Source organism: Sphingobium sp. ZW T5_29 (genome assembly GCF_044987515.1).
Taxonomy (GTDB): Bacteria; Pseudomonadota; Alphaproteobacteria; order Sphingomonadales; family Sphingomonadaceae; genus Sphingobium.
In genome coordinates, this window is record NZ_JBJDRM010000007.1 from 109,880 (window position 1) to 163,133 (window position 53,254).

General features: G+C 61.8%; 60 protein-coding genes and 3 pseudogenes (1 of these 63 only partly in view). 35 read left to right on the top strand and 28 right to left on the bottom strand.

The features are described 5' to 3' along the window. From ACI3KQ_RS07865 to grxD, 8 genes are all read left to right on the top strand, one after another. Positions 1–312, top strand: partial view of an isocitrate lyase gene (locus tag ACI3KQ_RS07865; protein ID WP_404956387.1) — the end only. It extends 1,281 nt beyond the left edge of the window; the window shows 312 of its 1,593 coding nt (coding positions 1,282–1,593); the start codon falls outside the window, past its left edge; the stop codon is at positions 310–312. Between the two features lie 23 nt (positions 313–335). Then, the gene (locus ACI3KQ_RS07870; RefSeq protein ID WP_404956388.1) at positions 336–488 is read left to right on the top strand and encodes a hypothetical protein; all 153 of its coding nucleotides are present in this window, start codon (positions 336–338) and stop codon (positions 486–488) included. 153 nt (positions 489–641) lie between these two features. After that, positions 642–1,328, top strand: coding sequence for a glutathione S-transferase family protein (locus tag ACI3KQ_RS07875; protein WP_404956390.1), 687 nt, complete (start codon positions 642–644; stop codon positions 1,326–1,328). 82 nt (positions 1,329–1,410) lie between these two features. Beyond that, positions 1,411–2,865: a 3-isopropylmalate dehydratase large subunit gene (leuC, locus tag ACI3KQ_RS07880; protein WP_404956392.1), complete on the top strand. Its 1,455-nt coding sequence runs from the start codon at positions 1,411–1,413 to the stop codon at positions 2,863–2,865. A 109-nt stretch (positions 2,866–2,974) separates the two neighbouring features. Next, positions 2,975–3,568 carry a 3-isopropylmalate dehydratase small subunit gene (leuD, locus tag ACI3KQ_RS07885; RefSeq protein ID WP_404956394.1) on the top strand — a complete coding sequence of 198 codons (594 nt, stop codon included), beginning with the start codon at positions 2,975–2,977 and terminating at the stop codon, positions 3,566–3,568. 57 nt (positions 3,569–3,625) lie between these two features. Beyond that, positions 3,626–3,949 carry a DUF1476 domain-containing protein gene (locus ACI3KQ_RS07890; RefSeq protein ID WP_404956396.1) on the top strand — a complete coding sequence of 108 codons (324 nt, stop codon included), beginning with the start codon at positions 3,626–3,628 and terminating at the stop codon, positions 3,947–3,949. 18 nt (positions 3,950–3,967) lie between these two features. Next, the gene (locus ACI3KQ_RS07895; RefSeq protein WP_404956398.1) at positions 3,968–4,201 is read left to right on the top strand and encodes a BolA family protein; all 234 of its coding nucleotides are present in this window, start codon (positions 3,968–3,970) and stop codon (positions 4,199–4,201) included. Positions 4,202–4,259: 58 nt separating this feature from the next. Further along, positions 4,260–4,592, top strand: a complete 333-nt coding sequence (gene grxD, locus ACI3KQ_RS07900) for a Grx4 family monothiol glutaredoxin (protein ID WP_404956400.1) — start codon at positions 4,260–4,262, stop codon at positions 4,590–4,592. Positions 4,593–4,635: 43 nt separating this feature from the next. On the opposite strand, the gene hemW is transcribed toward grxD, so the two are convergent. The 3 genes from hemW to rph form a co-directional block, all read right to left on the bottom strand. Continuing rightward, positions 4,636–5,823 carry a radical SAM family heme chaperone HemW gene (gene hemW / locus ACI3KQ_RS07905; RefSeq protein WP_404956402.1) on the bottom strand — a complete coding sequence of 396 codons (1,188 nt, stop codon included), beginning with the start codon at positions 5,821–5,823 and terminating at the stop codon, positions 4,636–4,638. 56 nt (positions 5,824–5,879) lie between these two features. Further along, positions 5,880–6,509: an RdgB/HAM1 family non-canonical purine NTP pyrophosphatase gene (rdgB, locus tag ACI3KQ_RS07910; RefSeq protein WP_404956404.1), complete on the bottom strand. Its 630-nt coding sequence runs from the start codon at positions 6,507–6,509 to the stop codon at positions 5,880–5,882. A gap of 96 nt (positions 6,510–6,605) precedes the next feature. Beyond that, positions 6,606–7,322, bottom strand: coding sequence for a ribonuclease PH (gene rph, locus ACI3KQ_RS07915; RefSeq protein ID WP_404956406.1), 717 nt, complete (start codon positions 7,320–7,322; stop codon positions 6,606–6,608). A gap of 97 nt (positions 7,323–7,419) precedes the next feature. Here rph and ACI3KQ_RS07920 point away from each other — a divergent pair, with 97 nt between their 5' ends. From ACI3KQ_RS07920 to ACI3KQ_RS07935, 4 genes are all read left to right on the top strand, one after another. After that, positions 7,420–7,929: a DUF6438 domain-containing protein gene (locus ACI3KQ_RS07920; RefSeq protein ID WP_404956408.1), complete on the top strand. Its 510-nt coding sequence runs from the start codon at positions 7,420–7,422 to the stop codon at positions 7,927–7,929. 45 nt (positions 7,930–7,974) lie between these two features. Further along, positions 7,975–9,018: a heat-inducible transcriptional repressor HrcA gene (hrcA, locus tag ACI3KQ_RS07925; RefSeq protein WP_404956410.1), complete on the top strand. Its 1,044-nt coding sequence runs from the start codon at positions 7,975–7,977 to the stop codon at positions 9,016–9,018. Further along, on the top strand, positions 9,015–9,569 hold the full coding sequence (gene grpE / locus ACI3KQ_RS07930) for a nucleotide exchange factor GrpE (protein WP_404956412.1): 555 nt from the start codon (positions 9,015–9,017) through the stop codon (positions 9,567–9,569). The genes hrcA and grpE overlap by 4 nt, the downstream gene beginning before the upstream one ends. Positions 9,570–9,757: 188 nt before the next feature. Further along, positions 9,758–10,036: a DUF2218 domain-containing protein gene (locus ACI3KQ_RS07935; RefSeq protein ID WP_404956413.1), complete on the top strand. Its 279-nt coding sequence runs from the start codon at positions 9,758–9,760 to the stop codon at positions 10,034–10,036. Between the two features lie 36 nt (positions 10,037–10,072). Here ACI3KQ_RS07935 and ruvC read toward each other — a convergent pair whose 3' ends face one another. Continuing rightward, a complete protein-coding gene (gene ruvC / locus ACI3KQ_RS07940) occupies positions 10,073–10,564 on the bottom strand; it encodes a crossover junction endodeoxyribonuclease RuvC (protein WP_404956414.1) in 492 nt (163 codons plus the stop codon). A gap of 18 nt (positions 10,565–10,582) precedes the next feature. After that, a complete protein-coding gene (locus ACI3KQ_RS07945; RefSeq protein ID WP_404956416.1) occupies positions 10,583–11,326 on the bottom strand; it encodes a YebC/PmpR family DNA-binding transcriptional regulator in 744 nt (247 codons plus the stop codon). A 119-nt stretch (positions 11,327–11,445) separates the two neighbouring features. Between ACI3KQ_RS07945 and ACI3KQ_RS07950 the strand changes: the two genes are divergently transcribed. Beyond that, positions 11,446–12,075, top strand: a complete 630-nt coding sequence (locus tag ACI3KQ_RS07950; protein ID WP_404956418.1) for a hypothetical protein — start codon at positions 11,446–11,448, stop codon at positions 12,073–12,075. Positions 12,076–12,079: 4 nt separating this feature from the next. Here the strand turns inward: ACI3KQ_RS07950 and ACI3KQ_RS07955 are convergent, their stop codons facing one another. After that, entirely contained in the window at positions 12,080–12,322 is a 243-nt protein-coding gene (locus ACI3KQ_RS07955; RefSeq protein WP_167303872.1) for a DUF2312 domain-containing protein, read from the bottom strand. Between the two features lie 44 nt (positions 12,323–12,366). Continuing rightward, positions 12,367–12,666 (bottom strand): DUF1244 domain-containing protein, encoded by a 300-nt coding sequence (locus tag ACI3KQ_RS07960; protein WP_404956420.1) that lies wholly within the window; start codon positions 12,664–12,666, stop codon positions 12,367–12,369. A 103-nt stretch (positions 12,667–12,769) separates the two neighbouring features. Between ACI3KQ_RS07960 and pyk the strand changes: the two genes are divergently transcribed. Beyond that, positions 12,770–14,221 (top strand): pyruvate kinase, encoded by a 1,452-nt coding sequence (pyk, locus tag ACI3KQ_RS07965; protein WP_404956422.1) that lies wholly within the window; start codon positions 12,770–12,772, stop codon positions 14,219–14,221. Positions 14,222–14,223: 2 nt separating this feature from the next. Here the strand turns inward: pyk and ACI3KQ_RS07970 are convergent. Beyond that, positions 14,224–14,836 (bottom strand): annotated as a pseudogene (locus ACI3KQ_RS07970) (HAD family hydrolase). Between the two features lie 3 nt (positions 14,837–14,839). Then, on the bottom strand, positions 14,840–14,965 hold the full coding sequence (gene ykgO, locus ACI3KQ_RS07975; protein ID WP_004210176.1) for a type B 50S ribosomal protein L36: 126 nt from the start codon (positions 14,963–14,965) through the stop codon (positions 14,840–14,842). A 199-nt stretch (positions 14,966–15,164) separates the two neighbouring features. On the opposite strand from ykgO, the gene ACI3KQ_RS07980 reads away from it, so the two are divergent. Beyond that, entirely contained in the window at positions 15,165–15,761 is a 597-nt protein-coding gene (locus tag ACI3KQ_RS07980) for a hypothetical protein (RefSeq protein WP_404956426.1), read from the top strand. Next, positions 15,758–16,888: a M14-type cytosolic carboxypeptidase gene (locus ACI3KQ_RS07985; RefSeq protein ID WP_404956427.1), complete on the top strand. Its 1,131-nt coding sequence runs from the start codon at positions 15,758–15,760 to the stop codon at positions 16,886–16,888. The genes ACI3KQ_RS07980 and ACI3KQ_RS07985 overlap by 4 nt, the downstream gene beginning before the upstream one ends. Positions 16,889–16,910: 22 nt before the next feature. Here the strand turns inward: ACI3KQ_RS07985 and ACI3KQ_RS07990 are convergent, their stop codons facing one another. Genes ACI3KQ_RS07990 through ACI3KQ_RS08000 form a run of 3 tightly spaced genes read right to left on the bottom strand, consistent with a single transcriptional unit; the run spans position 16,911 to position 19,968 of the window. Beyond that, positions 16,911–17,630 carry a dienelactone hydrolase family protein gene (locus ACI3KQ_RS07990; RefSeq protein WP_404956429.1) on the bottom strand — a complete coding sequence of 240 codons (720 nt, stop codon included), beginning with the start codon at positions 17,628–17,630 and terminating at the stop codon, positions 16,911–16,913. A gap of 10 nt (positions 17,631–17,640) precedes the next feature. Beyond that, positions 17,641–18,636, bottom strand: a complete 996-nt coding sequence (locus ACI3KQ_RS07995) for a 50S ribosomal protein L11 methyltransferase (protein ID WP_404956432.1) — start codon at positions 18,634–18,636, stop codon at positions 17,641–17,643. 39 nt (positions 18,637–18,675) lie between these two features. Further along, the gene (locus ACI3KQ_RS08000; RefSeq protein ID WP_404956543.1) at positions 18,676–19,968 is read right to left on the bottom strand and encodes a methyl-accepting chemotaxis protein; all 1,293 of its coding nucleotides are present in this window, start codon (positions 19,966–19,968) and stop codon (positions 18,676–18,678) included. Positions 19,969–20,174: 206 nt separating this feature from the next. On the opposite strand from ACI3KQ_RS08000, the gene sdhC reads away from it, so the two are divergent. The 6 genes from sdhC to aat all read left to right on the top strand — a co-directional run bounded on the left by sdhC (position 20,175) and on the right by aat (position 25,320). Next, entirely contained in the window at positions 20,175–20,570 is a 396-nt protein-coding gene (gene sdhC / locus ACI3KQ_RS08005) for a succinate dehydrogenase, cytochrome b556 subunit (protein ID WP_404956433.1), read from the top strand. Further along, positions 20,570–20,959, top strand: a complete 390-nt coding sequence (sdhD, locus tag ACI3KQ_RS08010) for a succinate dehydrogenase, hydrophobic membrane anchor protein (protein WP_404956434.1) — start codon at positions 20,570–20,572, stop codon at positions 20,957–20,959. The genes sdhC and sdhD overlap by 1 nt, the downstream gene beginning before the upstream one ends. Beyond that, positions 20,959–22,773 (top strand): succinate dehydrogenase flavoprotein subunit, encoded by a 1,815-nt coding sequence (gene sdhA / locus ACI3KQ_RS08015; RefSeq protein WP_404956436.1) that lies wholly within the window; start codon positions 20,959–20,961, stop codon positions 22,771–22,773. The genes sdhD and sdhA overlap by 1 nt, the downstream gene beginning before the upstream one ends. Positions 22,774–23,359: 586 nt before the next feature. Beyond that, complete coding sequence (locus ACI3KQ_RS08020) at positions 23,360–23,758, top strand: NUDIX domain-containing protein (RefSeq protein ID WP_404956437.1); 399 nt, start codon at positions 23,360–23,362, stop codon at positions 23,756–23,758. Positions 23,759–24,144: 386 nt separating this feature from the next. Then, entirely contained in the window at positions 24,145–24,492 is a 348-nt protein-coding gene (locus tag ACI3KQ_RS08025) for a cupin domain-containing protein (RefSeq protein ID WP_404956438.1), read from the top strand. A gap of 69 nt (positions 24,493–24,561) precedes the next feature. After that, on the top strand, positions 24,562–25,320 hold the full coding sequence (gene aat, locus ACI3KQ_RS08030) for a leucyl/phenylalanyl-tRNA--protein transferase (RefSeq protein ID WP_404956440.1): 759 nt from the start codon (positions 24,562–24,564) through the stop codon (positions 25,318–25,320). Positions 25,321–25,355: 35 nt separating this feature from the next. Here aat and ACI3KQ_RS08035 read toward each other — a convergent pair. From ACI3KQ_RS08035 to ACI3KQ_RS08050, 4 genes and pseudogenes are all read right to left on the bottom strand, one after another. Beyond that, positions 25,356–25,793 (bottom strand): annotated as a pseudogene (locus ACI3KQ_RS08035) (DUF2155 domain-containing protein); the annotation flags it as partial. Then, positions 25,772–26,170, bottom strand: a complete 399-nt coding sequence (locus ACI3KQ_RS08040) for an NADH:ubiquinone oxidoreductase subunit NDUFA12 (RefSeq protein WP_404956442.1) — start codon at positions 26,168–26,170, stop codon at positions 25,772–25,774. The gene ACI3KQ_RS08040 and the pseudogene ACI3KQ_RS08035, both read right to left, overlap by 22 nt. 51 nt (positions 26,171–26,221) lie before the next feature. Continuing rightward, on the bottom strand, positions 26,222–26,749 hold the full coding sequence (locus ACI3KQ_RS08045) for a DUF192 domain-containing protein (RefSeq protein ID WP_404956545.1): 528 nt from the start codon (positions 26,747–26,749) through the stop codon (positions 26,222–26,224). Positions 26,750–26,781: 32 nt separating this feature from the next. Beyond that, complete coding sequence (locus ACI3KQ_RS08050) at positions 26,782–27,309, bottom strand: regulatory protein RecX (RefSeq protein ID WP_404956547.1); 528 nt, start codon at positions 27,307–27,309, stop codon at positions 26,782–26,784. Between the two features lie 144 nt (positions 27,310–27,453). Here ACI3KQ_RS08050 and ACI3KQ_RS08055 point away from each other — a divergent pair, with 144 nt between their 5' ends. The 3 genes and pseudogenes from ACI3KQ_RS08055 to ACI3KQ_RS08065 all read left to right on the top strand — a co-directional run. Further along, positions 27,454–29,217 carry a fatty acyl-AMP ligase gene (locus tag ACI3KQ_RS08055; RefSeq protein WP_404956443.1) on the top strand — a complete coding sequence of 588 codons (1,764 nt, stop codon included), beginning with the start codon at positions 27,454–27,456 and terminating at the stop codon, positions 29,215–29,217. A 260-nt stretch (positions 29,218–29,477) separates the two neighbouring features. Next, positions 29,478–30,005: a GNAT family N-acetyltransferase gene (locus tag ACI3KQ_RS08060; protein WP_404956445.1), complete on the top strand. Its 528-nt coding sequence runs from the start codon at positions 29,478–29,480 to the stop codon at positions 30,003–30,005. Between the two features lie 83 nt (positions 30,006–30,088). Further along, a pseudogene (locus ACI3KQ_RS08065) lies at positions 30,089–30,190 on the top strand (GIY-YIG nuclease family protein); the annotation flags it as partial. A 194-nt stretch (positions 30,191–30,384) separates the two neighbouring features. Here the strand turns inward: ACI3KQ_RS08065 and ACI3KQ_RS08070 are convergent. From ACI3KQ_RS08070 to cysS, 4 genes are all read right to left on the bottom strand, one after another. Further along, positions 30,385–31,134, bottom strand: coding sequence for a ParA family protein (locus tag ACI3KQ_RS08070; RefSeq protein WP_404956447.1), 750 nt, complete (start codon positions 31,132–31,134; stop codon positions 30,385–30,387). Positions 31,135–31,407: 273 nt separating this feature from the next. Further along, positions 31,408–32,778, bottom strand: a complete 1,371-nt coding sequence (locus ACI3KQ_RS08075) for a class II 3-deoxy-7-phosphoheptulonate synthase (RefSeq protein WP_404956449.1) — start codon at positions 32,776–32,778, stop codon at positions 31,408–31,410. A gap of 125 nt (positions 32,779–32,903) precedes the next feature. Continuing rightward, complete coding sequence (locus tag ACI3KQ_RS08080) at positions 32,904–33,362, bottom strand: Rap1a/Tai family immunity protein (RefSeq protein ID WP_404956451.1); 459 nt, start codon at positions 33,360–33,362, stop codon at positions 32,904–32,906. 5 nt (positions 33,363–33,367) lie between these two features. Then, positions 33,368–34,885, bottom strand: a complete 1,518-nt coding sequence (gene cysS, locus ACI3KQ_RS08085) for a cysteine--tRNA ligase (protein ID WP_404956453.1) — start codon at positions 34,883–34,885, stop codon at positions 33,368–33,370. A 304-nt stretch (positions 34,886–35,189) separates the two neighbouring features. Between cysS and ACI3KQ_RS08090 the strand changes: the two genes are divergently transcribed. The 3 genes from ACI3KQ_RS08090 (at position 35,190) to ACI3KQ_RS08100 (ending at position 37,784) form a co-directional block, all read left to right on the top strand. Then, positions 35,190–35,900, top strand: a complete 711-nt coding sequence (locus tag ACI3KQ_RS08090) for a Bax inhibitor-1/YccA family protein (RefSeq protein ID WP_404956455.1) — start codon at positions 35,190–35,192, stop codon at positions 35,898–35,900. Positions 35,901–35,902: 2 nt separating this feature from the next. Further along, positions 35,903–36,196 carry a zf-TFIIB domain-containing protein gene (locus tag ACI3KQ_RS08095; protein WP_404956549.1) on the top strand — a complete coding sequence of 98 codons (294 nt, stop codon included), beginning with the start codon at positions 35,903–35,905 and terminating at the stop codon, positions 36,194–36,196. Between the two features lie 130 nt (positions 36,197–36,326). Next, positions 36,327–37,784: a mannose-1-phosphate guanylyltransferase/mannose-6-phosphate isomerase gene (locus tag ACI3KQ_RS08100; protein ID WP_404956457.1), complete on the top strand. Its 1,458-nt coding sequence runs from the start codon at positions 36,327–36,329 to the stop codon at positions 37,782–37,784. A gap of 125 nt (positions 37,785–37,909) precedes the next feature. Here the strand turns inward: ACI3KQ_RS08100 and polA are convergent, their stop codons facing one another. From polA to aroQ, 7 genes are all read right to left on the bottom strand, one after another. Further along, positions 37,910–40,696: a DNA polymerase I gene (polA, locus tag ACI3KQ_RS08105; RefSeq protein WP_404956459.1), complete on the bottom strand. Its 2,787-nt coding sequence runs from the start codon at positions 40,694–40,696 to the stop codon at positions 37,910–37,912. A 112-nt stretch (positions 40,697–40,808) separates the two neighbouring features. After that, positions 40,809–41,402, bottom strand: coding sequence for a hypothetical protein (locus tag ACI3KQ_RS08110; protein ID WP_404956461.1), 594 nt, complete (start codon positions 41,400–41,402; stop codon positions 40,809–40,811). Positions 41,403–41,853: 451 nt separating this feature from the next. Then, positions 41,854–42,198: an arsenate reductase (glutaredoxin) gene (gene arsC, locus ACI3KQ_RS08115; RefSeq protein ID WP_404956463.1), complete on the bottom strand. Its 345-nt coding sequence runs from the start codon at positions 42,196–42,198 to the stop codon at positions 41,854–41,856. Positions 42,199–42,208: 10 nt separating this feature from the next. After that, complete coding sequence (locus ACI3KQ_RS08120) at positions 42,209–42,403, bottom strand: DUF898 domain-containing protein (protein WP_167303846.1); 195 nt, start codon at positions 42,401–42,403, stop codon at positions 42,209–42,211. Positions 42,404–42,471: 68 nt separating this feature from the next. Then, on the bottom strand, positions 42,472–43,818 hold the full coding sequence (gene accC, locus ACI3KQ_RS08125) for an acetyl-CoA carboxylase biotin carboxylase subunit (RefSeq protein ID WP_404956465.1): 1,347 nt from the start codon (positions 43,816–43,818) through the stop codon (positions 42,472–42,474). Positions 43,819–43,831: 13 nt separating this feature from the next. Next, entirely contained in the window at positions 43,832–44,308 is a 477-nt protein-coding gene (accB, locus tag ACI3KQ_RS08130; protein WP_404956467.1) for an acetyl-CoA carboxylase biotin carboxyl carrier protein, read from the bottom strand. 84 nt (positions 44,309–44,392) lie between these two features. Next, positions 44,393–44,833 carry a type II 3-dehydroquinate dehydratase gene (gene aroQ / locus ACI3KQ_RS08135; protein WP_404956469.1) on the bottom strand — a complete coding sequence of 147 codons (441 nt, stop codon included), beginning with the start codon at positions 44,831–44,833 and terminating at the stop codon, positions 44,393–44,395. A 121-nt stretch (positions 44,834–44,954) separates the two neighbouring features. Between aroQ and thiS the strand changes: the two genes are divergently transcribed. The 7 genes from thiS to ACI3KQ_RS08170 all read left to right on the top strand — a co-directional run bounded on the left by thiS (position 44,955) and on the right by ACI3KQ_RS08170 (position 52,297). Next, positions 44,955–45,956: a sulfur carrier protein ThiS gene (thiS, locus tag ACI3KQ_RS08140; RefSeq protein ID WP_404956471.1), complete on the top strand. Its 1,002-nt coding sequence runs from the start codon at positions 44,955–44,957 to the stop codon at positions 45,954–45,956. 180 nt (positions 45,957–46,136) lie between these two features. Continuing rightward, positions 46,137–46,847 (top strand): CoA transferase subunit A, encoded by a 711-nt coding sequence (locus ACI3KQ_RS08145; protein WP_404956473.1) that lies wholly within the window; start codon positions 46,137–46,139, stop codon positions 46,845–46,847. Beyond that, on the top strand, positions 46,847–47,497 hold the full coding sequence (locus ACI3KQ_RS08150) for a CoA transferase subunit B (RefSeq protein ID WP_404956551.1): 651 nt from the start codon (positions 46,847–46,849) through the stop codon (positions 47,495–47,497). The genes ACI3KQ_RS08145 and ACI3KQ_RS08150 overlap by 1 nt, the downstream gene beginning before the upstream one ends. Positions 47,498–47,508: 11 nt before the next feature. Beyond that, positions 47,509–47,949: an HIT family protein gene (locus tag ACI3KQ_RS08155; RefSeq protein ID WP_404956475.1), complete on the top strand. Its 441-nt coding sequence runs from the start codon at positions 47,509–47,511 to the stop codon at positions 47,947–47,949. Positions 47,950–47,996: 47 nt separating this feature from the next. Next, positions 47,997–49,295 (top strand): glycosyltransferase family 4 protein, encoded by a 1,299-nt coding sequence (locus ACI3KQ_RS08160; RefSeq protein WP_404956477.1) that lies wholly within the window; start codon positions 47,997–47,999, stop codon positions 49,293–49,295. Between the two features lie 115 nt (positions 49,296–49,410). Further along, entirely contained in the window at positions 49,411–51,033 is a 1,623-nt protein-coding gene (locus tag ACI3KQ_RS08165; RefSeq protein WP_404956479.1) for a beta-3-deoxy-D-manno-oct-2-ulosonic acid transferase, read from the top strand. Then, positions 51,026–52,297: a capsule biosynthesis protein gene (locus ACI3KQ_RS08170; RefSeq protein WP_404956481.1), complete on the top strand. Its 1,272-nt coding sequence runs from the start codon at positions 51,026–51,028 to the stop codon at positions 52,295–52,297. Before ACI3KQ_RS08165 ends, ACI3KQ_RS08170 begins: the two co-directional genes overlap by 8 nt. Here ACI3KQ_RS08170 and ACI3KQ_RS08175 read toward each other — a convergent pair. Next, positions 52,287–53,105 (bottom strand): phosphotransferase family protein, encoded by an 819-nt coding sequence (locus ACI3KQ_RS08175; RefSeq protein WP_404956483.1) that lies wholly within the window; start codon positions 53,103–53,105, stop codon positions 52,287–52,289. The two genes, ACI3KQ_RS08170 and ACI3KQ_RS08175, sit on opposite strands and share 11 nt — an antisense overlap. Between the last annotated feature and the right edge of the window lie 149 nt (positions 53,106–53,254).

The following is a 53,254-nucleotide window of genomic DNA, read 5'->3' on the forward strand; positions in this document are numbered from 1 at the left end:
GAAAAGATCCGCACGTTCCAGAAGGACGCGGCGGCACGCGCTGGCATCTTCCATCACCTGATCACCCTGCCGACCTATCACACGGCGGCGCTGAGCACCGACAATCTGGCTCGTGAATATTTCGGTGAAGCAGGCATGCTGGGCTATGTCGAAGGCGTGCAACGCAAGGAAATCCGGGAGGGCATCGCCTGCGTGAAGCACCAGAATATGGCTGGCAGCGACATGGGCGATGATCACAAGGAATATTTCGCCGGCGATGCCGCGCTAAAGGCGGGCGGATCACATAATACGATGAACCAGTTTGCGGCCTGAAGAATGAAGGAAGGAGGACGAAAATGACTGAACCTGCAAGGTCCCGCGCGGTCTTCTCGACCGAGGATTTCTCTTTGCTGAAGACGGCTGTGGCCGATTATATGCAGAAGGTGAAGGACACACCGGAGTCGGTGAAGTTCGCCAATCTTTATCACCGGCTCGGTCGTCTGCGCTGATTGCCTATATCGATGACAGAAAGCCCGTCGCGGAGGATTTGCGGCGGGCTTTTGTCAATTCCAGTCATTGGCGCATCCAAGGTCGCTTTGCGCTTTCACCCGGACCGCCGGACGCTTATCCTGAGGGCGCAAGATCCCACGGGAGAGCCGCCGATGGCCTATACGCTGATCACCGCAAACCGGAACTATTCCAGCTGGTCGCTCCGTCCTTGGGTCTTGATGAAGGCGCTCGGCATTCCCTTCAAGGACCGGATCGAACCCTTTGTCGCTGCTGAAAATCACGCCATCTTTCGCGATTTTTCGCCTACGGGGCAGGTCCCCGTGTTGATCGAGGGCGATCGCACGCTGTGGGATTCGCTGGGCATCACCCTTTATCTGGCGGATCGCCATGCGGGCGTGTGGCCGCAGGACGGAGCCGCGCGCGGCTGGGCACAGTGCGCCGTCGCCGAAATGCATTCGGGATTTGCCGCCCTGCGTAATGATTGCCCGATGAACGTTGGCGTGCGGGTCGACCAGCAAATGCCTTCGACCGCGCTCAACCGCAATATCGCCCGCCTGCGGGAATTGTGGGAGGAGGGGCTCTCCAGCTTTGGCGGCCCATATCTGGCCGGATCGACTTTTACCGCAGTCGATGCCTTTTATGCCCCCGTCGTCTTCCGGGTGCGCACCTATGGGCTGGATGTGGGGCCGATGGCGCAGCGCTGGATCGACCATATGCTGGCCCTTCCCGCGATGCGCGAATGGGAAGCGGCGGCGCTTTCTGAAACCTGGCGAGAAGAGAACCATGAGGCGGAGGTTGGCGCAGCCGGGCGCATCACCCAGGATGATCGCGCGGCCTAGCGCCGACTATCGGGGCGAACAGCAAATATTGCCGCCCTTCCCTCTTTCGCCCGGCCCGCTCTGGGGCTAGGGGGAAGATGTTATGGTCAAGCCCCGCACGCTGTACGAGAAGATCTGGGACGCGCACGTCGTTGAACGTCGCCCGGATGGAACCTGCCTCATCTATATTGATCGGCATCTTATCCACGAGGTGACGAGTCCGCAGGCGTTTGAAGGCCTGCGCGTTGCCGGGCGCAAGGTGCGCCGTCCCGACCTGACGCTGGCGGTGCCGGATCACAACCTGCCGACCACACCCCGCCGTGACGCGCAGGGGCAGCGTATCCCGATTGCCGATCCCGAAAGCGCGCAGCAGCTCGCTGCGCTGGAACGCAATGCGCCGGAATTTGGCGTGCGGTTGATTGGCGACGCCGATCTGGAACAGGGCATCGTCCATGTGGTCGGCCCGGAACAGGGCTTTACCCTGCCGGGGACGACGCTGGTCTGCGGGGACAGCCACACCAGCTCACATGGCGCTCTGGGCGCACTGGCGTTCGGCATCGGCACGTCCGAAGTCGAACATGTGCTGGCTACGCAGACGCTGCTGCTGAAGCAATCGAAGACGATGGAAGTCGTGGTCGAAGGCGAACTGGGCTTCGGCGTCACGGCCAAGGATGTTGCGCTGGCGATCTGTGGCCGCATCGGCACGGCCGGCGGCACCGGCTATGTCATGGAATATCGCGGCTCCGTTTTCCGTGACATGTCGATTGAAGGTCGTCTGACCGTCGCCAACATGTCGATCGAGGCGGGCGCGCGCTCCGGGCTGTTCGCGCCGGATGAAAAGACCGTTGCTTACCTGAAGGGCCGCCCGCTCGCGCCCAAGGGCGCGGCATGGGACGCCGCCGTGGCCTATTGGAAGACGCTGCACAGCGATGAAGGCGCTACCTTTGACAAGAGCATTGTCATCAATGCCGCCGATATCGTGCCCAACGTTACCTGGGGCACCAGCCCGGAAGACGTCGTGCCGGTGACGGGTGTCGTCCCCGATCCCGAAAGCTTCGCGGACGCTTCCAAGCGTGCTGCCGCGCAAAAATCGCTCGACTATATGGGTCTGACCGCTGGTCAGCGGATGGAGGATGTGTCGGTCGAACATATCTTCATCGGCAGCTGCACCAACAGCCGGATAGAGGATCTGCGCGCCGCCGCCGCCTTGCTGAAGGGCAAGCATGTCGCCAGCGGCATCAAGCAGGCGCTGGTCGTGCCCGGATCTGGCCTGGTGAAGCAACAGGCGGAAGCCGAAGGGCTGGACCGCATCTTCCTGGCGGCAGGGTTCGAATGGCGGGAACCGGGCTGTTCGGCCTGCCTGGGCATGAACCCTGACAAAGTGCCAGCGGGTGAACGCTGCGCTTCCACCAGCAACCGCAACTTCATGGGCCGGCAGGGTCCAGGATCGCGGACCCATCTGGTATCCCCCGCCATGGCCGCCGCCGCCGCCATCACCGGTCATCTGACCGATGTGCGGGAACTGCTCAATGAAAAGAGGGGAAAGGTGGTCGCATGAAGAAGGTATTCTGGTTGCTGGCGCTTGGCGCGCTGGCAAGCGCCGCCATGGCAGCAAGCCTGGGGCGGGCGGAAGATAGTTCGGGTTCTGAAACCCGGCAGGCGCACTGATGGACAAGCTGACTGTCGTTGAAGGGCGGGCCTATCCGTTCGGGATGAAGAATGTCGACACCGACATCGTCATCCCCGCCCATTGGCTGAAGACCATTTCCCGTTCCGGTCTTGGCAAGGGCGCGTTCGAAGTGCTGCGCAAGGAACCGGGCAATGTGTTTGACAACCCGGAATATGCGGGCAGCCCGATCCTGATTGCAGGCGATAATTTTGGCTGCGGGTCCAGCCGCGAACATGCCGCCTGGGCGCTGGCCGACCTGGGCGTCAAGGTCGTGATCGCGCCCAGCTTTTCCGATATTTTTTCGGGTAATGCTTTCAAGAATGGCATCCTGACCGTTGTCCTGCCGCAGGAAGCGATCGACCGGCTGATGGACGTGGCCCGGACGGACCCGGTCCATGTCGACCTGGAGCAACAGACCGTGACCACGCAGTTCCAGGACCGCTTTGCGTTCGAGATTGATCCTTTCCGCAAACATTGCCTGCTCGGCGGTCTCGATGAGATCGGCCTGACGCTGGGGCAGGCGGACGCGATCGGCCAGTTCGAGGCAAAAGATGCGGGGGCTCGCCCCTGGTTGGTCCCTGCCGTTGCGTAACCGTCCCGATCTTCCTATTTCAAACGAACTTCTTCCTTAATTCTGCAAGGCGCTGGCATGACGACTTTCAATGACCGTGAAAAAGCCTTCGAAAATATGTATGCGCATGATCAGGAGATGCAGTTTCGCATCCAGGCGCGGCGCAACCGGCTGCTGGGCGAATGGGCCGCTGCCCGGATGGGGCTGACGCCCGAAGAAACCGACGCCTATGCGAAGGCTGTAGTGCAGGCCGACTTTGAAGAAGCAGGCGATGAGGATGTGATCCGCAAGCTGTTGGGCGACATGACACAGGCGGGAGTGGATATTGCGGAAGCCGATGTGCGCACCGCTCTGGAAGAACAGCAGGTCACCGCCCGCCGCCAGTTCATCGAAGCGCAATAAGCACAGGACTGATTTTCCATGCCGATGGCTGCCGACGAAATCGCTGACATGATCCGGGCTGCCATTCCCGATGCGCAGGTCGAAATCACCGACCTTGCCGGTGATGGCGATCACTATGCAGCGCGGGTCGTGTCGGAAAGTTTCCGGGGCATGAGCCGCGTCGCCCAGCAACGGGCCGTCTATTCGGCGCTTGGCGGGCGGATGGGCGGCGTGCTCCATGCCTTGCAACTGACCACGGCCGTTCCCAATTAACGGCCTGTAATTTTATCAGCGACCGGGCCGACCGGCGCGTGACAAGAATGGATCGACCATGACCGACGCCGTGCACCAGCGGATTGCCGATATCGTGAACAGCAATGATGTGGTGCTGTTCATGAAGGGCACGCCCCTGTTCCCGCAATGTGGCTTTTCCAGCCGTGCCATCGCCATACTGGATCATCTGGGCGTTGGTTATGAAACGGTCGATGTGCTTCAGGACCAGCTCATCCGACAGGGGATCAAGGGCTTTTCCGACTGGCCGACGATACCGCAGCTTTATGTAAAGGGTGAATTTGTCGGCGGGAGCGACATCATGATGGAGATGTATGAAGCAGGTGAGCTTCAGCAGCTGATGTCAGAACAGGGGGTTGCCCCTGCCAACTGATCGGCGGGGGATTACAACCGGCTGCGTTCCCTTCGCTGCGGCGTCAGATTGCTACGATTTCGGGCAAGATGGCATCCAGCAACAGCATACCCGCCGGTTTCACCCGCAGCAGCGGCCCATTGCTGTCCAGCAGGTCCAGCGCACATAAGCGGGTCACCGCGCCGTCGTCGACCAGGTCGCCGATCTTTAGTCCTGACAGCCGCGCAATCCGGCTGAGGTCAATGCCTTCGCCCAGACGCAGCCCCATCAACAGTGCCTCGCGCGCTCTGTCTGCTGGCTCCAGCACATCTTCGCGCTGTAGGCCATGGCCATTGCGGTTCACGGCGCCGATCCAGTTTTCCGGTTTTTTGTGGCGCAGCGTGGCGATCCCTGATCGCCGTCCATGCGCGCCCGGACCGATCCCGGCATAGTCGCCATAGCGCCAATAGGTCAGGTTGTGACGGCTTTCCTGCCCCGGCCGGGCGTGATTGCTGATCTCATAGGCGGGCAAACCAGCCGCTTCTGTCATGGCCTGCGTCACTTCGTACAGCGTCGCCCCGTGGTCGGGGTCCGCCGGGGTCAGCTGGCCCTGCGCCACCAAAGTCGCGAACCTTGTGCCCGGTTCGATGGTCAGCTGGTAGAGGGAAAGGTGGCCAGTGCCAAAGGACAGGCCGCGCGCCAGTTCCTTTTCCCAATCACTTTCGCTCTGGCCCGGCCGAGCGTAGATGAGGTCGAAATTGAGGCGGTCGAACACCGACTGCGCCACATCGAGCGCCGCCAGTCCTTCGCGCACATCATGTGCCCGGCCAAGGAATTGAAGTGCTTCGTCATCCAGCGACTGAAGGCCCAGTGACACACGGTTCACGCCTGCCGCCGCGATGTCGGCGAATCGCGCCGCTTCCACCGAGCTTGGGTTTGCTTCCAGCGTGATTTCGATGTCCGCCACCGGCTTCCAATAGCGGGTGGCGGCATCGATCAACGCGGCTACGATTTCAGGCGGCATCAGCGATGGCGTGCCTCCGCCGAAAAAGATTGAGCCTAGTGTCCGCCCATCATTCAGTGCCGCTTCGTGGGCCAGATCGATCAGCAGTGCGTCGCGCCAGGCCCGCATATCGATTTCCGCCCGCACATGGCTGTTGAAATCGCAATAGGGGCACTTCGACACGCAGAATGGCCAATGGATGTACAGGGCCATCGGTTCGGGGGCCATCACTATGGGAGCTGGCGCGGGATTTTGTAAGCGCAGGGACATGGGCGGACGCGTTCCTATACGGCTTTGACCCGCGCGGCCAGCGCCTGCCCATCAATTCAGAAAACCGCCGCCACCATCTGAGCGAAGGCGTCGGCGCGGTGGCTCATCGCGTGCTTCTGTTCCGGTTCCATTTCGCCAAAGCTGACCGTGTGGCCATTTGGTTGGAAAATGGCGTCATAGCCGAACCCCTTGGTTCCACGCGGGGGCCAGCTGATCGTCCCGTCGACGCGCCCTTCAAACACTTCGACATGGCCATCGGGCCAGGCAAGGGCCAGCGCGCAGACGAAGTGCGCGTCATGGCCGACATCGGGTCCTTTGGCCTCGATCGCGTCCCATACCAGCTGCATGGCGAGGCCGAAATCCTTGTCCTCGCCGGCCCAGCGCGCGGAAAAAATGCCTGGATCACCGTTAAGCGCCTCTACGCACAGGCCGCTGTCGTCGGCCAGCGCTGGCAGGCCGGACAGGTCCGCTGCCTGCATCGCCTTTAGTTCGGCGTTCGCGATGAAGGTTGTTCCGGTCTCATCAGGTTCGGGCAGGTCCAGCTCTGCTGCCGACACCGTTTCGATGCCAAAGCGTGCCAGCAATTCGCCGATTTCCCGCACCTTGCCGGGATTGTGGCTCGCTATTACCAGCTTGCCGGGACCCAGTTTGCGGATTGCCTGTTCCTGTCCGAACTCGTCGCTCATGCTTTACCCCACTCCGTTCGTTTCGAGCGTAGACGAGAAACGCACAAGTTGCGCTATCATCTTCCTACGATCGAAACGAACGGGAGCCTTTTCCTTTTATCGACCCGCGGCCTTGTCCTGCGCCGCGAAAATTTGTGCGCAGCCGATGCGGGCGAGGCGCAGCAGACGCAGCAGCTCTTCCTCATCATAGGCCGCGCCTTCGGCGGTCGCCTGCACTTCCGCGAATTTGCCGTCGCCCGTCAGGATCAGGTTGGCGTCGGTCTCCGCATTGCTGTCCTCGGCATAGTCGAGGTCGAGGACGGGGGTGCCGTTGTAGATGCCACAGCTGATCGCAGCGACCTTCTGCAAGATTGGGTCTTCTTTCAAAGCGCCCGATGCGATCAGCTTGTCGATGGCGATACGCAAAGCCACCCAGCTGCCGGAAATCGCCGCCGTGCGCGTGCCGCCATCGGCCTGGATCACGTCGCAATCGACCACGATCTGCCGCTCACCCAGTTTCTGAAGGTCGACCACGGTGCGCAGCGACCGGCCGATCAGGCGCTGGATTTCCTGCGTCCGGCCCGACTGCTTGCCCTTGGCCGCTTCACGGCTGCCGCGGGTATGAGTGGCGCGGGGCAGCATGCCATATTCCGCCGTGACCCATCCCGAACCCTTGCCGCGAAGGAAAGGCGGTACTTTTTCCTCGACCGAAGCGGTGCACAGCACGCGCGTATCGCCGAAGCTGATCAGGCAGCTGCCCTCGGCATGGATGGTGAAGCCGGGCTCCATGGTGATGTCGCGCATCTGGTCGGGCGCGCGGCCGGAAGGACGCATAAATTTTCTACTCCGAAACGTTCAATCGGGGGGGGCTTAGCGCCGGGCGTGCCCTCATGCCAGTGGCGATCCGCCAGAAAGATGATAGGAAGCGGTCATGCAATTGCGATGGATGATGATTTCAGGTTGCGCAGCGCTCCTTTCCGGCTGTGCTACGGACAAGGCGGAGCTGGAAAAGCCGGTAGCCGTGGGCGACACGATTCGTTTTTCCGCAGGTCCCTGTTTTGGCGTTTGCCCAGCCTATACGTTGAGCGTAACCCCCGATGGGTCGGGCCTGTTGGAGCCGGAGCGGTTTACCGCGGTGCCCGGTCCTACGCGCTTCACCGTCACGCCCGCGCAATATCGCCGGTTTCGTGCGGCGCTCAATCAGTTTCGCCCGCCCGCAGGTACGGCCAAACGTATCGGCCACGGCGAAAATTGCGTCCGCTTTGCCACCGACATGGCAGGTTACCGATTTGAGTGGGTGAGGGGGGATACGCCGCCCACGCGGCTGGAGTTCCAGTCCGGTTGCATGGACGCAACATATGGAAAGCTGCGCGCCACGATTTCGGCCATTCCCCGGATGCTGCAGATCGAGCCCATGGTAAAGCCTTCCGCCAGGCGTTAGCGCATTGGCTTGAGTGCTGACCCTTGCTTGCCTAGATAGGGACCTATGCCGGTCACGCCGATCACCGAATTGAACGAACGGGCGCGCGACGTCTTTCGGCTGGTGGTCGAAAGCTATCTGGGCACGGGCCTGCCGGTGGGATCGCGCACGATCAGCAAATTGGCGTCGCTCAGCCTGTCGCCGGCATCCATCCGCAACGTGATGCAGGATTTGGAAGAGCTTGGCCTGCTCGCCGCGCCGCATACCTCTGCGGGGCGGATGCCGACCGAAACAGGGCTGCGCCTCTTCGTCGATGGCATGATGCAGGCGGCGGAACCTTCGATGGAGGAACGGCGCGCGATCGAAGCCGGTATCGGCGAAGGCGGCCCGATCGAAGAGGCGCTGTCGGCTGCCACCGCCGCGCTGTCGGGCCTGTCCGCGTGCGCGGGCATCGTCATGGTGCCCAAGCGGGAGCCGCTCCTGCGCCAGTTTGGTTTCGTACCCCTTAACGGTCTTCAGGCGCTGGCCGTGCTGGTGGGGCAAGACGGGTCCATCGAAAATCGCGTGCTCGACCTGCCTGCGGGGGTGACGCCGATGATGTTGAATGAAGCGGCGAACTTCATGTCGGCGCGCTTTGGCGGCATGACCTTGCGCGACGCGGGCGACGCGTTGCAGCGGGAGATGGACAATGAACGCAGCGCGCTCCAGGGCGCGGCGCGGGAACTGGTTGAGCGGGGAATCGCGGTCTGGTCGCATGACGCCGACGATCGTCCTGTGCTGATCGTGCGGGGGCAGGCAAATCTGCTGGATGACGGCACCGCCGCCGACCTGGAACGGGTGCGCCAGTTGCTGGAGCAGTTAGAGGGCAAGCAGGAAATTTCACGGCTGTTGGAAAGCGCTCTGGCGGGCAGTGCGACGAAAATCTTCATCGGTTCGGAAAACAAGCTCTTTTCCCTGTCCGGTTCTTCGGTCATAGCCGCCCCCTACAGAGGGGCCGATGGCCGCGTCGTCGGCGTAGTCGGGGTAATCGGCCCCACGCGCTTGAACTATGCGCGGGTGATCCCCATGGTGGACTTCACCGCGCAGACCTTGTCGAGATTGATGAGATGATTGAAGAAACACAGAATATCGAAAATAGCGAAATCGTGGACGAACTTCCCGAAGATGCGGCGCCCCCGGGCGATGCCGCGGCTGAACGGATCGCGGCGCTGGAAGCCGAACTGGCGGCGGCGAAGCAGGAAGTTCTCTACGCTCATGCCGAAACGCAGAATGTCCGGCGGCGGCTTGAAAAGGAGCTGGCCGACACGCGCGCCTACGCCGCGACCGCTTTTGCGCGGGACATGCTGTCGGTTGCCGACAATCTGGGCCGCGCGCTGCAGGCAATTCCGGCCGATTTGCGGGAAGATGACAAGTTCAAGGGGCTGGTCGCTGGCTTGGAAGCTACCGGGCGGGAGTTGGACAGCATCTTTGCGCGGAACGGCATTGAAAAGCTGGTTTCGGTCGGCCAGCCGCTCGACCCCAATTTGCATCAAGCTATGATGGAAACCCCGTCGGATGATGTAGAGCCGGGCACGGTTCTGCTGGAAATGCAGGCGGGTTACATGATCAAGGACCGACTGCTGCGCCCCGCGCTGGTCAGCGTCGCTAAAAAGCCAGATTGAAGCGGCGAACCTGTCAAAAATATAAGGCCCGCTGGACATGGTTCTGGCGGGCTTTTTCATGCCTGTTGGATGGACCAGCGCGCCACCGATCTGCGCCGGGCTTGAAAGGGAAGGCGCGGCTCCCCAGACCATGATGGATGTCGCCGCTGATCGAGGATGCGGCCAGCTAGATCGAAAGGCTCCCCCGCATGACCCTGACCGCCCATGTCCCGACCAAGTATGGCAGCCGCTATCTCCAGCAGCTATGCAAACATTGGAGCCATAAGTTCGAAACCGACTTCGACGCTCAACAGGGCGTGATCGGCTTTCCGATGGGCCCGATCCGTATGGCGGCGGCGGATGAAGCCCTGTCCGTGACTATCGAACCGCAGGACGGTGTCGACATCGAAAATTTCAAGCAAGTCGTGGCCGACCATCTAAACCGCTTCGCCTTTCGCGAAGCGCCGCTGGCGTTTGATTGGCGATGAAGAGCGAAGCCTGAGGCGCGAGGTGCAAGAATCGCATTATTTTTGCGGGATGCGTCGGGCGCTGGCGAGGTGATGGGCATGGGTGATGGCGACGGCGAGGGCGTCCGATGCGTCGGGGCCGACGATCTTCGCGCCGGGAAGCAATCGGGCAACCATCGCGTGGACCTGATCCTTTGAGGCATTACCAACGCCGACCACGGATTTTTTGACCAGCCGGGCCGCATATTCGCCCACGTCCATGCCGGAACGGGACGCGGCGAGCAGGATGACACCGCGGGCCTGACCGAGTTTTAGCGTCGATTGCGGGTTCACATTGACGAACACCTCTTCGACCGCTGCGCCGCTGGGCTGATGTTCCAGGATCAGGTCGGCCAGCGCCAGGTCCAGCGCCAGCAGGCGGGACGCCAGCGCCATCGTCGCGTCGGTCTTGATCTGCCCATTCGCGATGTGGGTCAGGCGATTGCCGTCCGCCGCGATCAGTCCCCAGCCAGTGGTGCCAAGACCAGGGTCAAGGCCCAGGATGATCACGAACGGAGGGCGGGCATTTTAACCCAGCTTTTCCATGACCTCGTCGGACACGTCATAATTGCCCCACACGGTCTGGACGTCGTCGTCATCTTCCAACGTGTCGACCAGCTTCATCAGGGTCGCTGCGTTGCTTTCATCGACGTCGACGCTGGTCTGCGGCTTCCACGCGAGCTTTGCACCGTCGGCCGGACCCAGCTTGGCCTCCAGCGCCTTGGCGACTTCGTGCAGCGCGTCCATCGCGGTCCAGATTTCATGCTCGTCTTCGTTCGAAGACACATCTTCCGCGCCCGCTTCCAGGGCCGCTTCGAAGATCGCGTCCGCATCGCCCACGCTTGCCGGGTAGGTGATCAGGCCCATGCGATCAAAACCATGGCTGACCGCGCCGGACGCGCCCAGATTGCCGCCATTTTTGGAAAAGGCGGTGCGCACATTGGTGGCGGTGCGGTTGCGGTTGTCGGTCAGCGCCTCGACAATGATGGCGACGCCGCCGGGGCCATAGCCCTCATAGCGCACCTCTTCGTAATTCTCGCCCTCGCCCTTCGACGCCTTGTCGATTGCGCGCTGGATATTGTCCTTGGGCATGGACTGCGCCTTGGCCGCGTTGACCGCAAGCCGCAGGCGGGGGTTCATGTCCGGGTCGGGCAGACCCATCTTCGCCGCCACGGTGATTTCGCGACTGAGCTTGGAGAACATCGACGAACGCTTTTTGTCCTGAGCGCCCTTGCGATGCATGATGTTCTTGAATTTGCTATGGCCGGCCACGGCCTGCTCCTAAACTTATCTGTGATGCCAAGCGCGCTCTCTAGCGGTCGTCCCGGCCAAGCGCAACTAGACGCGGGTCGTGGTGCGGAGTAGGAGCCTGCCCCGGGAAAGGGGGCCACATGGATCGAGGAAAGATCGTATTTATTCAGTCGCTAACAGATGATGTGCAATGGGCGCTCGATCATCTTCAGGCATCCGACGGGCCGGTCGAACGTCGAAACCTGCTTCGAACCACGGTTTCTGCCGCTGAGGGTATGTCGTGGGTTTATCGGATGCATGTTTTGTCCATCGCAATGGAATTTGATGTCGCGACGCCACTGATGGAAATGGCTTTCGCTGAGGCCTCTTTTTCTGTTAGCGAAAGAGGGGAAATCATCGAACAACCACGCCATGTTTCACTTCCGGCGATGATCAGGTTGACAACAAAAGTTGCCAAGTCCTGTTGTAAGGAAATTGACGTGGATTTCGGCTGTGCTGAGTGGGAAAATCTGAAAAGGGCCATCGCCGCCCGCAATCGGATTACGCATCCGAAAAGCAACGGCGATCTGATATTGTCTGATGTGGAAATTGGAGCGGCGAAATCCGGGTTCTTTTGGTTCTTCGACATGTCCATTGGAGTCATGGAACAGACGGTTAGAGCCTTTGGCAAACACGTAGCGCTGGCGAAGGAGATTGTCGGAGATTTGATTGCTGGTGATCCCGATACGGTCGCTTTGTATGAGCGAGCGCATCGGGAACTGGATGACTGAGCTGTTATTCCATCCCCAGTGCAGAAAGATATGTCTGTAGGATCGCTTCCATTTCCTGCCGGTCGTGCTGTGGCATTTTTCGTAAGCGGACGATTTGACGCATAATTTTGGGATCGTAACCCGTAGCTTTAGCTTCCAGATAGACGTCCTTGATGTCGTCTCCGACACCCTTCTTCTCCTCTTCGAGCCGCTCGATCTTCTCGATCAAGAGCCGTAGCTGGTCGGCGGCGACGTTGCCCTCGCTCATTATCTCTATCTCCGGGTAAAATGTGAATCGGTTGGTGGTCGCGTCTAATGCGTGTCGGCGTTTTTCGCCACACTCTCCTGCATCCTTGCGATCTGTTCGGGCGTGGCTTCGCCCTGATAGCGTTGTTTCCATTCGGAAAAAGGCATGCCGTGAATGATCGCACGCGCTTCATCCCTGCTCATCGCGCCGTCCGCTTCCGCGATCCAGTCGGCCAGGCAGTTGCGGCAAAAGCCCGCTGTTCCCATCAGATCGATGTTCTGGACGTCGGTGCGGTGCTGCAAATGGGCTATCAGGCGGCGGAAGGCGGTTGCAGCAACCGCATCGTTGAGCATATTGTCAGCCATGGCGATCCCTTCGCTGGTCTACATCATCCTGTCGTGCAGCACGGATAATCGAAAACGGCGCCTTGGCAATGGAGGCGTTCATGACGGTCAGGAGCTTTTTTGAATGATTCGATTACCGCCCCGTTCGCGCAAGGTGCGCATATTGGCGACCCTTGGTCCGGCGAGCGACAGCCCGGAAATGATCCGGGCGCTTTTCGTCGCAGGGGCCGACGCCTTCCGCATCAACATGAGCCATGGTTCGCACGAGGATCATGCTGCGCGGATCGCAATCATTCGGACTTTGGAAAAGGAATTTGGCCGTCCGACCACCATATTGGGCGACCTTCAGGGGCCCAAGCTGCGCGTCGGCACATTTGAACGCGGTCTTGCCGTGTTGGAAACGGGCGCGGCGTTCGTGCTGGATCGGGACCCGGCACCGGGGGACGCGAAACGCGTGAACCTGCCTCACCCGGAGATATACGAGGCACTGCTGCCGGAAACCCGGCTGCTGCTGGACGATGGCAAGCTGGTCCTGCGCGTCAAGAAAGTGGCCGCGGACCGCATTGAGACGATCGTGGAAGTCGGCGGCGCGCTGTCGAACCGGAAAGGCGTGAATGTGCCTGACGTCGTCGTGCCGGTTCCCGCGCTCACGGAAAAGGATCGCCGCGATCTGAGCTTTGCGGTCGAGCAGGGATGCGACTGGATCGCGCTCAGTTTCGTCCAGCGGCCGGAGGATTTGGCCGAAGCGCGCAAATTGATGGGCGGGCATGGCGCGTTGATGGCAAAGATCGAGAAGCCTTCCGCCGTACAGCGGCTGGAGGAAATATTGGAGCTGGCGGATGGTGTGATGGTTGCACGCGGTGACCTGGGCGTTGAATTGCCGCCACAGGCAGTGCCTCCTTTACAAAAGCAGATCGTTGCAACTGCGCGGCGTATGGGGCGGCCCGTCGTGGTCGCGACGCAAATGCTGGAATCGATGATCAAGTCACCGACGCCGACCAGGGCCGAAGTGTCAGACGTCGCAACCGCCGTCTACGATGGTGCGGATGCGATCATGTTGTCTGCCGAAACTGCGGCGGGCGACTGGCCGGAAGAATCGGTGGCCATGATGGACAGCATTGCCCACAGCGTGGAGCGCGACCCCGGTTACTTCGCTCGGCTGCATTTCACTGAAACCAAGCCGGACCCGACCACCGCCGACGCATTGGCCGAAGGTGCGGCGGGGATCGTGTCCGTCGTAGGCGCGAGCGCCATCACTTGCTTCACATTGTCGGGCAGCACGGTTCGTCGGGTCGCGCGTGAGCGGCCGTTGGCGCCCATCCTGGCGCTGACGCCACGCCAGGATACGGCGCGCAAGCTGGGCCTGACATGGGGCGTACATGCTGTACGGACCAAGGATGTCGCGACTTTTGAGGAAATGGTCGGTAAGGCCCGCCGCATGGCATTGCGCCACGATATGGCGGAAAAGGGCGGGAAGATCGTTGTTCTGGCTGGTGTGCCCTTCGGAACGCCGGGGTCCACCAATGTGCTGCACGTCACTGCATTGCGCGGCGACGAACTTCGTGGGCGGGACTGAGCTTAAATCAGGTTGAGCGCGGCGAGTTCTCTACGCAGCGAAACAGCATCGCGAAACAAGTGGCCGCGCATTCCTTCCGATTGCGCGGCTGCAATATTTTCGGGCCGGTCATCCACAAATAGCGTCTGATCAGCGGGGACGCCGAAGCGGGCGAGGGCCAGTTGATAGATCGCGCGGTCGGGCTTCACCATCTTTTCCGCGCCGGACACGACGATATTGCGGAAGGGCGCAAAGAGCGCTTGCTCTCGCGCATGAAAGGGTTCCCAGAACTCGGCGCTGAAATTGGTAATGGCGAACAGGGGGACGCCGCTCTCGTCCAATTCGCGTAGAATTTCTGGCATGCCAGATATTGCCGGTCCCACGCTGTCGATGAACTTGTCGCCCCAGAGGCGAATCAGATCGGCGCGATCAGGGTGGCGGGCAATCAATTCGGCGCTTGTTTGCGCAAATGGGCGCCCGGCATCATGCTGGAAATGCCATTCGGGGCTGACGACATCTTGCAGAAACGCGTCGAGCGCCTGATCGTCGGGGATCAGGCGCTCGTACAGCACCCTTGGGTTCCAGTGGTACAGGGACATTGCCGACGTCAAAGATGACGGCGGTGATGTCCGCCATGGATCAGCCCTGGCGTGCCTTGAAACGGCGGTTCGTCTTGTTGATGACGTAGGTGCGGCCGCGACGGCGGATCACGCGGTTGTCCCGGTGACGGCCCTTGAGCGACTTGAGCGAGTTGCGGATCTTCATGGAAGCCAGCCTTTGATGATTCTTGCTTGATCGGAAAATTGAAGCGCAGCCCCTATGGCTGAGGAGGTGTAAAGTCAAGGGCGAGCCCCCCTTCTTTTGCCCCGTTCATCCCGTATGCAGCAAAGCCGTGGCTTGAAGCGTTCAACGGAAATACAGTCTGGCATCCTTTATGGGCGGACATCCCGGTTGGAGATCATTCATGGTGAAGCGGATCATCCTGTCAACTATGTCGGCATTGTCGCTGGTCGGTTGCGCAACGGCAGTGCCCCCGGTCGAAGTCACCCGTTTCCATGTCGGCGATCCGGCACGCAGCGGTACGATTTCGGTGGAGGAATTGCCCGGCAACCCTGACGTAGGTCTGGAGTTTCGCACCTATGCCGCTGCGGTCGAACAGGAATTGCAGCGGGCTGGGTTCACCAGCGCGGCAACCGGGAGCGAGAGTGATTATGTGGCGCTGGTCGCGTTCCGTCGCAGTTTTCGACCGACCGGATATGATCAGAGCGGGCGGCCAGTAAGTGTTGGTGTCGGCGGCGCGGTGGGCAGTGGCGGCTATTCAGGGTTGGGCCTGGGCATCGGCATCAACCTGTCGGGGAAGCCCAAGGATCAGGTAGCCACCGAATTGCAGGTGCAAATTCGTCGGCGTTCGGATTCGACCACGATCTGGGAGGGCAGGGCCGTAACAGTGGCAAGGGAAGGGACACCCGCCGCTCAGCCAGGCATCGCCGCGCAAAAGCTCGCCGCGGCGTTGGTCGGGGGCTATCCTGGTGAATCGGGGCGCACTATAACCGTCAGATGACCATTTCCATCACCAGCGGCTTTGACAGCGGCAATATCCGAGTCATCTCAATTTCCGATACGGGCCAGGAGGTCAGGGCAGAGCTGGAGATCGTCAAGGATCTGCACAGCGATTTTTACCAATGGTTTTACTTCCGCGTGTCTGGTGTGGCGGGACGGGATGTAAAACTGGCGATCACCAATTGTAGGGAATCCGCCTATCCCGATGGCTGGCCCGGATATCGCGCCCGCATCAGCGAAGACCGCGAAAGCTGGCGTCTGGCTGAGACCAGCTATGCCGCAGATATTCTGACCGTGCGGCTTTCGACTGAGGTGGATAGCGTTTGGGTCGCCTATTTCGCACCTTATTCGATGGAGCGACATCATGACTTGATCGCGTGGGCAGCGGTCCAGCCCGGCGTTGTCCATCGCACATTGGGACATAGCCTGGACCAACAGCCGATCGACCTGTTGACGTTGGGTGAGGGGCCAAAGCAGGTGTGGCTCTATGCCCGTCAGCACCCTGGTGAGACTATGGCGGAATGGTGGATGGAAGGCGCGCTGGACCGGCTTTGCGATCCAGAGGACGCGGTAGCCCGTCTGCTCCGTCGGCAGGCCACCTTTCACATTGTCCCCAACATGAACCCTGACGGCAGCCGACGGGGACACCTGCGCACGAACGCTGCGGGGGTGAACCTTAACCGCGAATGGCATCAGCCTTCGATGGAAAGGAGCCCGGAGGTCTTCCTCGTCCGCCAAGCGATGGATGAGAGCGGCGTCGATTTTGCAATGGACGTGCATGGGGATGAAGCCATCGCGGCTGTGTTTCTGGCGGGATTCGAAGGCATCCCCTCGATCACCCATCGGCAGCTTTCGCTGTTTCACCGTTACCGCGACACGTTGGCACTGCGGACGCCGGACTTTCAGACGCGTAAAGGTTATCCTGCCGCGCCGGAGGGCAAGGCTAATCTCACCATGTCCACCAATCAGGTTGCCGAGAGGTTCGGCGCTGTGGCGATGACGCTGGAGATGCCCTTCAAGGACAATGACGATCTGCCAGATCCAGATTTTGGTTGGTCTCCCGCCCGATCAATGCAGCTCGCCAAGGATTGCCTGGCGGTGTTGGCCGAGATCATCGGCGAAATTTAAGATCGCGGGACGAGGGTTTCGGTCAGGCGAACAGGTCGGCGAAGAAGTCCCGCATCGCGCGGAAGCTGCGGCGGTCGGCGGATGGGCTGTAGGCTAGGCCGCGATCGGGCATGTTGGCCGCCTGGTCGGTGAAGGCGTGACCAGTGTGGCCATATGCGTGGATCTGCCAGTCGCAACCCGCTTCGGTCAGTTCTTGGGCCAATGCCATGGTGGCTGCGGGCGGCGCCAGCGGATCGTCCCAGCCGTGGCAGACTAGCAGCTTTGCCGTGATCGAAGCGTTCGGCAAGGGCGGAGGATCGTAAATACCGTGGAAGCTGACGCCGCCAGCGATGTCAGCGCCGCTGCGCGCGAGGTCCAGCACGCATTTGCCGCCGAAACAGAATCCGACTGCGGCGGTGCGTTGCTCATCGACTTTGGCCATCTTCTTAAGAAGACCATGGGCGCGATTCACCCGGTCACGCAGCGACGCCCGGTCGCTATTCAGTTCAGCCATATAGAGAGCGGGGTCGGGATCAGCCCGAGTCAGGCGCTTTCCTTGACCATAAAGGTCCGCAACCAGCACGGGATAGCCAAGGGCAGCGATGCTTTCGGCATAGGCGAAGTCCGCTTCCTTAGTCCCCAATGCATTGGGGAACAGAAGGATTCCAGGCGTCGATGCTGGGGTCGTCTTGTCGCTCACGCCCATGTGTTCGAACATGCCGCCGGGACCTTCATCCAATATGATACGGCGCGTGATTGTCATGGGGCGCTCCTTATAGCGTGCCAAAGCCAGGGGCTTCGCCGCGGGCGCTGCGATCGATACGTCGCGGGCGCTTCCAGCCGATGCGAGGACGTTTGCGTAGGCGCAGCGTTGGCCAATCGCCTCGGTCTGTGCGTTCCGCAAGGCGCATGCCCTGCGCGCGATAGGCCGCCAGTACATCGTCGGCCTGTCCGCGCAGCAGTCCCGCCAGCACCAGCGTGCCGCCATCCTCTATCAGCGCACAAAGCGAAGGGGCGAGTTCGATCAGCGGCCCGGCAAGGATGTTGGCGATCAACAGATCATAGGGCGCGCGCTGCTCGATGGCCGGATGATCCACGCCTGCTGCTGTATAGAGCGCGACCTGGCCGATACCGGGGCCGACAGGCACGCGGTTGGTAATCGCATTTTCGCCGCTGATGCTTACGGCTACAGAGTCGATGTCGGATGCGGTCGCGTAGGCGCGGGGCCATAGATGGAGGGCGGCAAAGGCGAGCAACCCCGTTCCGGTGCCGATGTCCGCAACGTTCCCGAACCGCATGCCTATCCGCCGCATCCGGTCCAGCATGATCAGGCAGCCTGCCGTCGTTTCATGCTGCCCGGTGCCAAAGGCGCGCCCCGCCTCAATCAGGAAATTGACATGTCCCACCTCTTCGGGGTCCGTTGTCCGGTTACGGACATGGAAGCGTCCCGCAGTGACTGGCTCAAGCCCCTGTTGGCTGAGCGTCACCCAATCTTCATCCGGTAACTTTTCAATCTGTGGCGCTGTTCCCGCGGCGCTTGGCACCAGGCCGTGCAGCAGTTGAACCACCGCCGATTCGGGTTCACCTTCGAAATAGGCGTCCAGCCGCCAGGCATCGTCATCCGACCCGGCTTCGCTGGTCATCAGCACCGGTGGCTGGTCCATGGCGACGAAGGCGGCGATGTCGCCATCCAGCGCCTCAGCCTCCGCACGGGTGCAGGGCAGGGTGACTTTCCAGCTTTGCGCGGGGCAGGTGGCGACATCGTTCATGCCGCCGCCTTTAGCCCAGTGGCGTCTACAGGAAAAGCGTCAGGCGACCTGACGCCCGAACTCCGATGATTCGTGGCGCAAACTGGCCAGCTTACCTTCCACGCTCATGAAGCCGCGTTCCAACTGATCGATTTCCGAAGCAACAACCTCCGTATCCTGCCGGATCGCGGAGATGGTCGTCGACATCGAATCGGCTGCCAGGGCAGTTTCATCGACTGCGGCTGTGATCATGGTAACGGTTTGAGCCTGGGCGTCCATCGCGTGACGGATGCGCTCGGCGCATGCCTGCACTTCTCCCACCGTATCCCTGATACGTTCATTGGTTTCAACCGACTGGCGCGTGGAAGCCTGTATGTCGGCGATTTTTCCGGCGATTTCGTCAGTGGCGCGCGCCGTCTGGTTGGCAAGGCTCTTCACCTCCTGCGCAACCACCGCAAATCCGCGTCCGGCATCGCCTGCTCGCGCGGCCTCGATCGTCGCGTTGAGGGCGAGCAGATTGGTCTGTCCGGCGATGTCGCGGATCAACCCCAGGATCGATTCAATCGATTTGGCATGTTCCGACAGCGTTGCGGACATGGTGACGGCATCGCCTGATTGGCGTGCGGCACGCTGAGCGACTCCGGCGGCGCCTTCGACTTCGCTGCGCGCGTCTTCGATTGCGCGGATGAGGCCGGCGGATGTGCGCGCGGCTTCGCGCATGGCGAGGGCGGACTGTTCAGCGGCTGCGGCGACTTCGGACGCCTTGCCCAACATGCCACGCGTGGCGGCGGACGCATCCTTGGCCTGTTCGCGCAGCGATTCGCCCAGTTGAGACGCGCCGTCGATTTCGCCCATGATCCGCTGTTCGAACAACATGCCGAAACGCTGGCGCTCGTTGCGCTGTTCTTCCGCTTCGTCCAGCGAAACGACGTGCGCCATGAGGCTGGCGTCAATCATGCTCACCTGAAGCATGATCTTCGTGAGCCGGTGCCGGGTGGCATCATCTGGCGCACGGTCCCAGATCAGATCGGTCAGCTTTTCATTGGACGCCGCAACGGGTTGAAGAACCGCGCGGAATGCGGCGCCATGTTTGCGGGCGTGCCGGACGCAGGCGGTCGATGAAAGTGCCCAGTCGCCGACATCGAAATGACTGAGTTTTTGCCGAAGATATTCATGTGCTTCGGTTTCGATTTTCGCCAGGGTGGACGCGTTCAGCTTTGTTCGCAGTCCTGTGTGATCCATGTATGATTCATAGAATATTCGAGCGGCGGCAGTTGCGGCGTCGCCGATCAGGTCGCGAATTTCGCGGAGGCCCATTACCAGTTCGCCGTGGGGGTCGGCCGCCCGGAGCATCTCGGCCATGTCCGTCCTGGATGTAGCAGCGGAAATCATGTGCGTTTCAATCCCCAGTCTCTTGATTACACCGATCTTCTAAATCGATCTGGTTAATCAGTTCTTAGCCCTGCGCTTTTTCCCTCCTGGACGGGGCGGCTTGCCCTCCTGTCCGTTCGCTCCTAAGGGGACGGGACTCAGGGACAAGCTTCAGGGACGGAGTAATCATGGCGCGAAACAGGAGCCGGCCGCTCTCGCCGCATTTGACGATCTGGAAATGGGGGCCGCACATGGCGATCTCCATCCTGCACCGCGTGACAGGCAACGGTCTTGCAACCGCGGGCGTCATGGGCGTCATCTGGTGGTTGATGGCCGCCGCGACCGGGCCGGAAGCCTATGCGGATTTCATCGAATGCGCGACGTCGCCGATCGGCTATCTGGTAATGATCGGCATCAGCTGGTTCTTTTTCCAGCATATGATGTCGGGGATCCGCCACTGGGTGCTCGACATGGGCGCGGGCTATGAGCTCAATACCAACAAGACCTGGTCGCTGGTGATCCCGGTCCTGTCCACGCTGGCCACCATCGCGCTGTGGGCCACCATCTTCGCGGGGAAAATCTGATGGGCAACGGAACCGGAATCGGCCGTGTTCGCGGGCTTGGGTCGGCGCGCCATGGTGCGGGCCACTGGCTGACGCACCGCTACACCTCGGTCAGCAACCTGTTGCTGGTGCTGTGGCTGATCTTCAGCCTGGCGACCCTGCCGGGCCTGGATTATGAAAGCGTCCGCAGCTGGATCGCCAATCCGTTGGTCGCGGTGCCCCTGATGCTGATGCTGATCAGCGTTTTCTGGCACCTGCGCCTTGGCATGCAAGTGATGCTGGAGGATTATGTCCACGACAAGGGGCTGAACTTCTTTGCCATCCTGATCCTCAATTTCTACACCATCGCCGGCGCGGCCGCCGGTATTTTCGCCATCGCGAAGATCGCATTCGAGGGGGCTGCTTCCTGATGACCGAAGCCTACAAGATCATCGATCATACCTATGACACGGTCGTCGTGGGTGCGGGCGGTTCGGGCCTGCGCGCGACCATGGGCAGCGCCGAAGCGGGCCTGAAGACCGCGTGCATCACCAAGCTGTTCCCGACCCGGTCGCACACGGTCGCGGCGCAGGGCGGCATCGCCGCATCGCTGGGCAATAATTCGCCCGACCACTGGACCTGGCACATGTACGACACCGTCAAGGGGTCCGACTGGCTGGGCGACCAGGACGCCATCGAATATATGGTGCGCGAAGCACCCGCCGCCGTGATCGAGCTGGAACATGCCGGCGTGCCGTTCAGCCGGAACGAGAATGGGACGATCTATCAGCGTCCGTTCGGCGGCCACATGCAGAATATGGGCGCCGGGCCGCCGGTGCAGCGCACCTGCGCCGCCGCCGACCGTACCGGCCATGCCATGCTGCACGCTCTGTATCAGCAGAGCCTGAAATATGACGCGGACTTCTACATCGAATATTTCGCCATCGACCTGATCATGGAAGATGGCCCGAACGGCAAGGAATGCCGCGGCGTCATCGCCATCTGCATGGAGGATGGTTCAATCCATCGCTTCCGCAGCAAGGCGGTCGTGCTGGCGACCGGTGGTTATGGCCGCGCCTATTTCTCCGCCACGTCGGCGCATAGCTGCACCGGCGACGGCGGCGGCATGGTGCTGCGCGCGGGCCTGCCGTTGCAGGATCTGGAGTTCGTTCAGTTCCACCCGACCGGCATTTATGGCGCGGGCGTGCTGATCACCGAAGGCGCGCGCGGCGAGGGTGGTTACCTGACCAATTCCGAAGGCGAGCGCTTCATGGAACGCTATGCCCCGTCGGCGAAGGACCTGGCGTCGCGCGACGTCGTGTCCCGCTCAATGGCGATGGAAATGCGCGAAGGGCGCGGCGTTGGTCCGAACAAGGATCACATCTTCCTGCACCTCGACCATATCGATCCCAAGGTGCTGGCCGAGCGTCTGCCCGGTATCACCGAAAGCGGCAAGATTTTCGCGGGCGTCGACCTGACCCGCCAGCCGCTGCCGGTGACGCCGACCGTCCATTATAATATGGGCGGCATCCCCTGTAACTATCATGGGCAGGTGGTGACGAAGGTCGGCGACGATCCAGAAGTCGTGGTGCCGGGCCTTTATGCGGTCGGCGAAGCGGCTTGCGTTTCCGTCCATGGCGCGAACCGCCTTGGTTCCAATTCGCTGATCGACCTTGTCGTGTTCGGTCGCGCTACCGGCCTGCACCTTAAGGAAACGATCAAGCCCAACGGTTCGCACCGTCCGCTGCCGAGCGATGCGGCCGATCTGGCGCTGTCGCGCCTCGACCATTATCGCAATGCCAAGGGCGGATCGCCGACGGCGAAGATCCGCCTGGAAATGCAGCACACCATGCAGAAGCATGCCGCCGTGTTCCGCGACAGCGCGCTGCTGGCCGAGGGCGTGACCAAGATGGCGCAGGTCAATGCGAGCATGCAGGATGTCGGCGTGTCGGATCGCTCGCTGATCTGGAACACCGACCTGATCGAGACGCTGGAGCTGGACAATTTGATGTCCCAGGCGGTCTGCACCATGGTCAGCGCGGAAAACCGCAAGGAAAGCCGCGGCGCGCATGCGCATGAGGATTTCCCCAATCGCGATGACGATAATTGGATGAAGCACACCATCAGCTGGTTCGACGGCTGGGGCGGAAAGGGCGGCAATGTCACCCTGAATTCCCGCCCGGTGCATGATTATACGCTCACCGACGAGGCGGAATATATCAAGCCCAAGGCGCGCGTTTACTAAGACGCGCTTTTTGGATGAGGTTGGAAGAGGGCGGGCTGTGAGGTCCGCCCTTTTTCGTGAACTGTGGATTTCCGCCATTTTTGCCCGAAGTTCGTGCGCGTGCGCGAGGAGTGATGTGCCGGCCGTTTCAAAGAGGGTTCCAGGACGGGGGGGGAATGAAATAGGACAGGCTGGAATGAGGGGATATTGGAGAAATGGGATGTTTTGGGGGAGAGGTGTGGCCGATGATTCAGGGTCGGTGGCGCGGCGTTCGCTATCGGCGCGTTTAAAGAATTGGAGCCGTAGACTCCGCCGCTCTTGCGTCGGCAAGGTGAGGCCAAATGGAAGCTGCTCGGCAGCAGACGACCTTTGCTGCCGTTAGGCACGCCGTGCTCCTGCGAAGGCAGGAGCCCAGTTCAGACGTTTCAATGATCCACTCCGGGCGGGACTGGGCTCCTGCCTTCGCAGGAGCACGTTTCACCCAAAGCGAACATCAATGTCCGCTCTCGACCAGTTGTAGACGTTTAGCCTCAGAACACCGGGGTCCACTAGCGGACATTGCAATGCGAGACTTGGCCGCTAGCATGACGTCAGGGGGAAAGGGGCCATGCGCACAATCCGAATCGCAGCTGCTCTAATTGACGATGATGCTGGGCGATTGCTCCTTGTTCGAAAAGCGGGAACCCAGTGGTTTATGCAGGCTGGAGGAAAGATCGAAGAGGGCGAAAGCCCATTATGTGCGCTGCGCCGCGAGCTAAACGAAGAGATTGGTCTTTCGCTAGCCGAAGAAGGCATTCGTCACCTTGGTCGGTTCTCGGCACCAGCTGCCAATGAACCCGGCTATATTGTCGAGGCCGAAGTCTTTCACGTGCGAGTCAACCACGTGCCCAAAACACGGTCGGAAATCGAAGAAGCGGTGTGGGTCGATTGTGTCGAGGCAGCGAATATGCAACTGGCGCCCCTCACTCGCCATAAGATTTTGCCCTTATATCAAATGCTTAGATAGGGCGCTTTTGCAGGCCGCCCTAGCCGACCTTCGGTGGCTCACCCTTACCGGGAACAGGAGATGGGGGATGCCAACGACAGAAACGGAGGGGCAGCAGACGACCTTTGCTGCCGTTAGGCACGCCGTGCTCCTGCGAAGGCAGGAGCCCAGCTCAGATGTTGTAATGATCCACTCCGGGCGGGACTGGGCTCCTGCCTTCGCAGGGGCACGTTTCATCCAGCGCGAACATCAATGTCTGCTCTCCACCCATGATCGTTTCCCGCGCAGGGGGGGAACCCATCTCCCGACTTCGCGCCCGGCCCTTAGCTGGAGAGATGGATCCCCGCCTGCTCGGTTGGCGATGGCTTTCCTTCCAGCTTCGCCTTTGCCATTGTCGCAGGATGGCATTGCCCTTCCATCCTGATGGCGCCAACGCTTCCATTGCCGATCTGATGCGGCTTTCGCCTGGTGAGGGGCAGGATGAGCGGTTTGAGGACGTTCTGCGTCGGCCGGGCGTGCGGATCGAGCGGATCGTGTCGCATGGGAATGTGACCCCGCCGCATGCGCCCTATGTTCAGGGGTGGGACGAGTGGGTGCTGGTGCTTCAGGGCGCGGCGGAGTTGCGGCTGGAGGGGTTGGGGGAACGGAAACTGGCAGCCGGTGAGGCGCTTCTGATCCCGGCGGGCGTGGCGCATTGGGTGACCTACACGGCGGATCCGACGATCTGGCTCGCTGTCCATATCGGGGAGCCTTAGCATTGTTCCGGCGCCTTCGACCTAAAGGGGGTCTGGCGTGGCGCTTCGTCTCGGGATAAGTCTGGGTCGATGATGATTGATCCGCTGGTGCTGTTGCAGGCCTATGCCATCGGTGTGTTTCCCATGTCGGATGACCGGGAAGCGCAGGAGGTCTACTGGATCGAGCCGAAACGGCGGGCGATCCTGCCGCTGGATGGCTTTCACATCTCTCATTCGCTGGCCAAGACGATCCGGCAGGACCGGTTTCGGGTTACGGCCAATCGTGATTTTGCGGGCGTCGTCAGGCTGTGCGCGCAGGCGGCTGAGGATCGCCCGTCGACCTGGATCAATCGGGAGATTGAGAGCGCCTATCGCCACCTGCACGAGATCGGCTTTGCCCACAGTGTCGAAGTGTGGGACGGCGCGGAGCTGGTCGGGGGGCTGTATGGCGTGGCGCTGGGCCGGGCCTTTTTCGGCGAAAGCATGGTGTCGCGCAGGACGGATGCGTCAAAGGTGGCGCTGGCGTGGTTGACGGCGCGGATGCGCTTTGCGGGTTTCACCCTGCTCGACTGCCAGTTCATGACGGATCATCTGCGGTCGCTGGGCGCGGTCGAGATCAGCCAGCGCGATTATCTTGCGTTATTGGAAGCTGCGGTGGATGACGTGCCGCTGGCTTCGGGGCGGGCGGTGCTGGCGGGCGGTTCGGGGTCCTGCGCGGAACTCGCGTTTGCGGCGCTGTCGGGCGCGGGGGCGCGGGTGGATGATGTTTCCCCCTTGCCACCCAGCTTTACCGTGTCGGGACCCGCTTCGGGCCAGGACATCGTGCAGCTTCTGACCCAGACGTCATAGATAGGGTGTTGCACGACATTGCGGTCGGGCCGTTCGCGGAACAGCCAGCCGGAAAAGTCGCGCCGCCATTTGCCGTCGGCGCTGCTGCGCACGTCCAGTTGCACGAATGCGCCGGTTTCCTGCAGATTTTCCCAGGGTGCGCTGGTTTCGCAGGCCTGTAGCCGCACGATCGCGTCGCCGACCCGCAATGCTTCGCCCGGCTTCATCGTCAGGTCGCGGGTCAGGCCGTTGCGTTTGTTGAGCAGGCCGATCACCGCGACACGCTCCCCCATGGGGGTGCCGGGCAGGGCCGACCCCTTGTCGGTGCGGATGGGGGTGCGGTCGATGCGCACGGGGCCGGTCTGATTGGCGGCGGGAATGTCCTGGTCACCGCAGCCCGCGAGCAGCAGCGTGCCGCCCAGCAATGCGATGCAGGGCAGGATCGGCAGGAACGCCCCCGACCGGCGGCGGATCATGACGCGTCGGGGCTCCATGCCTCATAATCGCCGGTGGCCTTTTGCCGCTGTCCACCCTTTTCCAAGGCGCCGGACGGGCGATAGGCATGGGGCGTGCCGGTCGCGTTGGGCGTGGAATCCCTTTCCCAGATGCGCGGGGGCGGCAGGCAGCTTTCGGGCGTGCCGTCGATCGTGTGGTGCAGCCAGCCATGCCATTCGGCGGGCACGCGGCTGGCGTCGTTATTGCCGTTATAGATCACCCAGCGGCGCGTCAGGCCATTGGGGTCCGTGCCGCCTTCATAATAGATATTGCCCTGATGATCCTCCCCCACTTTCGTGCCCTTGCGGGACGTGTAGAGAGCGGTGCCGATGGTCGCGCCATTCCACCAGGTGAAGATCTTGGCCAGGATTCCCATGGGCCATGCGCTTAGCGCCACGGGCAGGGCATTGGCAAGGCGGATATGAAGTCAGCGGGCGGTTGGCGGGCAGAAATCGAGTTCCGCGAGCGCTTTGCCTGCCGGATCGGCGCAGCGGCCCCAGGCGACCCGGTCGCCCTGCGCTATCCCAAGCTCCGCAGCCCGCCCGCCGCGCAGTTCCAAAACGGCGGCAACGGGCACCCCGGCGGATACGGGATCGCGCGAATAAGGCGTGGTGTTGGCGGCAATGAAGGCGATCGTCCCGTCGGTGCGGATGAACAGCATGTCGAGGGGGATCAGCGTGTTCTTCATCCAGAAACTGGCGGTGCGCGGCGGGTCCATGGGAAAGAGCATGCCGCCATCGGGGTCGAGCGACTTGCGGAACATAAGGCCCTGCGCCTGCTGCTGTTGGGTGAGCGCGGCTTCGACGGTGAAGCGGTGCGTGCCCTTTGCCGTGCTGATCGTCAGCGGGAGGAGGGTGGCCTGCTGCGTCGTCTGGGCAGTGGCCTTTTCCGCCTTGGGCGCCGTGGGAGAACAGGCCGCGAGCAGGGCGACGAAGAGGAAGGGGATGGTCCGCATATAGTGGCTACTCTGTTGGTGAGTGGGAGCGATCATGGCTCCGAAGGATCGGGAGGTTCGCCGGGCGGAGCGTCGGTCCAGCGGCGGGCCGTGTCGTAGCTGTGGCCGGCACGGATGAAAGCGGCAATCGCCTTTTCGCGCTGTTGGGGGTCAAGCTGCGCCTGGGCATAGGGGCCGATGCGTTTGCGGCGGGCGAAACGGTCGGCGGCGGACCAGCTGTCGTTACGGGTCTGGGCGTCGGCTTCTTCGCGGTCGGATTCGGCAATGCCGTCGGCGCGCAGGGTTTGGGCGACACGCCGCGCGCCGTAACCCCGGCGGGACAGGGCCGCGCTTTTCATGGTGGCATAGCTGCTGTCATCGACATAACGCAGTTCGCACATTCGTTCGACCAGCCGGGCAGGATCGGGCGGGGCGGCCCCTTGCCAGCCGCGTTCCTGCAGCTTGCGATTGATATAGGCGAGCAGCTTTGCCCGGCTGGTGGCGAAGCGCCCGACATAGCGGATCGCCATGTCACGCAGGCTGTCTTCATCCAGCGCGGGGCGGGGGCGTTTGCCAGTCATCGGACGATCATGCGTCAAGCGCCATCTTTATGCCACAGTCGGGCCGGAATTTGACCGCGCCTTATGCTGTAGAAGTCCATGCTGGAATGCAACTATCCGGTGCATTGCGATGTCAAAGATGATAGCGCGCGCCCGGATGACAAAATGAAGACATTGGGTGACGCCAATATGACGGGTTCGCAAAGCATGATGGCACCTACGCCGACGAATGACGCCCTACCACGGCGCTTCTCCGATTTCGAGACGCTGGCCGAGGCGCTGGACTATGCTGCGCGCGGTTCGCGTGGTTTGAATTTCCACGACGCGCGCGGCAATTTGGCGCGGCCTTATCCTTTTTCTGAACTGCGCGAGGATGCGATCGCCTGCGCCCATCGGCTGATCGCCCATGGTGTGAAGCCGCAGGACCGCGTGGCGCTGGTCGCGGAAACGGGCGCTGACTTCGCGCAGCTGTTTTTCGGCATCGTCTATGCAGGCGGCTGGCCGGTGCCGTTGCCGTTGCCGACCAGCTTTGGCGGCAAGGAAAGCTATATCGACCAGCTGAACGTCCAGCTGGACAGCTGCGACCCGATGCTGTTCCTCTTCCCCAAGGAACTGGAAGAGATGGCGGGCGAGTCCGGGCGGCAGAAGCATGTCGAGAGTATCGCGTTCGAGGATTTCATCGCCCGCGAAGTCGCGTCATGCGATCTGCCGCAGGCGAAGGGCGATGAGGTCGCCTATCTGCAATATTCCAGCGGATCGACCCGTTTCCCCCATGGCGTGGCGGTGACGCACCATGCGCTGCTGAGCAACCTGGCCGCGCACAGCCACGGCATGGAGTTGCAGGACAGCGACCGCTGCATCAGCTGGCTGCCATGGTATCACGACATGGGTCTGGTCGGCTGTTTCCTGTCGGTCGTCGCCAATCAGGTGTCGACCGATTATATGAAGACCGAGGATTTCGCCCGCCGCCCGCTGGCGTGGCTGGACCTGATCAGCCGCAATGAAGGCACGTCGATCAGCTATTCGCCGACGTTCGGCTATGACATTTGCGCGCGACGCATGTCCAGCCAGACCAAGGCGCAGGACCGTTTCGACCTGTCGCGCTGGCGGCTGGCTGGCAACGGCGCGGACATGATCCGCCCCGATGTGATGCAGAGCTTTGTCGACGCCTTCGCCGACGCAGGATTTTCGCCCAAGGCGTTCCTGCCAAGCTATGGCCTGGCCGAAGCGACACTGGCGGTCACCATCATGCCGCCGGGCGAGGGCATCATCGTCGAACTGGTCGAGGAAACCGACCTTTCGGGCGGCGACGCGACCGAGGGGCGCCCGCATCGATTCCGTTCCATCGTCAATTGCGGCAAGCCTGCGCGCGACATGGTCGTCGAGATCCGCGACGAAGATGGCGCGCCGCTGGGCGAACGGCAGATCGGCAAGGTGTGGACCACCGGCCCGTCGCTGATGCTGGGTTATTTCCGCGATCAGGAGGCGACCGACGCCTGCCTGGTCGATGGCTGGCTGGACACGGGCGACATGGGCTATCTGAGCGATGGCTATCTGTACATCGTCGGCCGCGCCAAGGACATGATCATCATCAACGGCAAGAATCACTGGCCGCAGGATATTGAATGGGCGGTGGAGCAGTTGCCCGGATTCAAGCAGGGCGACATTGCCGCCTTTGCGATCACCACGCCGGGCGGTGAGGAAGCGCCCGCCGTGCTGGTCCATTGCCGCACGTCCGACAATGACGAACGCACGCGGTTGCGCGACCAGATCCGTGAGCGGGTCCGGGCGATTACGGGAATGAACTGCGTCGTCGAACTGGTGCCGCCGCGCACTTTGCCACGGACCAGTTCGGGCAAGCTCAGCCGGTCGAAGGCGCGCAACCTGTATCTGACGGGTGAAATCCGGCCTTACGACATCGCGGCTTGAGGGGGGGCGGTCCGGGGGGTTCGGTGCGCTGCGGGCTTGCTAGCGGGCAGGCCTGATGCGCTTATCTTGTGGCGCAACCTTACCGTCAGGGGCGGGTGGATAGCGGACATTGATGTTCGCGCAGGAGCACGGCGTGCCCAACGACCGGCGTTGGTCCTATGCCGTCGGGCAGCTTTTTCGCCGAGCTTCCGCTTGGTGGTGCAAATAAGCGCGCTGGATAGTATAGCAGAGTAAGGCCGTCCCTTGGAGAAGGTGCATGTATGGACATTCGTGATGCTACTCCGGCTGACGCCAGTGCGATTGCCGCCATTTACAACGATGCCGTCGTCAACACGACCGCGATTTGGAACGACACTCAGATCGATACTGCCAATCGGCGTTCCTGGCTCGCTGATCGCGAGCAACAGGGGTATCCTGTGCTAGCGGCGGTGAACGGTGCCGGAGTAGTAGTCGGCTACGCTTCATTCGGCGACTGGCGGGCGTGGGATGGGTATCGCCATACCGTTGAACACTCCGTCTATGTGTGCGCTGATCAGCGTGGGAATGGGATCGGGAAGATGCTCATGGTGGAATTGATCGCCCGCGCCAGAACTGTCGGTAAGCACGTCATGGTCGCTGGCATTGAGGCACGAAATATCGACTCTCTTCGCCTGCATGAAAAGCTAGGTTTCGAAAGCGCCGGCCTGCTTCGCCAAGTCGGCATGAAGTTCGGTGAGTGGCTCGATTTGGCTTTCTTGCAATTAATTCTTGATGAGCGCGCGAGACCCGGCACATCCTCCACCGGATAATGGCGCAGTAACTGTCCGCCTGTCGAACGTCGGCAATGGTGGTGATCAGGTGCTGGTAGGCGCGCTGCAAATGACTAGGTTGTGCTCGCGAAAAGGCGCTCGGGGCGTGGAAGCGCGAATGGAAGATCCGGCTCATTGAGGACAATAATCCTGAATGGCGGGATTTCTCAAATCTCATCCTGTAACTGCCTAAGACCCCAGCCTTCGCTGGGGTGACGATGTGGATGGGCTCCGGCATTCAGTCAGTTTTGCCGTCTGGAGGCTGCTTCAGAGTGAAGGGTTGTCGTGCTCCTGCGCAGGCAGGAGCCTAGCCGCGCTCTATGAGCTGGGCTCCTGCCTGCGCAGGAGCATGTGGGCGTCTGTGGCGGCTTGGGGTCTGTCAGGCTTTGGACAATTGCCGCTCTATCGTGGTCCACAGGTTCGCGAAGCTTTGTGCCGGGGGTGATGAGGCTGCGAAGGCGCCGAGGGGTTTTCTTTTTACCGTCATTTGTTCGACCATGCTGGCCATGGGGATGGCGGGCCAGGCGGGCTGATCCTCCAAGGCTTTGCGGTGGAGGGCGCGGCGGCGGTCGACCATGGAATAGACGGGCATGATCGGCGCGTGCGATCCGCCACGCTGGACGAGGTAGCGGGCGACTTCGCCCATGGCGCGCTGGGACAGCGGAGAGGGGATGACCGGGATGACGACCATGTCGGAGGCGCGCAGCACCTGCTCGCTGGTTTCGGTGAGGCCGGGCGGGCAGTCGAGGATGATGCGGTCATAATCCCGACCCAGGCTTTCGATCAGCTTGGCGAGCCGTTTCTTCTTGTCCAGTTCGCGGAAAAGATGGTCCAGGCTGCGCAGTGACGTGTCGGCCGCGATCAGGTCCAGCCCTGGCACGGTGGACGGCTGGATCAGCTTTCGGACCTCTACATCCTTGCTGAAGATCGCCTGCGCGGCGTCACGGCTTTGCCGGTCGGTGGAAATGAGCCAACTGGACGCCGCCTGCGGATCAAGGTCCCACAGCAGCGTGCGCCGCCGCGAGATGGTTGCCGATGCCCAGGCGAGATTGATCGCGAAGGTGGTTTTGCCCACTCCGCCTTTCAGGCTGTAGACCGCGATGGTCGCCAATACCGGTTCCTTTGCCATGGGGGAAAGCTACGGCTTTGACCCGTCAAAGCAAGCGGACAATCATGGCAATGTTACGTGGGTGTGACGGTGGGGCGGGATCTGCCTTCTGGAGGCATGATTGCGCAGGTGTTTTTGAGTGCGGGGACGTCTTGCGCTTGGGAATGGATGGCGGGACTGGGTTCCTGCCTTCGCAGGAACACGGGGGGTGAGGTGGCGAGGGTGACGCCTGTTTCCGTCCTCACGCGACCGCTCTCCGTGCTCCTGTTTGCGCAGGAGCACGAAGGTGCTTGGTCAGGCCGCTGCGCGCCGTTCCTTCAGTTCGTCATTCAACATTTCCGCGAGCAGGAAGGCGAGTTCCAGGCTCTGCGCGGCGTTGAGGCGCGGGTCGCAATGGGTGTGGTAGCGATCGGCCAGACCTTCGTCGGTGATCGCAATCGCACCGCCGGTGCATTCGGTCACATTCTGGCCGGTCATTTCGGCATGGATGCCGCCGCCAAAGCTGCCCTCTGCCCGGTGAACGGCGAAGAAGCCGCGCACTTCGGCCAGGATGCGGTCGAAGGGGCGGGTCTTGTAGCCGTTCGCCGCCTTGATGACGTTGCCGTGCATCGGGTCGCAGGACCAGACCACCGGATGGCCTTCCTTCAGCACCGCACGGACCAGCTTGGGCAGGCCCGCCTCGATCTTGTCATGACCGTAGCGCGTGATGAGCGTGATACGGCCCGCCTCGCGCGAGGGGTTCAGTATGTCGAGCAGGCGAATGAGTGCGTCCGGCTCCAGGCTGGGGCCGCATTTCATGCCGATCGGGTTGCCGATGCCGCGCAGATATTCGACATGCGCCGAACCTTCGAACCGCGTGCGGTCGCCGATCCACAGCATATGCGCCGACGTGTCATACCAGTCGCCGGTCAGCGAATCCTGCCGGGTCAGCGCCTGCTCATAGGGGAGCAGCAGCGCTTCATGGCTGGTGTAGAAGCTGGTTCCGCCAAGCTGTGGCACGGTTTCGGGCGACAGGCCGCAGGCGCGCATGAAGTCGAGCGCCGCGCCGATCTGATCGGCGACCGCGTCGAACTTTGCCGCGAGCGGGCTACGGCCCATGAAATCGAGCATCCAGCCATGGACCCGATCCAGGCTGGCATAGCCGCCGGTCGAGAAGGCGCGCAGCAGATTGAGCGTCGCCGCCGACTGGTTATAGGCGCGGATCATGCGCTGGGCATCAGGTTCGCGCGATTCCGGCGTGAAGGCGATGTCGTTGACATTGTCGCCGCGATAGCTGGGCAGCTCCACGCCGCCGATCGTTTCCGTATCGGCCGAGCGCGGCTTGGCGAACTGGCCCGCCATGCGACCGACCTTCACGATCGGCAGCTTGGACGCGAAGGTCAGGACGACCGCCATCTGCAACAGCACGCGGAACGTGTCGCGGATGTTGTTCGGGTGGAATTCGGCAAAGCTTTCGGCGCAGTCGCCGCCTTGCAGCAGGAATGCGTCGCCGGTCGTGACCTTCGCCAGTTCGGCCTTCAGGCTGCGCGCTTCGCCGGCAAAGACGAGCGGGGGAAACTGGCTGAGCTGTGCCTCCACAGCGCCAAGCGCCTGGGCATCACGATAGGTGGGCATCTGAATGCCCTTATGTTCCCGCCAGCTTTCCGGCGTCCACTTCGCCGCCACGGCCAATCTCCCAAAAGATATAAAAATAGGGGCCGCCCCTACGCCGATGAAGGGGCTAACGCAAGTTTATACCATATGGCGACGGTGCGGTGGGCAAGATGGACCGCAGTGAACGATCAGGCCTGTCACTTCTGACAGGGATAGTGACCGTTCAGTGCGACGCTGACCAGGACGGAAGCGGGCGCCCTGCGCTGGTCGGGATAGCGCTCCAGATAGCCGACGACGACGCGCCGGACATCGTTGGCCAGCATCTTGTCAGGCCAGCAATTGGGCTGCGCCCGGCCGATGAACACGTCCTTCTTGATCCCGTCCACCGCGCCGACGATGTAGGCGGTGCAGGCGAGTGCATATTCGGGAGCCTTGTTGCGGCATTTTTCCAGCAAGGTCGCGCCGGTTTCAAACATGAAAGCCTGGGCGGCCACGGGTTGGGGCGTCAGGATGCTGCCGAGCAAAAGCGACGCCGCCAGGAGGGGTGATTTCATGAGCGGATGGTGCGCCCGGCGGTGCATCATGTCCAGCCCGGCGAGCGCGCGCACAGCACGGCCTGGCGCATTGTGACGCATCCGTAACATAATGGTAAACAAGGGTTTTACCCCAGGTTCGGTCGCCATTCCCAGCGTAGGGGATCACCATCCATGACATCGATCCCGCGTTCGACCAGGGTGTCCCTGATCTCATCCGACAAGGCGAAATCCCGGTCGGCGCGGGCAGCCTGCCGCCGGTCCAGTTCCGCCTCCACCGCCTCAGGCGTCATCTGCGCGTCTTTTGGCGTGAGGCGCAGGTCCGCACGCGTCACGGTGAGCAGGTTCAGCCCCAGCGCCTGGTCGAAGGCCGCGATCAGGCATAGCTTTTCATCGACGGGCACCTTCTTGAGCGCAATCGCCTCTTCCAGCAGGGGCAGGGCGCGCGGGGTCATCAGGTCGTCGCTGATCGCCGCGTCAAACTGTTCCAGCAAGGGCGCGAGCTTTGGATGCAGGTTTGCGCGCAGATAATCGAGCCGCGGCGACTGCCAGGTTACGCCCTCTGCCCGACCTTTCAGCCCTTCCACCGCCATGATCAGGCGCTTGAGCCGCGTGAGCGCCGCGCCGACGCTGTCCGCGCTGAATTCGAGTTCGCTGCGATAATGCGCGCCCAGGCACAGCAGGCGATAGGCGAGCGGGTGGACGCCCGCGTCAATGAGCGAGAAGAGAGTGGTGAAGCCGCCCTTGGACTTGCTCATCTTGCCCTGGCGGTCCACGAGGAAGTTATTGTGCATCCACCAGCGTGCACCGGTGAAACCGGGCTGCGCATCGGTGCAGCCGCAATAGGCCTGGTTCTGCGCGATTTCGTTGGGATGATGGATTTCGCGATGGTCGATGCCGCCGGTGTGGATGTCGAACGGATGGCCCAGCCGCGCCTGGCTCATCACCGAACATTCAAGGTGCCAGCCCGGTGCGCCTTTGCCCCAAGGGGAATCCCATTCCATCTGCCGCTGTTCGCCGGGCGGGGATTTGCGCCAGATGGCGAAGTCGGACGGGTTGCGCTTGCCCGCGATCGGGTCGATGCGGGCGTGGGCGGCGTCATCCCGTCCGCCTGCCAGCGCGCCATAATCAGGCACCGTGCTGCTGTCGAAATAAAGGCCGCTGTCCAGTTCGTAGCAATGATCGGGCGCGATCTTTTTCGCGAATTCGATCATTTGCGGGACGTAATCGGTCGCGACCGTCCACTCGCTGGGCGGCAGGATGTTGAGGTCGGCGATATTCTGCTTGAACGCGTGCGTGTAATGGGCGGCTATGTCCCAGATGCTCTTCGCCTGGGCGCGGGCGGCGGCTTCCATCTTGTCATCCCCGGCATCGGCGTCGCTGGTCAGATGGCCCACGTCAGTGATGTTGATGATGTGGGTTACATCCATTCCCTTCCACAACAAGGTGCGGCGCAGCGTGTCGGTGAACACATAGGCGCGCAGATTGCCCAGATGGGCATAGTTGTAGACGGTCGGGCCGCAGCTGTAGACGCGGGCATGGTTCGGATCGAGCGGGGCGAACGGATCGACCGTGCGCGTCAGGCTGTTGAAGAGGCGCAGGGGCGCGCTCACATGCTGTTCGTCGGGGGTGAACTGGTCGCTCATGAGGCGCAGCCATGGGGCGGTTCACGGCGGTCGTCAACCGGTGACGATGTCGCTTTATCTGGCGCGCTCATGTGTAACAAATTGTTGCTATGGGCTCGGTCCCTTGCGCGAGCGTGGTTCTGTACCGATATTGCTAGAGCGGGCCGGGCCCCTCTGGCGGATGGATTTTGATCCAGCCGCGATGTCGGACCGCATCGAGTGCGCTCGGTGCAGGTTCGTGGGGCTGAACCCCCTCCAGCCTTGCGAAGACCGTGCCGGGCCACTCGATCCACATGATGACTTTGAAGGATGGAGTTTTAACGCCGTGAACAATCCCGTTCGTACACCCAATTACGGGACGGCGCAGGCGGCGCAATATGACGCCGGGCTGCGCAGTCATATGCTGGGCGTATTTCGCAACATGGGCATTGGCCTGGTTATCACCGGGCTGGTCGCCGCCTTCATCGGCAATACGCCGGTGCTGGCCGCCGCGATTTTCGGCACGCCGCTGAAATGGGTTGCGATCTTTGCGCCTTTGGCCTTCGTGTTTTTCTTCAGCTTTCGCATCGAAAAGATGACGACGGCGGGCGCACGCATGGCTTTCTGGGCCTTTTCCGCCGTGATGGGCGTGTCGCTGGCCAGCATCTTCCTGGTGTTTACCGGGGGCAGCATCGCGCAGGCCTTCTTCTCGGCCGCGGTGATGTTCCTGGCGATGGCGCTGTGGGGCTATACGACCGGCCGCGACCTTACCAAGATGGGTTCGTTCCTGATGATGGGCCTGATCGGCATATTGGTGGCGATGGTCGTCAATATCTTCATCGGATCGTCGGCTTTGCAGATGGTCGTTTCGATTTTGGGCGTCGTGATCTTTACCGGCCTGACCGCCTGGGATACGCAGCGCATCAAGTCGGAATATTTCGTCTATGCCGGTCATGAGATGGCGCAGAAGATGCAGGTCATGGGCGCGCTGTCGCTGTACCTGAACTTCGTCAACCTGTTCCAGATGCTGCTGCACCTGACGGGCGAACGGGAATAATGATGCGAACGTCTGAAGCCGTGTCGGCGATGCTCTGCCCGGTCTGCCATGTGGGACTTTCCATGACGGACCGGCAGGGCGTGGAGATCGACTTTTGCCCGCAATGTCGTGGTGTGTGGCTGGACCGGGGCGAACTCGACAAGATTATCGAGCGATCCGCTTCGGTTGCAGCCACGCCGCCACCGCCCCAGCAACAGCAACAGCCCCATTACCGCCCGGATCGCGACTATCGCGATGATGGCCGCTACTATCAGAAGAAACGCAAGAAGAGCTTTCTGGAAGAGCTGTTCGACTAAGCAGGGACGGCCATCGTGCCGTCCTTTTTTCATGGGGCCGAGGAAAGCGGGCGGGGAGCCGCTGGCCCTTGCCTCCCGCGATTGATCCTATAGAGCTTCTCGCCAGGTTTCATTTAGCGATCAGGGTTTCATGTCGACACGCAACGCATCCCATGCCGAGGTCACACCCGTCATCCTGGCGGGCGGGTCGGGAACCCGGCTTTGGCCCCTGTCGCGCAAATCCTATCCCAAGCAGTTCGTCCCCCTTTTGGGCGAAACCACGCTGTTCCAATCGGTGGCGCGGCGCCTGTCCGGCGGGGGCGAGCAGTTTTCCTTTGCCCGACCGCTGATCCTCGCCAATTCGCTGTTCCGCTTCATCATCGCGGAGCAGTTGGCGAAGGAGAATATCGATCCGCAGGCGATCCTGATCGAACCGGAAGGGCGCAACACCGCGCCCGCCATATTGGCGGCGGCGCTGCATCTGGTTGCCAGCAAGCCCGACGCCATCATGCTGGTCGCGCCTTCCGATCATGTCGTGCCGGACGTGGCCGCTTTCCATCAGGCTGTCGAAAAGGGTTTGGTCGCGGCAGAGGCTGGCGACCTTGTCACCTTCGGCATCAGCCCGACGCGGCCGGAGACTGGTTATGGCTATCTGGAGGCGGAACGTCGACCGGACGGTTCGGGTGAGCCGATCAGGCTTTCCAGCTTTGTCGAAAAGCCCAGCGCCGCGCGCGCGGAGGAGATGCTGGCGACGGGCAATTATCTGTGGAATGCGGGCATCTTCCTCTTTGCCGCCAAGGACCTGATTGCAGCGTTCGAAAAACATGCCCCCGCCATATTGTCGGCGGTGCGGGCGGCGGTCGATCAGGCTGAAAGCGATCTGGGCTTCCTGCGGCTGGCAGCGGAGCCATGGGGCGCAGCGGAAAGCGTTGCCATCGACTATGCGATCATGGAGCGGGCGGATAATCTGTCAGTGGTCCCGTTCGATGCGGAATGGTCGGATCTGGGCGGTTGGGACGCAGTGTGGAGCCATTCGCGGCCGGACGAAAATGGCGTTGCCTTGTCCGGGGCGGCAACCGCGCTCGATTGTCGCGACACGCTGCTGCGGTCGGAAAGCGACGGGCTGGAGATTGTCGGGCTTGGCCTGGACAATATCGTTGCGGTGGCGATGAACGATGCGGTGCTGATCGCGGACAAGTCACGCACGCAGGACGTAAAGCTGGTCGTGGAGGCATTGCAGCGCAAGGGCGCTCCACAGGCGGAGGCTTTTCCCAAGGATCATCGGCCATGGGGCTGGTATGAAAGCCTGGTGGTAGGGCCGCGGTTCCAGGTGAAGCGCATCACCGTGCTGCCGGGCGCGTCATTGAGCCTGCAGAGCCATTTCCATCGGTCGGAGCATTGGATCGTGGTCGAAGGGACGGCGAAGGTGACTGTCGGGGACGAAGTCCAGCTGTTGTCGGAAAACCAGTCCGTCTATGTGCCGGTGGGCGCGATGCACCGGATGGAGAATCCGGGACGCATTCCGATGGTCTTCATCGAGGTGCAGACCGGGTCCTATGTGGGGGAGGATGATATCGTCCGCTATGAGGATCGTTACGCGCGGAAATGAGGCGTTTGGTGCTGCGGGTGCCTGTTCGGGTCCCGGCGATGTGTGCTCCTGCGCAGGCAGGAGCCCAGCTGAGATGGTGGAACTGGGCTCCTGCCTGCGCAGGAGCACGTAGTTCAATCCAGTCGTCAGTGCGCCGCGCCCCAGCTTGGGCCGTGGCCGATTTCCACGCCCAAGGGCACGCTGAGCTTCACGATAGGTTCGGCGGCGGTTTCCATGACATGGCGGATGATGGGGCTGGCGCGTTCCACGTCCCGTTCGGGCAGTTCGAAGACCAGTTCGTCGTGGACCTGGAGCAGCATTTTTACATCGTGCAGCCCTTCGGCGGCGAGTGCCGGTCCCATGCGAGCCATGGCGCGTTTGATGATGTCGGCGCTGGTCCCCTGAATCGGGGCATTGATTGCGGCGCGTTCGGCGCCCTGGCGTTCGTGCTGGATCGGAGCCTTGATACGCGGGAACCAGGTTTTTCGCCCGAACAGGGTTTCGGTATAGCCCTGTGAACGGGCCTTTTCGATCGTTTCGGTGATGTAGAGGCTGATGCCGGGGAAGCGTTCATAATAGCGGCTGATCATGTCCTGCGCTTCGTCGGCGGTGATTTCGAGGCGACCCGCGAGGCCCCAGCGGGAAATGCCGTAGAGGATCGCGAAGTTGATCGTCTTGGCGCGACCGCGGGTGTCGCGATTGACTTCGCCGAACAGTTGCTGGGCGGTGGCGGCGTGAATGTCCTCGCCATTGGCGAAGGCCTGTTTGAGGGCGGGGACGTCGGCCATGTGCGCGGCGAGGCGTAGTTCGATCTGGCTATAATCTGCAGCAAGGATGACATTGCCCGGTTCCGCGACGAAGGCGTGGCGGATTTGACGGCCAAGTTCGGTGCGGATGGGAATATTCTGAAGGTTCGGGTCGGTGGAGGACAGGCGGCCGGTCTGCGCGCCCGACAGGGAATAGCTGGTGTGGACGCGGCTGCTGTCCCGGTTGATCTGGGCCTGGAGAGCGTCGGTATAGGTGGATTTGAGCTTTGAAAGCTGGCGCCAGTCGAGGATTTTTCCGGCGATCTCTGCGCCCTGGACCTTGAGCTGTTCCAGGATGGTGACGTCGGTGGAATAGGCGCCGGACTTGCCTTTCTTGCCGCCCTTGTAGCCCATTTTTTCAAACAGGATCGCGCCCAGTTGCTGGGTTGATCCGATGGCGAAGGGCTGTCCGGCGATCGCGTGGATTTCCCCTTCAAGCCGGGCGATTTCCGCCGTGAACTCGGCAGACAGGCGCGCGAGGGCTTCGCGATCGACCTTGATGCCTTCATGCTCCATCTTGGCGATGACGGAGACGAGCGGGCGGTCGACCAGTTCGTAGACGCGGGTCGCGCCTTCATTGGCGATGCGGCTCTTGTAGATTTTCCATAGCCGCAGCGTGACGTCGGCGTCCTCTGCGGCATATTCGGTCGCCTTGTCGAGCGGGACTTCGGCGAAGCTGATCTGGTTCTTGCCGGTGCCGCACACGTCCTTGAAGCTGATGCATATGTGGTTGAGATGGGTCTTGGCCGCTTCGTCCATGCCGTGACCCGACAGGCTCTGGCCTGCATCGAGGTCGAAGCTCATGACGATAGTGTCGTCATAGGGTGCGATTTCAATGCCGTGACGACGCATAACCGTCAGGTCATATTTGAGATTCTGTCCGATCTTGAGGACGCTGTCGTCCTCCAGCAGAGGCTTGATTTTTTCGAGGACGAGGGCGAGCGGAAGTTGATCAGGCTTTTCCGCGAACATGTCCTTCCCGCCATGTCCGACCGGGATATAGCAGGCGGCATTCGGCCCGACGGCGAGGCTGATGCCGACCAGCGCGCAGGAAACGCAGTCCAGCATGTCGGTTTCGGTGTCGACGGCGACGACGCCCTCCGCGTGAGCGGCGGCGATCCAGCGGTCGAGAGCTTCCGGCGTGACGACGGTTTCGTAGAGGCTGCGGTCGATCGGCGGTTCTTGTTCGAGCACGGGTGCGGCGGGCGGCGTCGCCTGGGAAACGGCGGCGGCGGCGGTTGCGATGGCGACCGCAGCGGCAGGCGCGCCCAGGCGGGTCAGAAGTGATTTGAAGCCGTGATGCTCCAGGAAATTCTGTAGCGGTTCGGGCGGTATGCCCTTGAGCGTCAGGTCTTCCAGCGGCTCTGGCAGGTCCATCGCATCATGCAGCGCGACCAGGCGGCGCGACAGGCGCGCCATGTCGGCATGGGCGATGAGGTTTTCCTGCATCTTCGATTTCTTCATCGACGGCGCGGCGTCGAGCGCGGCTTCCAAGCTGCCATATTCGCTGATGAGTTTCGCTGCGGTCTTTGGGCCGATGCCGGGGATGCCGGGGACATTATCGACGCTGTCGCCCATCAGGGCGAGGACGTCGCCGAGCTGTTCGGGCTGGACGCCGAACTTTGTCATCACATAGTCCGCGCCGCGCCGCTCATTCTTCATCGTGTCGTACATGTCGACGCCGGGCTGGATGAGCTGCATCAGGTCCTTGTCGGAGCTGACGATGGTGACGTGCCAGCCAGCCGCGACGGCGGCTTTCGTATAGCTGGCGATGATGTCGTCAGCTTCGAAGCCCGCTTCCTCGATGCAGGGGAGAGAGAAGGCGCGTGTGGCGTCGCGGATCATCGGGAATTGCGGGACCAGATCCTCCGGCGCGGGCGGGCGGTTCGCCTTATACTGGTCGTACATGTCGTTGCGGAAGGTGTGGCTGCCCTTGTCCAGCACTACCGCGAGATGGGTGGGGCCTTCCGCCTTGCCCAGTTCCTCGGCCAGCTTCCAGAGCATCGTGGTGTAACCATAGACCGCGCCGACGGGCTGGCCATGCTTGTTGGTGAGCGGCGGAAGCTGATGATAGGCGCGGAAGATATAGCCGCTGCCGTCGACGAGGTAGAGATGATTCTGGGCCATGGGCGCAGGGGATAGCGGGTTATGCGGGGTGGCTCCAGTGGGGTTGTCGGGGCGTGGCAGTTGAGCGCAGAGGCCGCCCAACTGCGCGGGACTGGTGCCCTGGTCTGGCCGATCAGAGTTCCAGTTGGCCTTTTTCCGCCTGTTGTTCAGCCCGCTCCGTTGCCTTGGCGTGGTAATCCGATGTGGCGGTAGCCATTTGATTGGTCATGGCAAAGCTGGTCAGGGCGACGTTGAAGCGGGATGCGAGAGCCGGATTCTGGGAGCTTGGCGTGATTTGGTAAGAGATGGCATGGAGGCAAGGAAGAACCTTGTCGGTGCGCAGGCTATGGCTTCGGCATTCGAAATAGCTGGAGTTGCTGTTCGTCATGCGAGCCCCATCCCGTGCCCGGACGATCCAGCCTGAACTTTGGTTGCCAGAGTTGGTATCGTCGAACATGCCATATTTGCCCGCCACTTCCTGCGCTATATTGGCGATAGGCAGTTCCTTGCCGACGGGATATTCCGTGGTGCGGTCTATATGAACCACCCGTTCCCCGCCGGGCGGGCCAAGCAGCCATACATTCACCTTGTCCAGGCCCGTGTCTGCATTCAGGTTGATTTGCGACATCTGGGCACCGGACGGTAGCGACGCGCTGTTCTTGCTGACGTTGATCGCATAGCTTGCGTTTTTGCACAGCAGGACTCCGCGAACCTGATCCTGCGTCATCCCATTTCGCAATCCGACTATATCATCGGCCGGCTGGCCGCGAGCAGCGGTTTGCGGTTTGAACTTGTCGCAATCAACATCCACCTTTTCGGTCGCCGGGGCCGCGGCTGCGTCCGCCTGAGGCATCGACGAGGCTGTATCAGCGGAATTCCCAGTCGTACTGTCTCCAGCGTCGCATCCAGCCAGCAACGCCAGTCCTGCAGTCATGAATCCCTTGTACCGCATTGCCATGCCTTTCAGCGGAGGAACTTCAATGCTTTCTCGATGTCCGATCGAGCGTAAAGAGCGCATTTTATGCCATGTTCCTTGCGCCCCCGCAACGGATCGGGCCGGGCGCAAAAGTATAGGTGCATAATCCTGTCGGTCGATATTTGACTCGAAAAGACGCGATGAAGCCAGGAATTGGCTGTGAAAATCCTTGCCGACTTTTGATCGGCCTCGATCGAATATCTTAGAGGATTTCGCTGACCCGCTCGGGAGGGCGGGCGATGACTGCGCCCTTGTCGGTGATGACGATGGCGCGTTCGATCAGGATGGGGTGCGCGGCCATCGCGTCCAGCACGGCCTTGTCGTCGCTCACGTCGAGGCCGATTTCCTTGACCACTGCCTCGCCCTTGCGGAGGGCCTGGGAAGGACGGACGCCCGTCTGCGCCAGTACCGCCTCGATCTCGGCGCGCGTGGGCGGGGTCTTTAGATATTCGACCAGCTTAACCTCAACCCCCGGCGTGGCTTCGAGGATCGCGAGCGCGGCCCGTGATTTGGAGCAGCGTGGGTTGTGCCAGATGGTCGCCTTCATCGTGCCTGCCTTATCGGGTCCGTTCGACCGGATTGCCCGGTTGGTAGATTTCGACTTCCATATTGGAGAAGAAATATTTGAAGTTCCAATAAGCATAATAGGGCAGCGCGAGCCCCAGGGTTATCAGGCACAGCAGGATAAGACCGAGGGACATGATGAAATATTCCAGGAAATGCCCCGTGAAGACGATCTTGCCCTTTTGCATGCCCATTCCCCCCTTAACTCAATAAATATTGAGATGGCGCGCAAAGCCCCCTTGGCGCGCCATCACAGTCATTCCTCGCGCGCCAGCCACTCTTCCAGCCACTTGATCGTATAGTCGCCATTGAGAAAGTCCGGGTCGGTCAGCAGTTTCTGGTGAAGCGGGATCGTGGTTTTCATGCCTTCGATCACATATTCTTCCAGCGCGCGGCGCAGGCGCATGATGCAGCCTTCGCGGGTGCGGCCGTAGACGATCAGCTTGCCGATCATGCTGTCGTAATAGGGCGGGACGCGGTAGCCCTGATAGAGGCCGCTATCGACGCGGACGTGCATGCCGCCGGGAACATGATAGCTAGTGACGGTGCCGGGCGACGGCGCGAAGGTGCGCGGATCTTCGGCATTGATGCGGCATTCGATGGCGTGGCCTTTGAACTCGATATCCGCCTGCTCGACCGAAAGCGGCTTGCCTTCGGCGACGCGGATCTGTTCGCGAACAAGGTCGATGCCGGTGATCATTTCGGTCACCGGATGTTCCACCTGAAGCCGGGTGTTCATTTCGATGAAATAGAATTCGCCGTCTTCCCAAAGGAACTCGATCGTGCCCGCGCCGCGATAGCCCATGTCGGCCATCGCCTTGCGCACGACTTCGCCCATCTTGTCGCGTTCGGCGGTCGAGAGAACGGGGGAGGGGGCCTCCTCCAATACCTTCTGGTGGCGGCGCTGGAGCGAGCAGTCGCGTTCGCCAAGATGAATGGCGTTGCCGTTGCCGTCGCCGAACACCTGGAATTCGATATGCCGGGGGTTGCCCAGATATTTTTCCATATAGACGGTGTCGTCGCCGAAGGCGGCCTTGGCTTCGCTGCCTGCCTGCTTCATCGAGGTTTCGAGCAGGTCTTCGGAGGGCACGACTTTCATGCCGCGACCGCCGCCGCCCGATGCCGCCTTGATAAGGACGGGATAGCCGATCTTTGCGGCGACCGCCTTGGCTTCATCGACGCTGGAAAGTGCGCCGTCGGAGCCGGGGACCAGCGGCAGGCCGAGCGCGCCAGCGGTGCGCTTGGCTTCGACCTTGTCGCCCATGATGCGGATATGTTCGGGCTTCGGCCCTACGAAGGCGAGGTTATGCGCCTCCACAATCTCCGCGAACTGGGCGTTTTCCGACAGGAAGCCATAGCCCGGATGGATCGCGTCCGCGCCGGAGATTTCAGCAGCGGAGATGATCGCGGCGACGTTCAGATAGCTGTCCTTGGCCGCGGGCGGGCCAATGCAGATCGCTTCGTCGGCGAGGCGCACATGCATGGCATCGGCGTCGGCGGTGGAGTGCACCGCGACGGTCTTGATACCCATTTCATGGCAGGCGCGGTGGATGCGGAGCGCAATTTCGCCCCGGTTGGCGATCAGCAGCTTTTCAATGGCCATGTGTCGCGCGGCCTTATTCGATGACGATCAGCGGCTGGTCATATTCGACCGGCTGGCCGTTATCGACCAGCACGGCCTTGACTGTGCCCGCGCTGGGCGCGGTGATGGCGTTCATGACCTTCATCGCTTCGACGATCAGCACGGTGTCGCCTGCCTTCACGGTCGAACCGACGGCGGCGAAGGGCGCTGCGCCCGGTTCAGCCGAGAGATAGGCGGTGCCTACGATGGGCGAGCGGACGGCGTTGGCGGCGGCGGGAGCGGCTGCTTCGGCAGGTGCCGGGGCGACCGCCGCGGGTGCGGCCACCGGAGCAGCGACGGGCGCAGGCGCGTAGGCGACTGCGGCGTTGGCCGCCTTTCGCGCGACGCGGATCTTGCGATCGCCGTCCTCCACCTCGATTTCCGTCAGATTGGTGTCGTCGAGCAGCGCGGCGAGGTCCCGCACCAGCTGCACGTCGACCTGCATTGCGCCCTTTTCAGCCTTATCGTTCATTTGAAGTCCCTGGACGATGAAATGTCTTATGCGATGCCCGCGCCTATGCGCATTTGGGCCGAAGCGCAACTTTTGAGCGACGAGTTAAAGTTCCAGCGCGGCTTCCAGCGCCAGCATATACGACATCGCGCCAAAACCCGCGATCGTTCCCTTGGCCGCCATGCCGACATAGCTTTTGTGGCGGAAAGGCTCGCGCTTGTGCGGGTTGGACAGGTGCACCTCTATGACGGGCACGCTGATGCCCTTGATCGCGTCATGCAGCGCGACGGAAGTGTGGGTCAGCCCGCCGGGATTGAAGATGACGGCATGCGCCCCTTCCTCATGTGCTTCCTGAAGCCAGTCGATCAGATGGCCTTCATGGTTGGACTGGCGGAAATCGATTTCTACATGGGCGCGGGTTGCGGCATCCTCCATCCGTTCGGCAATGTCGTCCAGCGTGTCATAGCCGTAGATTTCCGGTTCCCGCGTGCCCAACATGTTGAGGTTCGGGCCGTTCAACACATAGATTTTCCGCGCGTCGGCCATCGCATTCCCCCTTTAGCATGTTGCGGCAGGGGCGTGGCGGCCCCTATATGCAGGGTGATCTTTAGCCTTTCGTGTCGCGCCAAGTCGAGACACGTTCTTTCGTAAGAGACAGGACAGAGCATTGCACGTCGACGGAACAGTATCGATCTCCATCAATGGCGAGCATCGCCGGGTGCGGGCGGGCATGACGCTGGCCGAACTGGCGAGCGAACTTGGCTTTGTGCCGGAAAAGGTGGCGGTGGAGCGCAATCTGGAGGTCGTGCCGCGTTCGACATTGGCACAAGTTTTTGTCGAGGATGGCGACGATCTGGAGATCGTGCATTTTGTTGGCGGCGGGGATGTATCGGCTGTCGAGGATGACAGCTGGACCGTCGCGGGCAAGACATTCCGGTCCCGTCTGATTGTCGGGACGGGCAAATACAAGAATTTCGAACAGAATGCGGCGGCGGTCGCGGCTTCGGGGGCGGAGATCGTCACCGTGGCAGTACGGCGCGTCAATGTGTCCGACCCCAAGGCGCCGATGCTGACCGACTTCATCGATCCCAAGAAGATTACTTATCTACCCAATACGGCGGGCTGCTTCACTGGTGAGGAGGCGATCCGCACGCTGCGGCTGGCGCGTGAGGCGGGCGGATGGGACCTCGTCAAGCTGGAGGTGCTGGGCGAGGCGCGGACGCTGTATCCCGACATGGTGGAGACGCTGCGCGCAACCGAGGTGCTGGCCAAGGAAGGCTTCAAGCCGATGGTCTATTGTGTGGACGATCCGATCGCGGCCAAGCGGCTGGAGGATGCGGGCGCGGTGGCGATCATGCCGCTGGGCGCGCCGATCGGGTCGGGGCTGGGCATTCAGAACCGGGTGACGATCCGCCTGATCGTGGAGGGCACCAAGCTGCCGGTGCTGGTGGATGCGGGCGTCGGCACGGCGTCGGAAGCGGCAGAGGCGATGGAACTGGGTTGCACTGGGGTGCTGATGAACACGGCTATCGCGGAGGCCAAGGACCCGGTGCTGATGGCGGCGGCTATGAAGGCTGGCGTGGAAGCCGGGCGCATGGCCTATCGCGCCGGGCGGATGGGGAAGCGGATGTATGCCGATCCGTCGAGTCCGTTGGCGGGGCTGATTTAACGGGCAACGTGCTCCTGCGCAGGCAGGAGTCCAGTTCATGTGCCGCGACGATAAGGTGAGGTCGAGACTGGGTTCCTGCCTTCGCAGGGACACCGGGGCGCTACTTTCGCCGTTGCAGCAAATTGACCCTTCCATCCCTTACCCCTATGGGCAGAGCGGGTTCAGGATGAAGGAAAAGCGATGGTGAAGAAGCTCTACCCCGATGCTGCGTCTGCGTTGGAGGGCCTTCTCTTCGACGGCATGCATTTATGTGCTGGCGGCTTTGGTCTTTGCGGAATTCCTGAACGGTTGATCGACGCAATTCGCGATTCGGGGGTCAAGGGCCTGACCATCGCGTCCAACAATGCCGGAATTGACGGCGAAGGTCTGGGCAAGCTGTTGCGCACGCGGCAGGTGAAAAAGATGATTTCCTCCTATGTCGGCGAGAACAAGGAGTTCGAGCGGCAATATCTGGCAGGGGAACTGGAGGTGGAATTCTGCCCCCAGGGCACGCTGGCGGAGCGCTGCCGCGCTGGCGGGGCGGGTATTCCGGGCTTCTACACCAAGACGGGCGTCGGCACGGCGGTTGCCGAGGGCAAGGAGGTCAAGGTCTTCGACGGGCAGGACTATATCCTGGAACGCGGGATTTTTGCCGATGTCGCCATCATCAAGGGGTGGAAGGCTGACGAGAGCGGCAACCTGATCTTCCGCAAGACCGCGCGCAATTTCAACCAGCCGATGGCGACCGCTGCGAAAATCTGCGTGGCGGAGGTCGAGGAAGTGGTGCCGGTGGGCAGCCTTGACCCCGACGCTATCCACCTGCCCGGCATTTATGTGAAGCGCATGATCATTGGCGCGCCCTACGAAAAGAAGATCGAATTTCGCACCGTTCGCCAGAGGGAGACCGCGTGATGCCCCAGGAAACCAAAGGCTGGACTCGTGACGAGATGGCCGCGCGGGCGGCCAAGGAACTGAAGGACGGTTTCTACGTCAACCTTGGCATCGGCATTCCGACGCTGGTGGCGAACCATATTCCGGCGGGCGTGGAAGTGACGCTCCAGTCGGAAAACGGCATGCTGGGCATCGGTCCTTTCCCTTATGAAGGCGAAGAGGACGCCGACCTGATCAATGCGGGCAAGCAGACGATCAGCGAATTGCCGAACAGCGCTTATTTTTCAAGCGCCGACAGCTTTGCGATGATCCGGGGCGGGCATATCGACCTGACCGTGCTGGGCGCGATGGAGGTCGCGGAAAATGGCGACATCGCCAACTGGATGATCCCCGGCAAGATGATCAAGGGCATGGGCGGCGCGATGGATTTGGTCGCGGGCGTCAAGAAGATCATCGTCGTGATGGAGCATACGTCCAAGGACGGTAGCCCCAAGTTCATTCCGGCCTGCACCCTGCCGCTGACCGGCAAAAATGTGGTCGATATGATCGTGACGGACCTGTGCGTGTTCATGCGCGCCGACCATGACAGCCCATTCAAGCTCGTTGAACTCGCGTCGGGCGTGACGGCGGAGGAAGTCGCCGCTAAGACTACGGCTCAATATCTGAGCTGAGGACTGGTGGCATGAGCCTTGAGGGCACCTATGACGAAGGCAATGTCTTTGCACTGATCCTGCAGGGAAAAATCCCTTCGACCAAGCTGTATGAGGATGCGCATACATATGCCTTCCTCGACATCCAGCCGCAGTCGAAGGGGCATAGCCTGGTCATTTCCAAATGGTCGAAAGCCCGCAACATCCTTGAGATCGAGGAGGAGGCGCTGGCGCAGGTGATGGCGACGGTGAAGAAGGTCGCGGTCGCCACGCACAAGGCGCTGGACCCCGATGGCATCCATGTCGCCCAGTTCAACGGCGCGCCTGCCGGGCAGACCGTGTTTCACCTGCATGTCCATATCGTGCCGCGCTGGGCAGGCGGCCCGATGGGCTTTTCCGCACATGCGCAGGGCAATTTCGCCGATCCGGCTGCGCTTGAGGCATTGGCGGAAGAGATTCGTGCCCAGTTCTGATTTGAGGGCCGGGCCGCAGGGAAAATATCGGACAGGGAAGCGATAAGATGGCGCTCAAGCCGTTCAAGGCTCCCGGTGCGCGGCTGGCGCTTCGGGCCAAGCCTGCCAGCCCGATCTTTGCTGCACAGGACGGAAAGGCGGAGGTCATATTGGACCTGTCGCGCCTGCTTTCGCGCAGTTTTCATGCGGCTCCCACCGGCATCGACCGCGTGGAGTTCGTCTATGCGCGCGAACTGCTCCAGCGCATTCCCGAACGGCTCGCCTTTGCAGCGGTCCATCCGGCAGGCGGCTATTATGGTCGTCTGAATACAGCGGCAGTTCGTCAATTTCTGGCCTTCACCGCCGCGCGGTGGCGCAATGCGGACATGCCGGATGAAAAGGTCGGTCGGGCGGCCATCATCCGTCATCTGATCGCGTTGAGACCGCGACCTGTCCCCCGCGCGAAGGGCGCACGCGTCTATTTGCAGGTTTCGCCTCATCATCTGGACGATCCCGATCAGGTCGGCGCGATTTTGCGCGCGGAAGGAGCGCGGTTCGTGACGCTGGTGCATGATGTCATCCCGCTCACCCATCCCGAATTCGCCCGGCCCCAAGGCGCCCACGACCATCTGCGGCGCGTGCGGACCATCGATCGGTTCGCGCACGGCATCATCGGTAACAGTCAGGCGACCATAGACGCGCTGGGTCCGCATATGAGCAGAGGCCTGGCCGGACGGGCGCTTTGCGTCGCGCATTTCGGTGCCGATCCGCCGGACATGCCGTCGACGGACGGTTTCCAGAGACCGTCCCGGCCCTATTTCGTCTATATTTCAACCATCGAACCGCGCAAGAATCACCTGCTGCTGCTGAACATCTGGCGGCGGTTGATCGAGCGACTGGGCGATGAAGCGCCGATGCTGATATTGATCGGCCGTCGCGGTTGGGAAAATGAGAATGTCATCGATCATCTGGAACGTGGCGAGATATTGCGCGGCCATGTGGTCGAGGCGGGCGAACTGTCCGACAATGAAATGCAGCAGCTTGTCGCCCATGCGCGGGCAATGGTGATGCCGTCATTCGAGGAAGGGTTCGGCATGCCGGTGGTCGAGGCGCTGGCGGCGGGCGTGCCGGTAATCTGCAGCGACATCGTTGCGCATCGCGAAGTGGGAGGCGACGCACCCGACTATCTGGACCCGCTGGACGGGTTGGGATGGCTGAGCCTGATCGATGCCTATCGGCAGCCGGATTCGCCTGAGCGGGCGGCGCAGCAGGCGCGTATCGCGGCATGGCGCGCGCCGACCTGGAGCAGTTATTTCGACCGGGTCATGACGCTGCTGGATGATGTGAACGTAGCGACCTTCGCTTGACCTTCCTCCGCCAGCAGAGCCATAGACGTTGCGTGACCATTGCTACTATCGGCTTGCGACAACGCAGTAATTCCTCCGGTTTGTGCCTTGATGCGGAGAGGGCAGGCATCATTTGATGAGCGGGGCTGCCTTTCTCCGTTCGCCCCCCTTTCCGGGAATTGCCCCAGCCGTTGCGGCGGTCAGCAGGCCAGGCGCGGTTGGCGTGGAGCGTGTTTCCGACGAACTGCTGGAGGACATCGCCAGAGCGCGGGTGGGCGGCGATTTTTGGGGGCAGTGTCGGGCGGGGTTTCGGGTGATCATTCGCGCTGGCATGCCCGTGGTGCCGGGGATGATCGACCATGTCCCGGCAGCGGAAATCGCCGTTGTGGGCAGAGCGCACAGGCCGACGCGCGGCACCCGGCTTACCGGAGCGACAGACCCCTGGGCGTTGATGGACGGCGCGCAATCGGTCCATGCGTCGGAGGATGATGAGCTGGCCATCGTCGCGGGCCTGATGAACGTCCCGGTTCATGGGCCGGACGGCCTCCAGATACCCCCGGAGCGGTTGCGAGAGGTCGCGCGTAGGGCGGTGGGTGCGGCGTCCTATCGCAATTGTTTTACGGGCGATCCCGCCAGTGTCGGCGATGTCCTGTTTCAGCTGAGCGAGTGGCGTCGACAGCTTGAGACCAATCGCGGCTTCGCGGCGGTGACCGGGATGGCCTGGTGGAAGCGGGAGGCGATGCGGCGTTTTCTGTGGGACGGCGTGAGATCCCCGCCATTTCTGTCGCCAAGGGGCGCGCTGCGTCAGGCGGCTAGGGAGAAGGGCGGCGTCGCCTACTGGCCTTCGCGGGTCCCGGCAACATTCGGGGATGAAGCCAAGGCGCGGGACGTAGCGATTGCGAAGGTGGAGGATGGGTTCCTCCGGTCCAAGGGTTTGGGTGCTGCGCTGACGCCGCCCGGATCGGTGGTGATCGACCGGCGCGGCATCTATTATGACGCGCGAGGGCCGAGCGATTTGGAAACGCTGTTGGCAACTCATGACTTTACGCCTGCACTGATCGATCGCGCCCGTCGCTTGCGGTCGGCCATCCGGGCAAGCGGCGTCACCAAATATGGGCTGGAAGCGGGCGGCATGCCCGACCTTCCCGCAGGGCGAAGGACGGTGCTGGTGGTGGGGCAGGTAGAGGATGACCTGTCGGTTCAGCAAGGCGGAGCGGGAGTCGCAGGAAATCTGGCGCTGCTGGAGCGGGCGCGACAGGTAGAACCGGACGCCTATGTCATTTATCGCCCGCATCCTGATGTTCAGGCGGGATTGCGGCGAGGTCATCTGAATGACGGGACTGTGCTGGGCCTTGCGGACATTGTCGATACTGGCGCACCGCTGATGGCTCTGGTCCGGGCGGTGGACGATGTGCATGTGCTGTCATCCCTTACCGGGTTTGAGGCGTTGCTGCGCGATTGCCCGGTGACCGTGCATGGCATGCCATTTTATGCCGGGTGGGGGCTGACACGCGACCTGGCCCAGCCTAATGGGCGCAGAGGTCGCCAATTGACGATCGACCAGCTTGTGGCCGCCGCCCTCATTCTCTATCCTCGCTATCTGGACCCGGTCACGCGGTTGCCCTGCGGTCCTGAAATCATGGTGGAGCGGATGGCGAGCGGATCAACACCACCCCTATCGTGGCTGATCCGGTTGCGGATGATGCAGGGAAGAATACAAAGATTCATGACATTGTCCGCTGAGCGTTTCCATGGCTGACGCGCCTGTCCAGACTTTCCTGTTTCTGCAGGGTCCTCACGGACCTTTTTTCGCGATGCTGGCAGATGCCTTGCGGGCGCGGGGCCATGGCGCGCTGCGCATCAACATCAATGGTGGCGACAAGGTCGATTGGCCGGGAGAGGCGACCGACTATCGCGGGACTTTCCGCAACTGGCCGCTGTTTTTTGATGACTTCATCGTCCATCATGATGTGACGGACCTCATCCTCTATGGCGATTGCAGGCCCTATCATGCGTCCGCGCACAAGATGGCGCGGTTGCGTGGGCTGCGCGTCCATGTTGTCGAGGAAGGCTATATCCGCCCGGACTTCATGACGTTGCAGGAAGATGGGGTGAATGGCAATTCGACCCTGCCGCTCGACCCGCAATGGTTTCTGGATCAGGCACGGGAGCTGCCCCCCGAAGACGGTGGGAAGGACCCGCAGGTCCCGTCCGCTTTCCGCCAACGCGCCGTGAACACCGCGCGCAACGGCCTTGCTTCAGCGGTCATGCGCCCCGCCTTTCCCTTTTACCGGACGCATCGTCCACAAAATTTCGCGCTGGAGGCGGCGGGCTGGTTCAAGAAGTTGATGTTGCGCAAAGGCGACAAGCGGGCATCGGTGGCCGAATGGGAGAAGGTCAGGGACAAGCCCTATTTCACCCTGCCGCTGCAGCTGGATTCGGATTATCAGATCCGGGTGCATTCCCCCTTTGGCAACATGCGGGCGGCGCTGCGCTTCGTCATCAAAAGCTTTGCGCGCCATGCCCCGCCGGAAACGTCCCTGCTGGTGAAGCGCCATCCGCTCGATTCCGGGCTGGTCGCCTGGGAACGGCTGACGCGGCGGCTGGCGGCTCGCTATGGGGTGAGCGACCGTGTGTTCTACCTGGCCGACTGGGATATTGCCCAGGTGGTGGGAAAGTCGCTGGGCGTGGTGACAGTGAACAGCACCGTGGGCACGCTGGCCCTCAATCGGGGCAAGCCCGTGCTGGTGCTGGGCCATGCCGTCTACAAGGTGCCGGGGGTTGTCTATAAAGGGACGCTGGATGAATTTTGGCTGGACCCCGGCGCACCTGACGAGGAACTTTATTCGGCGTTTCGGCGCGTTCTGATTGACCGTTGCCTGATCCGGGGCGGGCTGCTGAGCGAGCAGGGGCTGAATATGCTGGTGACTAATGCGGTCGAACGGCTTTGTGTCCGGGGCGAGAATTGTCAGTCGAAGCCCGGTAAACGCCATGCCGCAGCGGAACTGCAAGTTACGGGGTGAAGAGCGGCAATTGCGCCTGGGCCAATGCCCGGTTGAGATAGGCATGGAATGCCCGGTCCCGGACCGAGGGACGGGCGCGGAGCCAGGCCAAAGCGACGACCGGGCGCCAGAGCGACAGTTGGTCAGCGTCCATGCCGGAGCGTTTCCGATAGGCGCGGCTCAAGCGTCCCGCTGCCCAATCGCGCCAGAGCGCCGTGACTGGATCGGCGGGGCCTTCGCCAAATCGCATCAGCATTTCGGCCCGCACCATGTCGGCTGCTGGATCGCCCACCGCCGCTTTCGCCCAGTCGAGAATGACCGGTTGGCCATCGCGCATGATGATATTGTCGATGTGAAAATCGCCATGCAGCAGACGGTCCGATTGCGGTAGTTGCCCAAGATAATAGCAGGCGGCTTCCTTCAGGCTGGCCGAAGCGGGGCCATAGTTGATGTCGGTTTCCAGTACCGAATTGACGGTGCGCAGGCCGTTTGCGGGCCGGTCGTGAATGGCGGCGAGCAGGTCGGCCATCTGCCCCAGCAACGCTGACGCTCTGTAGGGCTTTTTGCGGATGGTGGCCGTCAGCGACCCGCCGCTGATTTCCGGGTAGATCAGCGCCGGCAGGCCATCGACGCTGGTCCGGCTGGACGGAGCGACGGTGGGCAGGCGATGCGACGCCGCAAGGGTCGCCGCCGCCATTTCCCGCTGGATCATGTCCTCCGAAACGGCCGCGTGATAGACCTTGATGATCTGGCCTTCCGATATCCTGAACACCTGCGAGCTTTTGCCCTTGCCGAGCAGCACCCATTGATCGGTCCGTTGAGAGGGCATGTGCCGCGCGTTTTCCTTAAAGACAAAGTCGCCCCGCCGCTTTCCCACGGGTGGGCGAGCCGATTTATTCGTTTTTGCAGGATTTGCCGAAGGCTAATTTAATGGTAGCGGCCGCGCAGGGGCAGCGAAGCCCTTTTTCAACATCTCCA

Excerpts from the sequence above, each read along its gene's own strand:
- ACI3KQ_RS08020 (WP_404956437.1), top strand. The coding sequence starts at position 23,360 with ATGCGCACAATCCGAATCGCAGCTGCTCTAATTGACGATGATGCTGGG.
- ACI3KQ_RS08095 (WP_404956549.1), top strand. The coding sequence starts at position 35,903 with ATGCGAACGTCTGAAGCCGTGTCGGCGATGCTCTGCCCGGTCTGCCAT.
- ACI3KQ_RS08110 (WP_404956461.1), bottom strand. The coding sequence starts at position 41,402 with ATGACGCAGGATCAGGTTCGCGGAGTCCTGCTGTGCAAAAACGCAAGC.
- aroQ (WP_404956469.1), bottom strand. The coding sequence starts at position 44,833 with ATGGCCGACGCGCGGAAAATCTATGTGTTGAACGGCCCGAACCTCAAC.
- rdgB (WP_404956404.1), bottom strand. The coding sequence starts at position 6,509 with ATGAGCGACGAGTTCGGACAGGAACAGGCAATCCGCAAACTGGGTCCC.
- ACI3KQ_RS08120 (WP_167303846.1), bottom strand. The coding sequence starts at position 42,403 with ATGCAAAAGGGCAAGATCGTCTTCACGGGGCATTTCCTGGAATATTTC.
- ykgO (WP_004210176.1), bottom strand. The coding sequence starts at position 14,965 with ATGAAGATCCGCAACTCGCTCAAGTCGCTCAAGGGCCGTCACCGGGAC.
- ACI3KQ_RS08045 (WP_404956545.1), bottom strand. The coding sequence starts at position 26,749 with ATGCGGACCATCCCCTTCCTCTTCGTCGCCCTGCTCGCGGCCTGTTCT.
- ACI3KQ_RS08175 (WP_404956483.1), bottom strand. The coding sequence starts at position 53,105 with ATGCCCTCTCAACGGACCGATCAATGGGTGCTGCTCGGCAAGGGCAAA.
- ACI3KQ_RS07960 (WP_404956420.1), bottom strand. The coding sequence starts at position 12,666 with ATGGCTGACAATATGCTCAACGATGCGGTTGCTGCAACCGCCTTCCGC.
- accC (WP_404956465.1), bottom strand. The coding sequence starts at position 43,818 with ATGGCCATTGAAAAGCTGCTGATCGCCAACCGGGGCGAAATTGCGCTC.
- hrcA (WP_404956410.1), top strand. The coding sequence starts at position 7,975 with ATGCCGGTCACGCCGATCACCGAATTGAACGAACGGGCGCGCGACGTC.
- rph (WP_404956406.1), bottom strand. The coding sequence starts at position 7,322 with ATGCGTCCTTCCGGCCGCGCGCCCGACCAGATGCGCGACATCACCATG.
- ACI3KQ_RS07955 (WP_167303872.1), bottom strand. The coding sequence starts at position 12,322 with ATGAGCGAGGGCAACGTCGCCGCCGACCAGCTACGGCTCTTGATCGAG.
- sdhC (WP_404956433.1), top strand. The coding sequence starts at position 20,175 with ATGGCGCGAAACAGGAGCCGGCCGCTCTCGCCGCATTTGACGATCTGG.
- arsC (WP_404956463.1), bottom strand. The coding sequence starts at position 42,198 with ATGAAGGCGACCATCTGGCACAACCCACGCTGCTCCAAATCACGGGCC.
- ACI3KQ_RS07980 (WP_404956426.1), top strand. The coding sequence starts at position 15,165 with ATGGTGAAGCGGATCATCCTGTCAACTATGTCGGCATTGTCGCTGGTC.
- leuC (WP_404956392.1), top strand. The coding sequence starts at position 1,411 with ATGGTCAAGCCCCGCACGCTGTACGAGAAGATCTGGGACGCGCACGTC.
- ACI3KQ_RS08070 (WP_404956447.1), bottom strand. The coding sequence starts at position 31,134 with ATGGCAAAGGAACCGGTATTGGCGACCATCGCGGTCTACAGCCTGAAA.
- ACI3KQ_RS08155 (WP_404956475.1), top strand. The coding sequence starts at position 47,509 with ATGAGCCTTGAGGGCACCTATGACGAAGGCAATGTCTTTGCACTGATC.
- ACI3KQ_RS08055 (WP_404956443.1), top strand. The coding sequence starts at position 27,454 with ATGAAGACATTGGGTGACGCCAATATGACGGGTTCGCAAAGCATGATG.
- grpE (WP_404956412.1), top strand. The coding sequence starts at position 9,015 with ATGATTGAAGAAACACAGAATATCGAAAATAGCGAAATCGTGGACGAA.
- sdhA (WP_404956436.1), top strand. The coding sequence starts at position 20,959 with ATGACCGAAGCCTACAAGATCATCGATCATACCTATGACACGGTCGTC.
- pyk (WP_404956422.1), top strand. The coding sequence starts at position 12,770 with ATGATTCGATTACCGCCCCGTTCGCGCAAGGTGCGCATATTGGCGACC.
- ACI3KQ_RS07870 (WP_404956388.1), top strand. The coding sequence starts at position 336 with ATGACTGAACCTGCAAGGTCCCGCGCGGTCTTCTCGACCGAGGATTTC.
- ACI3KQ_RS08170 (WP_404956481.1), top strand. The coding sequence starts at position 51,026 with ATGGCTGACGCGCCTGTCCAGACTTTCCTGTTTCTGCAGGGTCCTCAC.
- ACI3KQ_RS08165 (WP_404956479.1), top strand. The coding sequence starts at position 49,411 with ATGAGCGGGGCTGCCTTTCTCCGTTCGCCCCCCTTTCCGGGAATTGCC.
- accB (WP_404956467.1), bottom strand. The coding sequence starts at position 44,308 with ATGAACGATAAGGCTGAAAAGGGCGCAATGCAGGTCGACGTGCAGCTG.
- ACI3KQ_RS08100 (WP_404956457.1), top strand. The coding sequence starts at position 36,327 with ATGTCGACACGCAACGCATCCCATGCCGAGGTCACACCCGTCATCCTG.
- ACI3KQ_RS07990 (WP_404956429.1), bottom strand. The coding sequence starts at position 17,630 with ATGACAATCACGCGCCGTATCATATTGGATGAAGGTCCCGGCGGCATG.
- hemW (WP_404956402.1), bottom strand. The coding sequence starts at position 5,823 with ATGTCCCTGCGCTTACAAAATCCCGCGCCAGCTCCCATAGTGATGGCC.
- ACI3KQ_RS07995 (WP_404956432.1), bottom strand. The coding sequence starts at position 18,636 with ATGAACGATGTCGCCACCTGCCCCGCGCAAAGCTGGAAAGTCACCCTG.
- ACI3KQ_RS08060 (WP_404956445.1), top strand. The coding sequence starts at position 29,478 with ATGGACATTCGTGATGCTACTCCGGCTGACGCCAGTGCGATTGCCGCC.
- ACI3KQ_RS07985 (WP_404956427.1), top strand. The coding sequence starts at position 15,758 with ATGACCATTTCCATCACCAGCGGCTTTGACAGCGGCAATATCCGAGTC.
- ACI3KQ_RS08040 (WP_404956442.1), bottom strand. The coding sequence starts at position 26,170 with ATGGGAATCCTGGCCAAGATCTTCACCTGGTGGAATGGCGCGACCATC.
- ACI3KQ_RS07895 (WP_404956398.1), top strand. The coding sequence starts at position 3,968 with ATGCCGATGGCTGCCGACGAAATCGCTGACATGATCCGGGCTGCCATT.
- ACI3KQ_RS08150 (WP_404956551.1), top strand. The coding sequence starts at position 46,847 with ATGCCCCAGGAAACCAAAGGCTGGACTCGTGACGAGATGGCCGCGCGG.
- ACI3KQ_RS07875 (WP_404956390.1), top strand. The coding sequence starts at position 642 with ATGGCCTATACGCTGATCACCGCAAACCGGAACTATTCCAGCTGGTCG.
- ACI3KQ_RS08000 (WP_404956543.1), bottom strand. The coding sequence starts at position 19,968 with ATGCTCCGGGCGGCCGACCCCCACGGCGAACTGGTAATGGGCCTCCGC.
- ACI3KQ_RS08145 (WP_404956473.1), top strand. The coding sequence starts at position 46,137 with ATGGTGAAGAAGCTCTACCCCGATGCTGCGTCTGCGTTGGAGGGCCTT.
- ACI3KQ_RS07890 (WP_404956396.1), top strand. The coding sequence starts at position 3,626 with ATGACGACTTTCAATGACCGTGAAAAAGCCTTCGAAAATATGTATGCG.
- ACI3KQ_RS07950 (WP_404956418.1), top strand. The coding sequence starts at position 11,446 with ATGGATCGAGGAAAGATCGTATTTATTCAGTCGCTAACAGATGATGTG.
- leuD (WP_404956394.1), top strand. The coding sequence starts at position 2,975 with ATGGACAAGCTGACTGTCGTTGAAGGGCGGGCCTATCCGTTCGGGATG.
- grxD (WP_404956400.1), top strand. The coding sequence starts at position 4,260 with ATGACCGACGCCGTGCACCAGCGGATTGCCGATATCGTGAACAGCAAT.
- ACI3KQ_RS08050 (WP_404956547.1), bottom strand. The coding sequence starts at position 27,309 with ATGACTGGCAAACGCCCCCGCCCCGCGCTGGATGAAGACAGCCTGCGT.
- aat (WP_404956440.1), top strand. The coding sequence starts at position 24,562 with ATGATGATTGATCCGCTGGTGCTGTTGCAGGCCTATGCCATCGGTGTG.
- ACI3KQ_RS08160 (WP_404956477.1), top strand. The coding sequence starts at position 47,997 with ATGGCGCTCAAGCCGTTCAAGGCTCCCGGTGCGCGGCTGGCGCTTCGG.
- ACI3KQ_RS07935 (WP_404956413.1), top strand. The coding sequence starts at position 9,758 with ATGACCCTGACCGCCCATGTCCCGACCAAGTATGGCAGCCGCTATCTC.
- ACI3KQ_RS07920 (WP_404956408.1), top strand. The coding sequence starts at position 7,420 with ATGCAATTGCGATGGATGATGATTTCAGGTTGCGCAGCGCTCCTTTCC.
- polA (WP_404956459.1), bottom strand. The coding sequence starts at position 40,696 with ATGGCCCAGAATCATCTCTACCTCGTCGACGGCAGCGGCTATATCTTC.
- cysS (WP_404956453.1), bottom strand. The coding sequence starts at position 34,885 with ATGAGCGACCAGTTCACCCCCGACGAACAGCATGTGAGCGCGCCCCTG.
- sdhD (WP_404956434.1), top strand. The coding sequence starts at position 20,570 with ATGGGCAACGGAACCGGAATCGGCCGTGTTCGCGGGCTTGGGTCGGCG.